General features: G+C 66.3%; 48 protein-coding genes and 1 tRNA gene (1 of these 49 cut by a window edge). 14 read left to right on the forward strand and 35 right to left on the reverse strand.

What is annotated here, in order from left to right; genetic code table 11:
• Positions 1-571, forward strand: partial view of a putative ABC transporter permease gene (locus tag QUW25_RS01325; protein ID WP_289510433.1) — the 3' end only. 638 nt of this gene lie to the left of the window's left edge; the window shows 571 of its 1,209 coding nt (coding positions 639-1,209); its start codon lies beyond the left edge, outside the window; its stop codon occupies positions 569-571.
• Positions 572-886: 315 nt separating this feature from the next.
• Here QUW25_RS01325 and lgt read toward each other — a convergent pair whose 3' ends face one another.
• The 4 genes from lgt to tyrS all read right to left on the reverse strand — a co-directional run bounded on the left by lgt (position 887) and on the right by tyrS (position 5,939).
• Positions 887-1,711 carry a prolipoprotein diacylglyceryl transferase gene (gene lgt, locus QUW25_RS01330; protein ID WP_289510434.1) on the reverse strand — a complete coding sequence of 275 codons (825 nt, stop codon included), beginning with the start codon at positions 1,709-1,711 and terminating at the stop codon, positions 887-889.
• Between the two features lie 30 nt (positions 1,712-1,741).
• Positions 1,742-1,978 carry a NifU family protein gene (locus QUW25_RS01335; RefSeq protein WP_087226890.1) on the reverse strand — a complete coding sequence of 79 codons (237 nt, stop codon included), beginning with the start codon at positions 1,976-1,978 and terminating at the stop codon, positions 1,742-1,744.
• A 65-nt stretch (positions 1,979-2,043) separates the two neighbouring features.
• Positions 2,044-4,569: a U32 family peptidase gene (locus tag QUW25_RS01340; RefSeq protein WP_289510435.1), complete on the reverse strand. Its 2,526-nt coding sequence runs from the start codon at positions 4,567-4,569 to the stop codon at positions 2,044-2,046.
• A 152-nt stretch (positions 4,570-4,721) separates the two neighbouring features.
• Entirely contained in the window at positions 4,722-5,939 is a 1,218-nt protein-coding gene (tyrS, locus tag QUW25_RS01345; RefSeq protein WP_289510436.1) for a tyrosine--tRNA ligase, read from the reverse strand.
• Positions 5,940-6,136: 197 nt separating this feature from the next.
• On the opposite strand from tyrS, the gene QUW25_RS01350 reads away from it, so the two are divergent.
• On the forward strand, positions 6,137-8,410 hold the full coding sequence (locus QUW25_RS01350; RefSeq protein WP_289510437.1) for a transglycosylase domain-containing protein: 2,274 nt from the start codon (positions 6,137-6,139) through the stop codon (positions 8,408-8,410).
• Positions 8,411-8,510: 100 nt separating this feature from the next.
• Here the strand turns inward: QUW25_RS01350 and QUW25_RS01355 are convergent, their stop codons facing one another.
• Positions 8,511-8,945, reverse strand: coding sequence for an arginine repressor (locus QUW25_RS01355; RefSeq protein WP_289510438.1), 435 nt, complete (start codon positions 8,943-8,945; stop codon positions 8,511-8,513).
• A gap of 129 nt (positions 8,946-9,074) precedes the next feature.
• Here QUW25_RS01355 and QUW25_RS01360 point away from each other — a divergent pair, with 129 nt between their 5' ends.
• Positions 9,075-10,184, forward strand: coding sequence for a hypothetical protein (locus tag QUW25_RS01360; protein ID WP_289510439.1), 1,110 nt, complete (start codon positions 9,075-9,077; stop codon positions 10,182-10,184).
• A gap of 221 nt (positions 10,185-10,405) precedes the next feature.
• Here the strand turns inward: QUW25_RS01360 and QUW25_RS01365 are convergent, their stop codons facing one another.
• The 4 genes from QUW25_RS01365 to QUW25_RS01380 form a co-directional block, all read right to left on the reverse strand.
• Complete coding sequence (locus tag QUW25_RS01365) at positions 10,406-12,127, reverse strand: phospho-sugar mutase (protein WP_289510440.1); 1,722 nt, start codon at positions 12,125-12,127, stop codon at positions 10,406-10,408.
• Positions 12,128-12,329: 202 nt separating this feature from the next.
• The gene (locus QUW25_RS01370) at positions 12,330-12,716 is read right to left on the reverse strand and encodes a GtrA family protein (protein WP_289510441.1); all 387 of its coding nucleotides are present in this window, start codon (positions 12,714-12,716) and stop codon (positions 12,330-12,332) included.
• The gene (locus tag QUW25_RS01375) at positions 12,713-14,947 is read right to left on the reverse strand and encodes a class I SAM-dependent methyltransferase (RefSeq protein WP_289510442.1); all 2,235 of its coding nucleotides are present in this window, start codon (positions 14,945-14,947) and stop codon (positions 12,713-12,715) included. Before QUW25_RS01375 ends, QUW25_RS01370 begins: the two co-directional genes overlap by 4 nt.
• Before the next feature lie 552 nt (positions 14,948-15,499).
• Positions 15,500-17,017, reverse strand: a complete 1,518-nt coding sequence (locus QUW25_RS01380; protein WP_289510443.1) for a S10 family peptidase — start codon at positions 17,015-17,017, stop codon at positions 15,500-15,502.
• Positions 17,018-17,134: 117 nt separating this feature from the next.
• On the opposite strand from QUW25_RS01380, the gene QUW25_RS01385 reads away from it, so the two are divergent.
• Positions 17,135-19,393: a KUP/HAK/KT family potassium transporter gene (locus QUW25_RS01385; protein WP_289510444.1), complete on the forward strand. Its 2,259-nt coding sequence runs from the start codon at positions 17,135-17,137 to the stop codon at positions 19,391-19,393.
• Positions 19,394-19,547: 154 nt separating this feature from the next.
• Here the strand turns inward: QUW25_RS01385 and QUW25_RS01390 are convergent, their stop codons facing one another.
• From QUW25_RS01390 to QUW25_RS01415, 6 genes are all read right to left on the reverse strand, one after another.
• Positions 19,548-20,999, reverse strand: a complete 1,452-nt coding sequence (locus QUW25_RS01390) for a citrate synthase (RefSeq protein WP_289510445.1) — start codon at positions 20,997-20,999, stop codon at positions 19,548-19,550.
• 65 nt (positions 21,000-21,064) lie between these two features.
• On the reverse strand, positions 21,065-21,370 hold the full coding sequence (locus QUW25_RS01395; protein ID WP_289510446.1) for an ACT domain-containing protein: 306 nt from the start codon (positions 21,368-21,370) through the stop codon (positions 21,065-21,067).
• Between the two features lie 117 nt (positions 21,371-21,487).
• Entirely contained in the window at positions 21,488-21,985 is a 498-nt protein-coding gene (locus QUW25_RS01400) for a CarD family transcriptional regulator (protein ID WP_289510447.1), read from the reverse strand.
• A 149-nt stretch (positions 21,986-22,134) separates the two neighbouring features.
• Entirely contained in the window at positions 22,135-22,803 is a 669-nt protein-coding gene (locus tag QUW25_RS01405; RefSeq protein WP_289510448.1) for a peptidylprolyl isomerase, read from the reverse strand.
• Positions 22,800-24,185, reverse strand: a complete 1,386-nt coding sequence (gene brnQ, locus QUW25_RS01410; protein WP_289510449.1) for a branched-chain amino acid transport system II carrier protein — start codon at positions 24,183-24,185, stop codon at positions 22,800-22,802. The genes QUW25_RS01405 and brnQ overlap by 4 nt, the downstream gene beginning before the upstream one ends.
• A 14-nt stretch (positions 24,186-24,199) precedes the next feature.
• Positions 24,200-26,185 (reverse strand): subtype A tannase, encoded by a 1,986-nt coding sequence (locus QUW25_RS01415; protein ID WP_289510450.1) that lies wholly within the window; start codon positions 26,183-26,185, stop codon positions 24,200-24,202.
• A 118-nt stretch (positions 26,186-26,303) separates the two neighbouring features.
• Here QUW25_RS01415 and QUW25_RS01420 point away from each other — a divergent pair, with 118 nt between their 5' ends.
• Positions 26,304-26,648, forward strand: a complete 345-nt coding sequence (locus QUW25_RS01420) for an acylphosphatase (protein ID WP_289510451.1) — start codon at positions 26,304-26,306, stop codon at positions 26,646-26,648.
• A 450-nt stretch (positions 26,649-27,098) separates the two neighbouring features.
• Here QUW25_RS01420 and QUW25_RS01425 read toward each other — a convergent pair.
• The 9 genes from QUW25_RS01425 to QUW25_RS01465 form a co-directional block, all read right to left on the reverse strand.
• Positions 27,099-27,174, reverse strand: a tRNA-Phe gene (locus QUW25_RS01425).
• A 403-nt stretch (positions 27,175-27,577) separates the two neighbouring features.
• A complete protein-coding gene (locus tag QUW25_RS01430; RefSeq protein WP_289510452.1) occupies positions 27,578-27,910 on the reverse strand; it encodes a type II toxin-antitoxin system prevent-host-death family antitoxin in 333 nt (110 codons plus the stop codon).
• Between the two features lie 133 nt (positions 27,911-28,043).
• Positions 28,044-28,574, reverse strand: coding sequence for an FHA domain-containing protein (locus QUW25_RS01435; protein ID WP_289510453.1), 531 nt, complete (start codon positions 28,572-28,574; stop codon positions 28,044-28,046).
• Positions 28,575-28,589: 15 nt separating this feature from the next.
• The gene (locus QUW25_RS01440; protein ID WP_289510454.1) at positions 28,590-28,949 is read right to left on the reverse strand and encodes a DUF192 domain-containing protein; all 360 of its coding nucleotides are present in this window, start codon (positions 28,947-28,949) and stop codon (positions 28,590-28,592) included.
• Between the two features lies 1 nt (position 28,950).
• The gene (locus QUW25_RS01445; RefSeq protein WP_289510455.1) at positions 28,951-29,430 is read right to left on the reverse strand and encodes a TadE family protein; all 480 of its coding nucleotides are present in this window, start codon (positions 29,428-29,430) and stop codon (positions 28,951-28,953) included.
• The gene (locus tag QUW25_RS01450; protein WP_289510456.1) at positions 29,427-31,487 is read right to left on the reverse strand and encodes a hypothetical protein; all 2,061 of its coding nucleotides are present in this window, start codon (positions 31,485-31,487) and stop codon (positions 29,427-29,429) included. Before QUW25_RS01450 ends, QUW25_RS01445 begins: the two co-directional genes overlap by 4 nt.
• Positions 31,459-31,902 (reverse strand): pilus assembly protein, encoded by a 444-nt coding sequence (locus QUW25_RS01455; protein WP_289510457.1) that lies wholly within the window; start codon positions 31,900-31,902, stop codon positions 31,459-31,461. The genes QUW25_RS01450 and QUW25_RS01455 overlap by 29 nt, the downstream gene beginning before the upstream one ends.
• A gap of 31 nt (positions 31,903-31,933) precedes the next feature.
• Positions 31,934-32,086 carry a hypothetical protein gene (locus tag QUW25_RS01460; RefSeq protein WP_289510458.1) on the reverse strand — a complete coding sequence of 51 codons (153 nt, stop codon included), beginning with the start codon at positions 32,084-32,086 and terminating at the stop codon, positions 31,934-31,936.
• 38 nt (positions 32,087-32,124) lie between these two features.
• On the reverse strand, positions 32,125-32,448 hold the full coding sequence (locus tag QUW25_RS01465) for a hypothetical protein (protein ID WP_289510459.1): 324 nt from the start codon (positions 32,446-32,448) through the stop codon (positions 32,125-32,127).
• A gap of 427 nt (positions 32,449-32,875) precedes the next feature.
• On the opposite strand from QUW25_RS01465, the gene QUW25_RS01470 reads away from it, so the two are divergent.
• From QUW25_RS01470 to QUW25_RS01500, 7 genes are all read left to right on the forward strand, one after another.
• On the forward strand, positions 32,876-33,178 hold the full coding sequence (locus QUW25_RS01470) for a hypothetical protein (protein WP_289510460.1): 303 nt from the start codon (positions 32,876-32,878) through the stop codon (positions 33,176-33,178).
• Between the two features lie 7 nt (positions 33,179-33,185).
• Entirely contained in the window at positions 33,186-33,629 is a 444-nt protein-coding gene (locus tag QUW25_RS01475; protein ID WP_289510461.1) for a hypothetical protein, read from the forward strand.
• Positions 33,619-35,736, forward strand: coding sequence for a hypothetical protein (locus QUW25_RS01480; protein ID WP_289510462.1), 2,118 nt, complete (start codon positions 33,619-33,621; stop codon positions 35,734-35,736). Before QUW25_RS01475 ends, QUW25_RS01480 begins: the two co-directional genes overlap by 11 nt.
• Positions 35,720-36,154, forward strand: coding sequence for a hypothetical protein (locus QUW25_RS01485; protein ID WP_289510463.1), 435 nt, complete (start codon positions 35,720-35,722; stop codon positions 36,152-36,154). Before QUW25_RS01480 ends, QUW25_RS01485 begins: the two co-directional genes overlap by 17 nt.
• A gap of 94 nt (positions 36,155-36,248) precedes the next feature.
• A complete protein-coding gene (locus QUW25_RS01490) occupies positions 36,249-36,566 on the forward strand; it encodes a hypothetical protein (protein ID WP_289510464.1) in 318 nt (105 codons plus the stop codon).
• A 186-nt stretch (positions 36,567-36,752) separates the two neighbouring features.
• Positions 36,753-38,570, forward strand: coding sequence for a hypothetical protein (locus QUW25_RS01495; RefSeq protein WP_289510465.1), 1,818 nt, complete (start codon positions 36,753-36,755; stop codon positions 38,568-38,570).
• Positions 38,571-38,620: 50 nt separating this feature from the next.
• Entirely contained in the window at positions 38,621-39,397 is a 777-nt protein-coding gene (locus tag QUW25_RS01500; RefSeq protein ID WP_289510466.1) for a hypothetical protein, read from the forward strand.
• 76 nt (positions 39,398-39,473) lie between these two features.
• On the opposite strand, the gene QUW25_RS01505 is transcribed toward QUW25_RS01500, so the two are convergent.
• The 11 genes from QUW25_RS01505 to QUW25_RS01555 form a co-directional block, all read right to left on the reverse strand.
• Complete coding sequence (locus QUW25_RS01505) at positions 39,474-39,650, reverse strand: hypothetical protein (protein WP_289510467.1); 177 nt, start codon at positions 39,648-39,650, stop codon at positions 39,474-39,476.
• Complete coding sequence (locus QUW25_RS01510; protein WP_289510468.1) at positions 39,650-41,155, reverse strand: recombinase family protein; 1,506 nt, start codon at positions 41,153-41,155, stop codon at positions 39,650-39,652. The genes QUW25_RS01505 and QUW25_RS01510 overlap by 1 nt, the downstream gene beginning before the upstream one ends.
• Before the next feature lie 192 nt (positions 41,156-41,347).
• Positions 41,348-41,989, reverse strand: a complete 642-nt coding sequence (locus tag QUW25_RS01515) for a type II secretion system F family protein (RefSeq protein ID WP_289510469.1) — start codon at positions 41,987-41,989, stop codon at positions 41,348-41,350.
• Complete coding sequence (locus QUW25_RS01520) at positions 41,989-42,930, reverse strand: type II secretion system F family protein (protein WP_289510470.1); 942 nt, start codon at positions 42,928-42,930, stop codon at positions 41,989-41,991. Before QUW25_RS01520 ends, QUW25_RS01515 begins: the two co-directional genes overlap by 1 nt.
• Positions 42,909-44,237 (reverse strand): CpaF family protein, encoded by a 1,329-nt coding sequence (locus QUW25_RS01525; protein WP_289510471.1) that lies wholly within the window; start codon positions 44,235-44,237, stop codon positions 42,909-42,911. Before QUW25_RS01525 ends, QUW25_RS01520 begins: the two co-directional genes overlap by 22 nt.
• Before the next feature lies 1 nt (position 44,238).
• The gene (locus QUW25_RS01530) at positions 44,239-45,501 is read right to left on the reverse strand and encodes an AAA family ATPase (protein ID WP_289510472.1); all 1,263 of its coding nucleotides are present in this window, start codon (positions 45,499-45,501) and stop codon (positions 44,239-44,241) included.
• Positions 45,498-46,205: an SAF domain-containing protein gene (locus tag QUW25_RS01535; protein WP_289510473.1), complete on the reverse strand. Its 708-nt coding sequence runs from the start codon at positions 46,203-46,205 to the stop codon at positions 45,498-45,500. The genes QUW25_RS01530 and QUW25_RS01535 overlap by 4 nt, the downstream gene beginning before the upstream one ends.
• Positions 46,206-46,453: 248 nt before the next feature.
• Positions 46,454-47,590: a ribosome small subunit-dependent GTPase A gene (rsgA, locus tag QUW25_RS01540; RefSeq protein WP_289510474.1), complete on the reverse strand. Its 1,137-nt coding sequence runs from the start codon at positions 47,588-47,590 to the stop codon at positions 46,454-46,456.
• Between the two features lie 256 nt (positions 47,591-47,846).
• Positions 47,847-49,334, reverse strand: a complete 1,488-nt coding sequence (locus tag QUW25_RS01545) for an InlB B-repeat-containing protein (RefSeq protein ID WP_289510475.1) — start codon at positions 49,332-49,334, stop codon at positions 47,847-47,849.
• Between the two features lie 36 nt (positions 49,335-49,370).
• Positions 49,371-50,822, reverse strand: coding sequence for a hypothetical protein (locus tag QUW25_RS01550; RefSeq protein WP_289510476.1), 1,452 nt, complete (start codon positions 50,820-50,822; stop codon positions 49,371-49,373).
• A 328-nt stretch (positions 50,823-51,150) separates the two neighbouring features.
• Positions 51,151-53,835, reverse strand: coding sequence for a cation-translocating P-type ATPase (locus tag QUW25_RS01555; protein WP_289510477.1), 2,685 nt, complete (start codon positions 53,833-53,835; stop codon positions 51,151-51,153).
• A 367-nt stretch (positions 53,836-54,202) separates the two neighbouring features.
• Between QUW25_RS01555 and QUW25_RS01560 the strand changes: the two genes are divergently transcribed.
• Both QUW25_RS01560 and pyk read left to right on the forward strand, forming a co-directional pair.
• Positions 54,203-55,204, forward strand: coding sequence for a 2-hydroxyacid dehydrogenase (locus tag QUW25_RS01560; protein WP_289510478.1), 1,002 nt, complete (start codon positions 54,203-54,205; stop codon positions 55,202-55,204).
• A gap of 42 nt (positions 55,205-55,246) precedes the next feature.
• Positions 55,247-56,695, forward strand: coding sequence for a pyruvate kinase (gene pyk, locus QUW25_RS01565; RefSeq protein WP_289510479.1), 1,449 nt, complete (start codon positions 55,247-55,249; stop codon positions 56,693-56,695).
• The last annotated feature ends 136 nt before the right edge of the window (positions 56,696-56,831 follow it).

Raw genomic sequence — 56,831 nt, forward strand, 5'->3', positions numbered from 1 at the left:
CGCTGGCATGCTCTACGGGCCCTTCTCGCCCATTTACGGTTTTGGCGCCGTGCTCATGACGGTTGCGCTCAACCGCTTCTATCGCGCCAACCCTGTTGTGATCTTCCTGGTCTCCGCCGTCATCGGCGGGCTCTTTGAGGCGGCGGTCTCCTGGTTCATGCAGGTGGGCTTTGGCGCCGTGGCCTGGGACTACTCGGGCTCCACGATCTTTGGGCTCTTCCCGGACCCCATCGCCATCCTCTTTGGCGGACGCACCTCGACGCTCTTCATGTGCATGTGGGGCGCGCTCGGCTTTGTGTGGATCAAGTTCTGCCTGCCGTGGCTCTTGAAGCTCATCAACCTCATCCCCTGGCAGGCGCGCTACTCGTTCACCACGCTCTGCGCCATCCTCATGCTGGTGAACGGCGTCATGACGCTGCAGTCCCTCGAGTGCTGGTACCAGCGCGAGAGCGGCCTTCCACCCACCTCGCCGGTCGAGGAGTTCTACGCCGAGCACTATGACGACGCCTATATGCAGCACCGCTTCCAGTCCATGACGATCACGCCCGAGGACTCCGCCCGCGCGGCGTAAGGCGGTAGCGCGCCGGGCTAAACGCCGCACTACGCGCACAAAAAAGGAAGTTTTGGGTTTCTCGCCAACGCGCGCTGCGAGAATGGCCGCTCCGAGGTCCTTCTCGTCGATAGTGGGCAACAAGTTTTATTTAAGTACTTGATAATGCCGAGAAAAGCGGCGAGAAGGACCTCATTTGGCCCTTTTAAGGGGAAACTGGGCAAAAGGTTTGATGACAAGACCGGAGGTGCATCAAACCTTTTGCCCAAAACTTCCCGTTGGGCTCAGGCGGCTACCTGCGCGAGGGCCAAAACAAGGCCAGGATTCACCACAGTATCAGCCGTCCACGTAACCCGTCTGCGGTCGCGCCAGTCGATGCGCGCCCACCAAGACGACCACGCCCAAAATCACGAGCGGCAGGCTCAGGAGCTGGCCCATCGTGATGGGGCCGAAGAGGTAGCCGAGCTGGGCGTCCGGCACGCGGACAAACTCGACGAGGAAGCGGAACACGCCGTAGAGCGCGAGGAACGTGCCCATGAAGGTGCCCTGCGGGCGCGGCGGCACGCGGCGCGACATCACGTACAGCACCGCAAAGATCACGAGCCCCTCGAGCACGGCCTCGTAGAGCTGGGAGGGGTGACGGTACACGCCGCCGCCCGTCTCGAACATCACGCCCCAGGGAAGGTCGGTCTCCTTGCCCCAGAGCTCGCCGTTCACAAAGTTGGCGCAGCGGCCAAAGAAGAGGCCGAGCGGCGCGCCAATGACGCCGAGGTCGCAGATCGTGGGAATGGAGATGCCGTAGTGCCGGCACACCAGGCTGCCGCCAATGACGGCGCCCACGAGGCCGCCGTGGAAGCTCATGCCGCCCTCCCAGGTGGCAAAGATCTCGAGCGGGCTCGAGAGGGAGAGCCCCGCGCCCCAGATGTAGAAGATCACGTAGAACAGGCGCGCGCCGATGATGATGCCAAAGACCACGCCAATCACGATGGAGAAGACGTCGTCAACGGAAAGTCCCAGCTTCCAGCGCCTCTGCGTGCGCCACATCACAATGCCGGCGCAGATGAAGCCCAGCAGGTACGCAATGCCGTACCAGCGCACCGTGAGCGGGCCCAGCGAGAAGGCCACCGGGTCGAGCATGTGGTAGAGGTCGTCGAGAAACACGTTCTTCTCCGCCCGTCCTTCTCGCCCGCGCTAGAACGCGGCGGGCTGGACGCGCGTCACGCCGGGGACGTGCTCCATGAGGATGCGCTCGATGCCCTCGGACATGTCCAGGCTGGAGAGGGGGCAGCCGGCGCAGGCGCCCTGCATCTCCAGGGTGACCACGCCGTCATCGGTCACGTCAATGAGGGCCACGTCGCCGCCGTCGGCCTGGAGGCTCTGACGGATGACGTCGAGGGTTGCGTCGAGAAGTGCGCGGTCAACGGCCATGTGAGTTCCTTTCTCGATGCCCGCGCGGCACGACCGTCGGGCAGTTTGGTTTTCCGTGGAACATGTTACCCAATGCCGGCAAAAAGATGCCCGGAAGTGTGTCCGCTCAGGCGCTGCGCGGGACGACGCCCCTCGCGCGCGGCCTCCACGGCGCGCACCACGCGCTCGACGGCGGGGCCGACCTCGGGCGCGTCCATGAGCTGGGCGTCCACCATGAGGCGCGTGACGCCAGCGGCGAGAAGCTCCGCGACCTGTGGTGTGGCGTCGAGTGGGCTTGCCGAGAAGATCCTCGAGCGCCCGTTCACGTCCGTGCGCACGGGCAGCTCGCGGCCGTCGATGTCGCGCAGGGAGAGGTGCTGGCGGCGCAGCTCGCAGCGGCGGCAGTCGTGGACGCAACGGCCGAGCGCCTGCAGCACGCAGTGCTCGCTCGTCATCACGCGCTCGCGGCCCAGGACCGAGAGGCCCACGGGCACCGAGGCCGCGCGGGCGAGCGCGCAGACCTCCTCGAGCGTGAGCTCGGGCGAGAGCCAAAAGCCCGCCGCGCCCGCGGACTCCAGCGCGGCGAGCGCGCTCGTGTTGTGAACGGGGATGCAGGAGCGCACCTCCGGCGCCGCGCCGCGCTCTGCGGCGAGCGCCAGCTCGGAGACGTTGCCAACGGCAACGGGATCGCCCGGGGCAACAAAGCGGTCCAGGCGGGCGTGGTCGACCTCGCGGCAGATCTCGTCAAGCCAGGGGACGACGCCCTCGGGCCAGGAGCCCTCGGCAAGGTCGTCCGCCAGCGCGTAGACGCGCGACGCCCCCGCCGCGCGCGCCGCCTCGGCGCACTCCGGCGTCGTCACCAGCGCGCACACGCACGGCTCCCCAACCGTGGACGCGGGCGCGGCAGCAAAATGATTCAAAAGGGGACTGTCCCCTTTTGAATCACGGGCGGCATAGGGGGCCAGAAGGACCTCTTCCAGACGGGCGCACGCCTCGGCACGCACCTTGTGCACTGCCGAGAAGCCCATGCCGCAGCCAGGGTCCAGCTCAACCGAGAAGCTCACGGGCTCAAAGGGACTCTGCCCCATGCGGCCCACGTGCTCGACGAGGTCCTTCTCGTCGACCGGGCGCGTGCGGGCCGCCTCCACGACAAAGCCCTCGGCCCGCGCCGAGGCCGCTCCGTCGGCGCACTCGAGCTCTACGCTAAACGGCTCGCCCAGGCGCGCCGTCACCCGCACGTGCACGGGACGGCGGCGCACCACGTCCTTGTCGGCCACGCGCGCGGCGTCGTCGAGCGCGCGCTGCGAGCGAATGACGCGCACGACCGAGCCCGCCGGCATCGGGCGCGCGGCGCGGCACGTGATCTTCTCCCCTGCCGCGGCGTCCTCCGGGGCGGGCGCCGTGAGGAACTGCGTCGGGTCGTCAATCGGGCGAATCTCAAGCAGGTCGCCCGCGCCAACCGGAGCGGAGAGGCGCACCTCAACGTCCGCGCGCGTGTGCCGGCGCAGGCGCTCGCGACCGCCCGAGCCGCCCCCGCGACGCACAACGGCGTCCTCGAGCACGCGTGCCCCCACGACCTCGCCCACGACCTCGCCGCGGTTGTTGGAGCGCTCGTAGCTCATCATCTTGTTGCCCGAGCGCCCCCAGAGGTAGTCGTCCGTGAAGTCGCGGTTGAAGGCACGCTTGAGCCTGCGGTGGAGCGCCGCCGACGAGCCCTCGTCCTTCTCGCCCGCCGCCAGCGCGTCGAGCGCGTCGCGATACGCCCCCACCACGGAGAACACGTAGTCGGGTGCCTTCATGCGCCCCTCCACCTTGAGCGACCCCACGCCGGCGTCGCGCATGTCCGCGAGGTGGTCCACGGTGCAGTAGTCCTTGGGGCAGAGCAGGCGCGTGCCGCCCACCCCGCGGTTCTTCTCGGGCAGCCCCTGCGTGGCCACGCCCGGGATCTCGAGCACCCGCCCGTCCTCGTCAACCAGGTCGTAGGGCAGGCGGCACGGCTGCGCGCAGAGCCCGCGGTTGGCGGACCGTCCGCCGGCAAGCGAGCTCATGAGGCACACGCCCGAGTAGCAGAAGCAGAGCGCGCCGTGCCCAAAGCACTCCAGCTCAACGCCCTCCTCCGCGATGCGCGAGATCTCGGTCAGCGAGAGCTCGCGCGAGAGGGTCACGCGGTCCACCCCCCACACGTCGCGGCACCATGCCACGCCGCGCGCGTCGTGCACGTTGGCCTGGGTGGAGACGTGCGTCTCGATCTGGGGCCAGCGTCGGCGGACCTCCGCCATGAGGCCCCAGTCCTGGATGATGAAGGCGTCAGCGCCCAGCCCCCACGCGCGGCGCACGAGCTCCAGCACGCGCGGCATCTCCTCGGTTGAGATGGCCACGTTCACGGTCACGTACACGCGCGTACCCGCCAGGTGGGCGCGACGGCACGCCGCGGAAAACGACTCGTCGTCAAAGTTCTTGGCCCCACGACGGGCATTGAAGTCGTTTCCTAGGCCGCAGTAGATGGCGTCCGCCCCGGCCGCGAGCGCGGCGTTGAACGGCTCCGGTCCGCCGGCGGGCGCCAGCAGCTCCGGCACGCCGTGGGCCTCAAGGAAGGTGGTCCGTCGGGGCATGAGCTCACTTCTTTCTTACGGGTGGCATGCGGACGGTTCTTCTCGCCAAAGCGTCCGCATCTTGCCCATAACCAAGGTAACGAGAAAAACGGGCGGCTTCCGGACGATCCGCATACCCAAACCGTCCGAAAGCCGCCCGTTGAGAAGACAACCTACACCAGGCGCGCCCAGCGCTTCTTGCCGGACTGGACCGTGGTGCCTGCCGAGAGGAGCGCGGGGTCGACGTTGTAGCACTTGGGCGCAACGGGCTCGCCGTTGATCTTGACGCCGCCGCCGTCCACGAGGCGACGGGCCTCGCCGGCGGACTTGGCGATGCCCACCTCAACGAGGAGCTTGCCCAAGTAGACCTTGCCCTCGTCGTTGACCTCGGCCACGCTCACGGGGAACTCCGGCATCTCCGCGGGGGCCTCCGCGCGCTTGAACTGCGCGTCAAAGGCAGCGCTCGCCGCGGCGCCGGCACCCTCGCCGTGGTAGAGGTCCACGATGTTGGCCGCCAGCTCGCGCTTGAGCGCGTACGGGTCGGCGGAGCCGTCCGCGAAGGCGGCGTCGATGGCGTCGAGCTTGTCCATGTCCGCGGTGGAGCACAGGCGCCAGTAGAGCGGCACCAGCTCGTCCGTGATGGACATGACCTTGCCGTACATGTCGGCCGGCTCGTCAGTGAGGCCGACGTAGTTGCCGTAGCTCTTGGACATCTTCTTGTGGCCGTCGGTGCCCACCAGAAGCGGCATCGTGAGGGCCACCTGCGGCTCCATGCCCATGGCGCGCATGAGGTCGCGGCCGGCAAGGAGGTTGAAGATCTGGTCGTTGCCACCCATCTCCAGGTCCGCCTTCACCACAACGGAGTCGTAGGCCTGCAGCACCGGGTAGATGAACTCGTGAAGGGCAATGGACTTGCCCTCGGTGTAGCGGTTGTGGAAGTCCTCGCGCTCGAGGATGCGGGCCACGTTGAACTGGCTCATGAGCTTCAGCATCTCGGCGAGGTTCAGGCCCTTCAGCCAGTCGCCGTTGTGGACGATCTGGGTCTTCTCGGGGTCGAGCACCTTCATGGCCTGCTCGACGTAGGTCTTGGCGTTGGCCTCCACCTGCTCCTCGGTAAGGGGCGGGCGGGTGGAGTCGCGGCCGGACGGGTCGCCGATGAGCGCGGTGCCGTTGCCGATGATGAGCGTCACGTTGTGGCCCAGGTCCTGGAACTGGCGCATCTTGCGCAGCGGGACGGCGTGGCCGAGGTGAAGGTCGGGACTCGTGGGGTCAACGCCCAGCTTGATGTTGAGCGGGGTGCCCTTCTCGAGCTTCTTCTTGAGCTCCTCGAGCGGCACGATCTGCATCGTGCCGGACGTGATGACCTTGAGCTGTTCGTCAACTGGAAGCAACGATCTCTCCTCCATTGCATTCTCGTATTTCCTGCAATCAATTAGGATAGCAGGTTATCCGTGCCGCTGGGCGCACCGCAGCGTTTCAGCTTTTTCACCGTCTCAACACGTCGTAGCGCCGCGGCGAGAAGGGCGGGCGCGCAGCACCTATAATGTTGCTCGACTGTGGACGGATGCTCCCTGAACAGGAGGAGTACATGGGGATCAGGACCCGCAGGGCTCGCGCGCACTCTAAGACCCACTTCGTGGGCTTTGGCATCGCGGGCGTGTTCGGCTTCATAGCGCTTCTTATCGTGACGCTCGCGCTCTCGCTGGGCGCCGTCGTCACGTCGTGGCTCCAGGACCTGCCGGACTACACCTCCGCCGACGCCTTCCTCGTTGCGGAGCCCACACGCGTCTATGATGCGGACGGCAATGAGATCGTGGCCTACTACCTGCAGAACCGCCGCTCGGTTGACCTCGACCAGATCTCTGACTACGTGAAGAAGGGCACCGTCGACACCGAGGACACGCGCTTCTACTCCCACAACGGCATCGACATCGAGGGCATCATGCGCGCCGTGGTGGTCCAGCTCACGGGCGGGTCCGAGGGCGGCTCCACCATCACCCAGCAGCTCGTGAGAAACACGGTCCTCTCGGACGAGCAGTTTGAGAGCTCGCTGCGCCGCAAGGTGCGCGAGGCCTACATCGCCATCCAGATGGAGAAGACGTACAACAAGGACCAGATCCTCAACATGTACCTCAACACCATCTTCTACGGCAACGGCGCCTACGGCATCGAGGCGGCCGCCATCACCTACTTCAACAAGAGCGCCTCGGACCTCAACCTGAACGAGGCCGCCACGCTCATCGGCATCCCCAACTCCCCCACCGCCTACGACCCCTTTGCCAACTACGAGAGCTGCAAGTGGCGCCGCAACATCGTCCTGGAGCGCATGCTCTCGGCCGGCACCATCACGCAGGAGGAGTACGACGCCACCGTGGCGGAGGAGATCCCGCTCAACCCCGGCAAGCTCACGGACTCCACGAGCGACTACCCGTACTTCACGGACTACGTGCGCGACCTGCTGCTCCAGGACTTCTCCACGGACACCGTCCAGCAGGGTGGCCTCAAGGTCTACACCACCCTCGATCCCGACAAGCAGAAGGCCGCCGAGGAGGCCTGCCTCGAGCGCGTCGAGAGCTTCGGCAACGACGACGTGCGCAGCGCCCTCGTCTCGGTTGACAACTCCAACGGCCACATCGTGGCCATGGTCGGCGGCCAGTACTACGGCAACGGCGAGGGCGAGAGCATGTACAACCTCGCCACCGCCCGCCGCTCCCCCGGCTCCTCGTTCAAGATGTTCACGCTCGTGGCCGCCATGCTCGAGGGCATGAGCCCCACCGTCAGGCTCAACTGCAACTCCCCGATGCAGATCACGCCCAGCTACCTGCTGAGAAACAACAACAACAACCAGTACGGCATCCTAACGCTCGCGCAGGCCACGGCGCTCTCCTCCAACACCGGCTACGCGCAGGTGGGCATGACCATCGGCCTGGACAAGGTCGCCGAGACGGCGCACCTCATGGGCATCGACTCCGAGATCAGCGAGACCAACCCCTCCATGATCATCGGCACGAGCGAGGTCACCGTACTCGAGATGGCCGAGGCCTACTCCACGCTGGCAAACGCGGGCGTGCACCGCAACGCCATCGCCATCACCAAGATCGAGGACCGCAACGGCAACATCGTCTACGAGCACGAGGACGACTCCGAGCAGGTCATCGACGAGGCCGTTGCCTGCGACGCCATCGAGGTCCTCGAGGGCGTCACCAAGTCCGGCCAGACCGGCTGGTACGTCGCGAGCCACTTCTACCAGAACCAGCCCACGGCAGGTAAGACCGGTACCTCCAACTACGCCGACAACTTCTGGTTCTGCGGCTTCACACCACAGCTCACCACCGCGGTGTGGGTGGGCGACCCGAGCAAGACCGGCGAGACCATCTACATCAACGGCGCCCTGGGCACCACGCAGAACACCTCGCAGCCCATCTGGTGCGACTACATGAACGAGGTGCTCGACGGCGTAGAGCGCGAGGAGTTCCCCACCTCGGACCACGAGGCAACCTACAAGCCCAACAGCACGTGGACGTTCAGCGGCACGGACGACAGCCTCAACGGGAACTACACCTACCAGCAGCCGACCTACCAGCAGCCAGTCCAGCAGGCCCCCACGCAGGAGGAGCCCGAGACCCCGGAGCAGACCGAGCCGACCACGCCCGCTGAGCCCACGACGCCGACGGAGCCCACCACCCCCACGACGCCCGAGACTCCCTCCGAGCCGACCGCGCCGACGGAGCCCACGACTCCGGAGCCCGAGACGCCCGCCGAGCCCAGCACGCCGACGGAGCCGACGACTCCCACCGAGCCCACCACGCCGACGGAGCCCACCACCCCGAGCACCGACGGGACGACGACCACCACGCCGTAGGGCTCGCCTCACGTTACGGCAACGGAGCCGGACGCAGTTCTTCTCGCTGCGTCCGGCCCCGTTTTTTTACTCACTGTCAGCGCGACGCGCGCGGGCTCTCCTAGCGCGTGTCCGCGAGCTTCTCGATGAGGTCCTGAAGTGTGACGGCACCCTCGGCGGACTCCGCGATGACGAGGACGGTGTCGTTTCCCGCCACGGAGCCCAGCGCGTGGGCCAGGTCCGCGTCGTCGATGGCGGCGGCAACGCCCGAGGCGGTCCCGGGCTGGCACTTCACGACGACGAGGTTCTCGGCGCGCGCCGCGCTCAACACAAACTCGGAGAGCATGCGCTGCAGGTGAAGGTCCTCGGCGAGCACGTAGACGCCCTCGGAGAGCTTGCGCAGGCCCATGTCGGCCACATCACGGGAGACTGTTGCCTGCGTGCAGGAGAACCCCAGGGCGCGCAGCTCGTCCACGAGGGCGCGCTGGGTCCTGATGGACTTCTCCCTCACGATCTCGCGGATGGCGTCCTGACGGTTGCTCCTCCGCCTCATCAAACAGCCTCCAGTTGATAGATTTCCACGAATACCACTCCCCGATTATACTCAGGCATGAGTAAGAAGATGATGTCCCTAGGGATTATCATTCGATAGATAGCACGTTTGCGCACGTCTCACGGAGGCATCATGTCATACGGCGATAGGGGCGACAGGCCTCGCATGGACTCGGGACGATCCGTCGACCTGTCCCGTCGCAGCTCGCGCGGATCGCGTCCGCGCACCACGCTTGGCGGCTCGTATCACGGCCCGCGGGGCACGTCCTCGCGTGGCAGCGGCCTCAAGCCCCCCTCGCGCGGCGGCGCCGGCTACCCGCTGCGGGAGCGCAGCATCAACTTCCAGAGCGGCCGGGCGAGAAGAACGCTCGGCAACCGCCGCCTGCTCATCCTCGGCGCGCTGGCCGTGGTTCTTGTCATCCTGCTCGTGGTGGGCATCTCCAGCTGCATGCGCGCCTGCTCCGCCGACCAGCAGGCCTCCGACGCCAACCCCGTTGACGCCCGCGTTGCCGCCGGCGTGAGCGAGGAACTGACGGGCGAGTTCTCCGCCGCGCTCAACAGGGGCGAGAAGCTCGCCAGCATTGCGGCAAACGCAGACAAGTACGCCGACGAGGGCCTTCTCGAGCTTGCCCTGAGCCAGCCCGAGGCCATCGACTTTGTTGCCGCCTACCCTGACGCCGAGAAGACCGCCCAGCCCTACGAGGACTCCGTCACCGAGGGCACCGTCCCCGAGCTCTACTGCTGGGATTCCCGCTGGGGCGCCGTTGACTTTGTCGGCCGCCCGCTCGCCATCACGGGGTCCGGCCCGACGGCCCTCTCGATGGCCTACATGGGTCTCACGGGCAGCGCGGACAAGACCCCTGCCGATATGGCCCAGCTGGTGAGCGAGGCCGAGCAGACCGACGAGGTCTCCGGCATGTCCGGCGAGTTCCTCGAGAACGGCCTCGCCGACCTTGGCCTGTCCTGCTCGACTTACACCTCCAACGCCGATAACCTGAGCCAGGTGCTCGACGCGGGCACCTACGTGCTCATCGAGACGAGCGCGGGCTCGCTCACGGATGCCGCCCACTGGGTGATCGTGGTCTCCGAGAACGAGGACGGCTCCCTTGTGGTCTACGACCCCACCTCCCCCGAGGTGAGCGCGCGCCCCTGGGACCCCGCGACCCTTGCCTCCTCGACAACCACGCTCTACGCCCTCAGCGCCGCTGACGCGGGTACCGAGGCAGACACCGCCGCCGAGTAACTTGACAAGGGCGACGGGGTTATGACAAAGGTGACAGGGTAGATTGTCACCATGGGTTTCATGGTGACAATCTACCCTGTCACCTTTGTCATAACCCCGTCGCCCTTGTCACAGACCGCCGATTAACAGACGAAGGCCCCGTCGACTTCCTAAGCAGGATCTTCCGCGAAGCGCAGTCCTGCGTGGAAGTCGACGGGGCCTCCCCTACGTCTGAGAGCGTGCTACGACAGGATCTCCTTGGACGCGGCCTCGAGCTTGGCGCGCACGGCCTCGGACTCCTCGCGTGTGGCGCCCTTTGAGAAGAGGTATGCCTTGACCTTGGGCTCGGTGCCGGACGGACGGAAGATGACCTTGTTGTCGTCCTCAAGACGGAACTCGATGACGTTGGCCGGCGGCAGCACCTGCGCGGCCTCCTTCTGCAGGCCAGAGACGCGCGGCATCTCGGGGCCGGTGGCGTAGTCGGTCATGCCGAGGACCTTGTAGCCGGCGATCTCGGTCGGCGGGTTCTTGCGCAGGCCGTCCATGATGCCGGCCATCTTGTCGGCGCCCGCGGCACCCGGGAAGGACGCGTTGACGGTGCCGTTGAGATAGTAGCCGTACTTCTGGTAGAGGGCGTCCATGGCCTCGTAGAGGTCCATGCCCTTCTCGGCGTAGTAGGAGGCCATCTCAACGCAGAGCATCGTGGCGACGATGGCGTCCTTGTCGCGGGCGTGCGTGCCCACGAGGTAGCCGTAGGACTCCTCGAAGCCCATGAGGAAGCGGTCCTCCTCGCCCTCGTCCTTGAGCTGGTCGATCTGGTCGCCGATGTACTTGAAGCCGGTGAGGACGCGCCTCATCTCAAAGCCCCAGTCGCGGGCGAGCGCGTCGGGCATGGAGGACGAGACAATCGTGGACACGGCAACCTTGGAGGCAACGTCCTCGCCGCGGTCCTTGGCCATCGTGGCGAGCCAGTCCATGAGCAGGACGCCCATCTCGTTGCCCGAGAGCAGGACGTAGTCGCCGCCGTGCGGGATGGCGGTGCCCATGCGGTCGGCATCCGGGTCGGTGGCCACAACGAGGTTGGGCTTGACCTCCTCGGCGAGCTTGAGCGCCAGGTCGAGCGCCTCGCGGAACTCGGGGTTGGGATAGGTGCAGGTGGGGAAGTTGCCGTCCGGCTCGGACTGCTCGGGCACCACGGAGACCTTCTCGACGCCGATCTCCTTGAGGATGCGGGTCACGAGCTCCATGCCCGTGCCGTTGAGCGGGGTGTAGACCACGGAGTAGTCGTCAGAGGCCTTGAAGCCGGGGACGGAGACCTTCTTGATGTTCTCGATGAAGGAGTCCAGGACCTCCTCGGGCGTCCACTCGATGAGGCCCTTCTCGAGGCCCTCGTCAAAGTCCATGATCTTGACGTTGAACGGGTCCGCCTTGGCGATGTTGGCGGAGATCTCCGCGGCCGCCTCGTCCGTGATCTGGCCGCCGTTGTCGTTGTAGACCTTGTAGCCGTTGTAGGGCGCCGGGTTGTGGGAGGCCGTGAGCACGATGCCGGCGGAGGTGCCGAGGTGGCGCACCGCAAAGGACAGCGTGGGGACGGGCTCGATGCGCGGGTACACGTAGACGTGGATGCCGTTGGCGGCGAGCACGCCGGCCGCAACCTTCTGGAAGTCCTCGCCCTTGTTGCGCGAGTCGCGCGCGAGGGCAAGCGTGGGGTTCTCGTAGTGCGCGTTCAGGTAGTCCGCGACGCCTTGCGTGGCCTGCGCGACCACGTAGACGTTCATGCGGTTGGTGCCCACGCCGAGCGTGCCGCGAAGGCCCGCGGTGCCAAAGGCGAGGTCGCGATAGAAGGCGTCAAAGAGCTTGTCCTCGTTGCCATCCTTGGTGAGCTCGGCGAGCTCGGCTGCAAGGTCGGCGTCCTTGACGTTGTCCTGCCAGGTCTTGACCGTAGCTTCAATGCGTGCGTCCACAGTGTCCCCCATTTACTCGGGGCGCGGCAGATCCGCGCCCAATCCACACGTATAGAGAGATTCTACTCGCGCGGTGCGGGGCACCGGCCCGTCTCTACGCGGGCGGGCGGCGAGGGGCGGCAGACGGAGGGATGCGCTCGGCGGGCGCGAGGCTCTTCTCGCCACGTTCACAGGACGCGCGCGGCGAGGAGGACCGGCGACGCTAATGGGCCTCGAGCCAGCGCTTGCGCGAGAAGAAGTTCCAGAGCATCACCACGGCCGTGGCACCCACCTTCACCAGAACGTAGTGGAAGCCAAGAACCGTTGCCCCAACCCACATGAGCAGCTCGTTTATCGCCAGGCCCACAACGGAGAGCGCCACAAAGAGGGTCAGCTCCGCCCCGCGGCCCAGATCCTCGCGCCGCGTGAAGACAAAGCGCATCGAGGCCGCGTAGTTAAAGATCACCGAGACCGTGAAGGAGACGGCCGCGGAGAGCACCGGGTCGAGGTGGGCGAGCTCCGTGAGGGCGATGAGCAGGCCAAAGTCGATGACCGCCGCCAGGGCGCCCACGACCCCGAACTTGGCAAACTGGGCGAGCAGGCCCCTCATCGCGGGCCGTCCTTAACCGCGACGCGCTCCACGAGGTAGGCGTGGTGAATCTTCCGGTTGCGCGAGAAATCCTCGGGGATGGTCTCGTCCGTGATGTCCGTGAGGCGCACGCCGGCGCGCTCGAGCTTCTCCACGTCCGGCCTGAAGGTGCGCAGGTTGCACGAGAAGATCGCGCACCCGCCGCGCACGAGCAGGCGGGAGACGCCGATGATGAGCTCGGCATGGTCGCGCTGCACGTCAAAGGACGTCTTGCGCATACGGGCCGAGTTGGAGAACGTGGGCACGTCACAGAAGATGAGGTCCCAGCGGTTCTTGGTGTGGCGCTGCTCGGAGACCCAGGTAAGGACGTCCGCCTGCACAAACTCGTGCTCGCGGCCAGAAAAGCCGTTGCGGGCCATGTTGCGGCGCGCCCAGTCCAGACTCGGGCGCGAGAGGTCCACCGTGGTGGTGTGGCGCGCCCCGCCGTCGGCGGCGTAGCAGGTGGCGGTACCCGTGTACGCAAAGAGGTTGAGGAAGCGCTTGGACCCCTTGGTCCGCTTCATCATCTCGCGGATGCGGGCGCGGGTCTCACGGTGGTCGAGGAAGATCCCGCAGTCATGGCGGGCGTCAAAGTTGACCTCAAAGGTGAGGCCGCCCTCGTCCACCAGGTGCGATCCCGCCGGCAGCTCCACGCGCCCCGGCTGGCGAGAAGCGCGGGCGTCACGCCGGCCGCGCTCGGACGTGCGGCCCTCGTCGGCATACTGCGAGCCTCCGCGCGAGCGGGTGCGCACGCGCACGCTCACGTCCCCGGGCGCCACGTCGAGGACGCGCGGGGCGATGGCCAGCACGTCGAGCAGGCGGCGACGCGCGAGCTCGGGGTCAACGCCGCGCGGCGCGGCGTACTCGGAGATCTGCAGCCAGCGGCCAGGCGTCTCCGATCCCTCAAAGAGCTCGATGGCAACGGCATAGTCCGGCAGGTCGGCGTCGTAGACGCGGTAACAGGTCACGTCCTCCCGGCGCGCCCACTTGGCGCGGAGCTTGGCAACCTTGGCGAGGCGGCGGGCAAACTGGTCGGACGGCCCCACGAGCACGGGAACGCGCTCGCCGCCGGGGAGCTCGACCATCTCCCGGGTGGCGGTCTCCGAGGGCCGATAGGTGCGGATGCTCGCCGCGTCGCGCCCAACGATGACCTCAAGCGTCTCCGTTGGCTCGCAGCCAAGCGCCGCGTCCGGCGCGGCGTCGCGGGAGAGCGCGACGAGGGGCACGCCGGCATGGGCGGCGAGCCGCGAGAGCGCCGCGGCCTCGGTCGCGAGCGCGTCCGGGCCAATCCACGAGAGGTCGGCGACCACCAGCGTCGGCGCGACGGCAAACGCCTGCCCGGAGGAGAGCTCAAGCGAGATGCCCGCGGCGCGCAGGGCCTGCCGGCAGGCGGAGACGGCGCCGGGACGCTCGTCGAGAACGGCCAGCGAGCAGGGGTTCTTCTCGCCGGACTCGGCCCGCGCGTCCGCCTCGTCCAGAAGCGCCTGCCAAGCCGCCGCGTCATGGCCGGCCCAGCCCTCAAAGCCCCAGCGGGCACGGAGCAGGCCCGGGGCGCGGTCGAGCGCCAGCTGCGCGGCCTCCACGAGCACGCTTCCCTGTCCCGCCCACAGGGCGAGAAGCGAGGGCGGCTCGTTGCCCGCCGAGCGCAGCCAGCCACCCGCCGCGAGCAGGGCTGCTGCGTAGTCCGGACGCAGCGACGCCACGCGCGCGTCCGTGCGAGAATCGTAGCCGCGGCGGAAGAGCGGCTCTCCCGCGAGGTCTATCGAGACCGTGGCACGGGCGCCGGAGAGACGCGCGGAGATGGTGAGGTCGGGACGCACGGTGTCAACGATCGGACGGGCGCCGCGGGCGGAGGCCACGCGGTCAACCACAGCGTCCTTGGCGCGCAGGGCCACAAACTGCGTGTTTCTGAGCTGGGCGTTCGTGCCGTGGGCGTCAATCGCAAAGGTTGCGCCGGGCGCGAGGCGGCGCTCCCACGCTATGCCGGAAACGCCCGCGTAGAGCGCATCGGAGTCGTGGGCGTCAACGCGCGCGAGCACGAGCAGCACACGCGAGGCAAGGCGCGACCACAGGCACGCCCGGTACGCATCCGCCAGCTCGCCCCCAAAGGACACCTGCCCGGAAAGCGGCCTCACCTGCGGCACGTGGAGCCTCGTCAGCTCGTCTGCCAGCAGTCGCTCAAACCCCTTGGGGCACGTTGCCACAAACTCCATCGGGTCACCTCTCGCCCGTCACATATCTTGTCCCGAGCATTCTCCCACGAACAGGCCCGCTCCACAGGTATCCCATCGCCCACGCCTCTTGCCGGGCGCCGAGAAAACCCCGCCTCTGTACCAGATTCGGGAAATGGCGCCGAGAAAGCCTCGCCTCTGTACCACACCCGCGAGACACATGCCGAGAAAACCTGGAGGCTGTACCACCCAGTGCGATTCTCGCCGAGAAAACCTGGAGGCTGTACCACGCCCCCAGGCTGCCCGCCGACAAAACCAGCCCTCTGTACCACGCTGGCATCTCTACTGAGAATACCCGTGGTACAGAGGACGACTTTTATCGGCACCTCATCCAGAATCTGGTACAGAGGCGAGGTTTTCTCGGCAGGTGACACTCAGCTCTGACGCCAGTGTCACACTCTGCCCGCACTACGGTCAGAAGCCGCCGGCGACGGGGCGGCGAGAAGGTCCGCCGCGAGTTCTGCAGCCGCGCGCCTTTTGCGCGGCGAAGCTGTCTGAGCGCCGGACCTTCTCGCCGGACCCGGCCCACACGCCCTAACGCTTCTCGTAGAACTCGTGGATATCGCACCCCATGGCCTCGAGCGTGGGCTCGTCGACGTAGGCCATGTGGCCGCAGCCGTAGCGATACCAGCTCACGCGCGCCTTGAGCTCCGGCGAGAGGAACTGGCGGCTCATGTCGTGCACGACGTTCCACCACGTGGTGGCCGCGTCGTAGCGACCGCCCAGGATCGCGAGCTTGCACGTGGGGTTGCGGCGCAGCGCCACCGCAACGTCGAGCGAGACGTTGGGCGCGGAGACCTCTCCTAGGCCGGGCTCCTCGTGACCCCAGTTCCACCCGGCGTTGACCTTGTCGTAGTTGTTGGAGAGATAGCGCGCCGGTCCCTGGTAGCCCAGCTCGTCGGCGCAGAAGCGCCTGAACGCCCGCACCCACGCGCCCTCGAGGGCATCGTCGGCCGCGTCCTCGCCCGCAACCCACATGTCGTAGCCCTGCATCGGCGAGGGGGCGTCCGAGCAGAAGCGCGTGTCCAGGCGGCCGCACACGCGGCCCTCGCCCATCAGCAGGTGCGTGCGGAAGTCGAGCAGGTCAATGCGCAGGTGGTGAGCCAGGATGTGCTCGGCGGAAAGCCCGATGAACGTGGACATCCGCTCGGCGACGGCACGCTCGCGCTCCTCACCCAGGCGGTCGCCCCGCAGGAGCGCGGGCGCAAGCTCGCCCTCGGCAAACTCAACGGCGCGGTCGAACCACTCGTCCTCGCCCATGCCCGCTCCCGCCTTGCCAAAGAACTGCGCCGTGGCGGCGTAAGTGGGCATCATGCCCAGGTAGTAGAGGTCATCGCCCGGGCAGAGCAGCTGCGGGATGTTGAAGACCGCAGAGAGCATGACCACGCCCGTGAGCTGCACGCCCCTCTCGCCCAGAAGGCGCATGAGCACGGAGTTGCGCACCGTGCCGTAGGACTCGCCGTAGAGGTAGAGCGGGCTGGACCAGCGCCCGTTCTCCGTGAGCCACGCGCAGATGGCGCGCGCAAAGGCGTCGGCGTCCCCGTCCGTGCAGAAGACCTTCTTGGGGTCGGCATCCTCGGCGAGCACGGACCAGCCGGTGCCCAGGGCGTCGAGAAACACCACGTCAGAGTCAACGAGCAGCGTGTGGGGGTTGTCCACCACCGGCGCATCCGCGCGCACGTGGCGCGTGCCGTCCGTGCTCACGCGCTTGGGGCCAATGCCTCCAAAGTTGATGGGCACCGAGCTCGAGCCCGGGCCGCCGTTGTACGCAAAGGTCACCGGGCGGGCGCGATTGGGGGCACCCTCCCCGTCAACCACCACGTACGAGAGCGAGAACATCCGGCCGATGAGAGCGCCCGCGTCGTCGCGCACCTCAAGATGCGCGGCACGCGCCTCGTACTCGAGGACCTTCTCGCCGTCGGTCCAGGTGAGTCGCGCCGAGGCTGCCTCCGGGACCGCGCTTGCGCGCTCGGCCGGAACGATTGCGTAGCCCTTCGTCTGCGCCTGGGCAGCGCCGCCCTTCTCGGCCGCCGTCTTCTCTTCCTCTGCCACTAGTGCCCTCCTTTCCGATGCCTTACTCATATGCCCATTCTATTGGTTGTCAAAAGTGATAGGCTGAGCTATCGGGCCTTCGGCCCCTTTTTCTATAGGTTTCGAGTTTGGAGCATCATGGCAGCGAAGACCGACTCGCCGGCAAAGACCCCTCGCAAGGTCAAGAACGCCGGCATACCTCTCTCCGCGGGAATGATCCTCGTCACCCTGGGCGTCGTGTACGGAGACATCGGCACGAGCCCCATGTACACCCTCAAGGCAATCATCTCCGGCAACGGAGGTCTTCCCACCATGTCCCAGGACGTGGTGCTCGGCGCCCTCTCCCTCATCATCTGGACGCTCACCCTCATCACCACGGTCAAGTACGTGCTCGTGGCCATGAAGGCGGACAACCACAACGAGGGCGGCATCTTTGCCCTCTACAGCCTGGTCAAGCGCTGCGGGCGCTGGCTCATCATCCCCGCCATGATCGGCGGCGCGGCGCTTCTCGCCGACGGCATCCTCACGCCGGCCGTGACCGTCACCACAGCCATCGAGGGCCTGCGCACCGTCGACTTCATCTACGGCGTGATCGGTGACAACCAGAGCATCGTGGTGGCCATCGTCATCGCCATCCTCTGCGTGCTCTTCTTCCTGCAGAAGGCGGGCACCTCCACGATCGGCAAGCTCTTTGGCCCCGTGATGACGGCGTGGTTCCTCTTCCTGGCCGCCGCCGGCCTCATGAACATCGGCCTCGACCTCAACGTCTTCCGCGCCCTCAACCCCGTGCGCGGCATCACGTTCCTCTTTAACGGCAACCTCAACGCCGCCGGCCTCATGGTCCTGGGCAACGTGTTCCTCTGCACCACCGGCGCCGAGGCCCTCTACTCGGACATGGGCCACGTGGGCAAGCCCAACATCTACGCCACCTGGCCGTTCGTGAAGGTCTGCCTCATCCTCAACTACCTTGGCCAGGGCGCCTGGATCATCGCCAACCAGGGCAACGTCGACCTCGCCGCCGTGAGCGACCTCAACCCCTTCTTCCAGATGCTTCCCGAGCAGATCCGCGCCTTCGCCGTCCTGCTCTCCACCTTTGCCGCGATCATCGCCTCCCAGGCGCTCATCACCGGCTCCTTCTCCATCGTCTCCGAGGCGGTGCGCCTGGACCTCATGCCCCACATGCGCATCAACTACCCCTCCGAGACCAAGGGCCAGATCTACATCCCCATGGTCAACAACGTCATGTGGATCGCCTGCATCTGCGTGGTCCTGCTCTTCCAGACCTCCGCGCACATGGAGGCCGCCTACGGCCTGGCCATCACGGTCACCATGCTCATGACCACGATCCTGCTCACGGTCTACCTCTCCCGCATCCACCACAGGACGGGGCTCGCGGTGCCGTTTGCCATCTTCTTTGGCGCCATCGAGTTCATGTTCTTCTTCTCGAGCCTCACGAAGTTCTTCCACGGCGGCTACGTCACCGTGGTCATCAGCTTCCTTATCTTCGTGGTGATGTACGTGTGGCGCCGCGGCACGGCCGTCGAGCGCACCCAGACGGTCTACCTCCCCGTCGACAAGTACCTCGACCAGCTCTTTGACCTCTCCCATGACGACGACTACCCGCTGCTCGCGGACAATCTCGTCTTCCTCACCAACGATTCCTCGTTCGACAAGCTCGACCGCGACATCCTCTACTCGATCCTGGACAAGCGCCCCAAGCGCGCCCGCGCCTACTACTTCCTCAACGTCCAGGTCACCGACGAGCCCTACACCCACGAGTTCATCGTCAACAACTTTGACACGGACTTCCTCTTCAAGGTGCAGCTGCGCCTGGGCTTCAAGGTCAACCAGCGCATCAACACCTACCTCTACCAGGTGGTCGACGACCTCATCGAGAAGAACCAGCTCGCGCCGCAGAACCACAAGTACTCGATCTACCGCGAGCGCAGCGCCGTGGGCGACTTCCGCTTCTGCCTCATCCGAAAGCTGCTCTCCCCCGAGACGGACATCTCGGGCTTTGACCAGCGCGTCATTGAGCTCAAGTACCTCATCCGCAGCATCTGCGGCTCGCCTGCCCGCTGGTACGGCCTTGAGAACTCGAGCGTGATCTTCGAGTACGTGCCGCTCTTCTCCAAGAAGAAGCGCCAGCACAAGCTCACGCGCCGCCCGCTCAGCGACGTGGCCCCGCAGCTCGCGGCCAAGCCCGCCCAACCCCAGGGCTCGGACGAGGACGACGAGGACATCTTCTCCGTCCAGATGAAGGGCGAGCGCGACGCCCAGGCCGAGGAGGCCATGCGCGGCCTCGTGGGCGGCGACACCGCCTCGTTCCGCCCGCTCGTCATCAACGACGAGGAGGAGGACGAGGGCTCCGAGGTCACCCAGGAGGACGAGGAGTAAAACCTGACAAAGGGTGACAAGGGGGACAGGGTTAACTGTCATGAAGGGGCCGCCCGGCGTAATGCCGGGCGGCCCCTTCATGACAGTTAACCCTGTCCCCCTTGTCACCCTTTGTCAGGTTTCCTGACGGTTTACCCTGTCACCTTTGTCATCACTAGCGCTCGTCGATGGGCACGTACTCGCCGCTGTGGGGCATCACGGAGTTGTAGGCGGGGCGGATGATGCGGCCGGCGCCGTAGAGCTCCTCCATGCGGTGCGCGGTCCAGCCGGCCAGGCGCGCCATGGCAAAGATCGGCGTGAAGAGGTCCTGCGGGATGCCGAGCATCGAGTAGACGAAGCCGGTGTACATGTCGATGTTGGTGCTGATGGGCTTGGTGATGCCGCGCACGTCGCGCATGACCTGGGGTCCGAGCCGCTCGATGCTGGCGATGAGGTCGAGCTTCTCGACCTGGCCCTTCTGCTCGGCGAGCTTGCGCGCGTACTCGCGGATGATCTCCGCGCGCGGGTCGGTCTTGGTATAGACGGCATGGCCCAGGCCGTAGAGCAGGCCCGCCTTGTCAAAGGCCTCCTTGCGCAGGATCTTGGCGAGGTAGTCCGCCACCTCGTCTTCGTTGTCCCAGTTGCGAACGTGCGCGGCAACGTCCTCGATCATGTCGCCGGCCTTGAAGTTGGCGCCGCCGTGCTTGGGGCCCTTGAGCGAGCCGATGGCCGCCGCGTAGGCGGAGTAGGCGTCGGTCCCGGAGGACGAGAGCACGCGCGTGGTGAAGGTAGAGTTGTTGCCGCCACCGTGCTCGGCGTGGAGGATGAGCATGACATCAAGGAGCATGGCCTCCTCGTGCGTGAAGCCCTCGTCGCTCTTGAGGACGTCGAGCACCGTCTCGGCCATCGTGTAGCCCTCGCGGACGGGCGGCACCATGAGCTTGGTGTCGTTCTGCTCGGCCACGTGGGCGGCGTGCGCCACGGCGGCCGTGCGCGGCCAGCGGCCGAGAAGGGAGAGCGCCACGTCAATCTCGTGCGTGGGCGAGGTGTCGTCCGGCGTGGGGTCAAACGCGTAGAGAAGAAGCGTCGCGCGCTGCAGCACGTTCATGATGGAGTGGCTGTAGGTGGCGCGCGGGAAGATGCTCAGGTAGCCCTCGGGGAGCTGCTTGCGGGCGTCAATGCGGGCGCGGAAGTCGTCGAGCTCCTCATGCGTGGGGAGCTTGCCGGCAATGAGCAGGTACGCGACCTCCTCGTAGCCAAAGCGGTCCTCGGCCTGCGCCGCGGAGATGAGCTGGTCCACGCCATAGCCTCGATAGATCAGCTGGCCGTCGTCCGGCTCGATGCCGTGCTCGGTCTTGTTGTAGCCGTGCACGTTGGAGATGGTCGTGAGTCCGACGAGCACACCGGACCCGTCCGCGTTGCGCAGGCCGCGCTTGACGTCGTACTTTGCGTAGAGCTCGCTCGGAACCACATCGACGTCCTCGTAGCCATGGTAGAGGCCGTCCGAGGCGGGCGGCAGGCCGAGGCCTACCGACGGCATGGGATAGGCGTCCGCAATGTGATCGAAGGCTGGCGTCTCATGGGGCGTGAGGATGGGCCACCCCCCGCCCTTGGGCATGCGAATCATAGGCTACCTCCTCGGCGGTGGGCATCGCGTCCCGCCGCGCTCCTAGACCGCCGACCCCGTTGGGCCTAGAGGCGGTACATGTACCTGAAAACCTCCTCGCGCTGCATCATGATCTGCACGCCGAGGCTCTCGGAGAGGGCGTCGAGCTGCTCCTTGAGCTCGGAGAAGCTCGCAGAGCCCAAGTCGACGAGCATGGTCATCGTGAAGATGCCCTGCAGGATGGTCTGAGAGATGTCCAGGATGTTGGCCTGACGCTCCGAGAGGGCACCCGCCACCGAGGCAACGATACCGGGACGGTCGCTTCCCAGCACGGTGATGATGGCGCGGCTCTCGGGGGCGCTCTCGTTCGTCTCAAGCTCGTCTGCGGCCATGGCTCCTCCTTGCGGTAGGCACGTGTCGGTGACCATCCATTCTAAAGGAGCGCGCGGTGCGGCGCAGAACGCACATGAGACTGTGCCAAACCGGAAACGCGCGGAGGGCGGCGCGGGCTAGTTCTCCGCCGCCTCCCCCATGCGCTCCTTGAAGAGCATGGCCACGTCATCGGGCGTGCACCCCAGGGCCACGGCAAGCTCTGAGAGCGAGCGCTCGCGCGCCTCCTTGAGGATGCGCTCGTAGGCCACGGGCGGCTTCTTGTTGCGGGAGGAGAGGTCCGCCATGCGCGCGCGGAAGGTCTTCACGATGCGCACCGAGTCACGGCAGGTCCCCTCGCGCATCTTGGCCTTGTAGTGCTCCTCTTCGAGGGAGTTGTTGCGCGCCTGGTACTTCTCGACCTCAATGGAGGGGTACTCGTTGATGATCCGCTCGGCCTCGGCACGAGAGAGCACGGGGCGCAGGCGCGCCTCGTTGGCAACGGGGAAGCTGATGTGCACGGGATGACGCTTCCCCACGGGCAGAAGCCGGTAGACCGCCTGGGCGCCCTCGGTCACATCCTCCACGCGGCAGACTCCCTGACCGGGATGGACGAGGTACTCCCCAATGGCATACATAGGCCACTCCTTTCACGTTTGTCCAGTATATCACGCAAAAGGGTTTTTTCCTGCCGTTTACGGATAGAGTATTGAATTCTTACACATGTACCAGTATTTTATTACGTTTACCTTCAGGAAGCAGGACGGCGAGAAGGACCTCAAGGCGCCTAGTCCACGATGGTGACGCTCGTGATGACCGGCTGGTCCTCCTCGGCAACGTAGCCGCTCTGCTCGTCCGCAACGGGCACCTGCTCGCAGATGGCGTCGACGACCTCCATGCCGGAGGTCACCGTGCCAAAGGCGGCGTACTGCCCGTCGAGCGAGGAGTTGGTCTCCTGCATGATGAAGAACTGCGAGCTCGCGGAGTCGTAGTCGCTCGCGCGCGCCATGGAGATGGTCCCGCGCACATGGGGGATGTTGTTGTCCACGCCGTTATCGGCAAACTCGCCCTTTATGGACTCGTCGGAGCCGCCCGTACCGTCGCCCGCCGGGTCACCGCCCTGGATCATGAAGCCGGGCACCACGCGGTGGAACGTGAGGCCGTCATAGAAGCCGCTCTCCGCGAGGTGGCAGAAGTTTGAGACCGTGATGGGCGCCACGTTGGCGTTGAGCGTGACCTCGATGGACCCGTAGCCCTCCACCTCGATGACGGCGTGGTGCGTCCCGGTTGCGTACGGGTCGTCCGGGTCCGCCTCTGCGGAGACGTCGCCGGTGGCGGGGGCGGGCTCGTCCTTCTCGCCCGTAGAGCAGCCGCCGCAAAGCGCTACGACGCACACCGCCACAACGAGGGCGAGCATGCCGAGAAGAACGGAGCGGGTCAGGCCTAGACGCTTCATGAGATGGGTCCTTTCTGGTTGCGAGGGCGTCCGGGGCCGCAGAGCCCGGAGACGATGACGGTCAGCGCGGCGGTGAGAAGGGCGGGCAGCACCCACCCGAGGCCAACGTCTGAGAGCGGGAGCAGGTCGAGCGGCAGCGCGAGGCTGGGCGCGAGGGCGTCGCGCAGGCCCGTCACGGCACTCACGACCACCGTGACGAGCACCGTGAGCGGCCAGGCGGCAGGGGCGCGGCCAAAGACCCGACGCAGCATCCCCATGAGCACCAGCACGATGGCCGGCGGGTACAGGATGCCCAGAAGCGTTGCCGAGAAGGACAGGATGGCGTCCAGCCCGAGGTTTGAGACGGCGCAGGAGAACGCCGCAAACGCAATGGCGCAGGCGCGGTAGGACACGCGCGGGAGCTCCCCGGCAAAGTAGGTGCCGCAGCAGCTGATGAGGCCAATGCACACGTTGAGGCAGGCAAGCAGGAAGATGGCCGCCACCACGACGGTCCCCACCAGGCCAAAGTGCGAGGTCGCCGAGGCCGTGATCACGGCGGCGCCGTTTGTTGCGCCGGCGAGCTGGGCGCTCAGCTCAAAGCCCACCGCGGCCAGGCCGCCGTAGACCGCCATCATGAGTACGCCCGCGATGACGCCCGCGCGGCAGACCTCCCGCATGACGCCACCGGACTCCGTGACGCCCAGGGAGCGGATGTTCTCCGCGATGACGATGCCAAAGGTAAGCGATGCGAGCAGGTCCATGGTCTGGTAGCCCGTGAGGAAGCCCTGGACCGCCGGGGAGCCGTCATAGGGCGAGACGGGCGCGACGTCCGGCAGAGAGTCAACGCCGAGAAGCGACGCGAGCGCGGCGCCCACGACGGCCACGATGAGCAGGATGAGCGCCGGGCCGGTAAAGCGGCCGAGCAGCCTGGTAAGGCGCCCCGGGTGCATGGCGAGCACGTAGGCCAGCGCAAAGAACGCCACCGAGAAGACGAGGCGCGCGACCTCCGGCGAGACGGCGTCCCCCAGAAGGGGCGAGAGCATCTCAAAGGCCGTCGAGGCCGTGCGCGGAATGGCGAGGCACGGGCCGATGGCCAGGTAGACAAGGGCAACAAAGAAGCGCGAGAAGAGCGGGTGGACGCGTGCGGCAAGCTCGCGCAGCGTGCCCGAGAGCGCAACGGCGACGATGCCCAGGACGGGCAGGCCAACGCCCGTCACGAAGAAGCCGACGAGGGCGGGGAGCACCTCTCGACCCGCCTGGACGCCGAGCAGCGGCGGCAAGATCAGGTTTCCCGCGCCAAAGAACATCGAGAACAGCGTGATGCCCACGAAGAGCGTCTGGCGCGGTGCGAGGCCGCCGCGCGAGGCAGCGGCCCCGGACCCGTCGTGCTTCTCGGTCTCCACCTAGCGGCGCCTCCCTACTCGGTGCAGCAGGACGTGACCCAGCGGATGAGGTTTGCCGTGGGCGTTCCCGAGCGCTCTGCGAGGACGTGGCCCTGGCCCCAGACGGGCGTGTGGGAGACGTCTGCCACGCCGTCATACTTGCGCAGCGCGAAGACGATGTTGGAGGCCGTGGCGAGCGGGGCCTCGGAGTCAAAGAGGCCCTCGTTGATGCGCCAGTGGGGGGCAACGCTCGCCTGGCCGTAGCCCTCGTAGTGGCCGCTCAGCCAGAAGAGCGGGTTCATCATGGAGACGCGGGCCTCCATGCTCGTCTCAAGGGAGTCCACCTTCTCGAGGTCGGTCTCCCAGGCGGTCTCGTACTCGGGGTCCCAGTCCTCGCACTCGGCGTAGGCGTCCATGTTCTTCTCGACGATCTCTGCCGCCATGGCGTCGAAGTGCAGCGTGGACTCCTCGCCAATGCCAAAGAGCTGGTTGCTCTTGGAGCTGCGGTCAGGCAGGTCAAAGGGCGAGGCCGCAAGCGTTGCGGGGCGCATGTGCAGGGCAAAGTCGCGCAGGCTGGAGACGGAGACGCTCGAGGAGCCATGGCTGTAGTTGATCCACCAGCTGTCCGCGTTGAGCGCGGCAAAGTAGCTCTGGGCGGAATCGTAGATGGTCGACTGAACCTGGGCCACGCCGACGGGCATCATGACCTGGGAGGTTGTCTCCACGGTCTCGGCACCCGCCTCGCCCTCGGCCTCCTCCGAGTTGATGACCTCGGTGTCGCCGGGGACCTCCCCCGCCTCGCCCTCGCCGGTGCCGTCCGCCGGCACGCTTCCGGAGGTCGTCGGGGCGGTCGTGGCATCGGCGGCGCGGGTGGCGGCGAGGTTGGGGTCGCCCGGGAAGGTCGGCTCCTCGAGCCGCTGCGGCGTGTAGGTGTAGGGGAAGGTGGTGTTCTGGACAAAGTAGGTTGCCGCCTCGTCGAGAACGCCGATGAGCGCGGAGGCGTAGGAGCCCATCGAGAAGACCCCCGCCTCAGTCTCGTCGAGCGTGAGCTGCGTGTCGTCGTCGGCGCGCAGGTCCATCTCGTTGACCCAGGCGCCATAGGACGCGGCAAGCTCCTGCGAGAGCATGCGAGTCCATGTTCCCTCGGCGCGCGTGGCGTCGTCGGCGTATTGGCCCTGGCACCACTCATAAGCGGCGTCGGCGGTGTCAAAGGAGGTCACGGGGCACCACGAGGCGCTGCCCGAGATAGCGTCGGAGACCATCTTGCCCTCGGAGTCGTGCGTGACGGCACCGATGGACGCGAGGTAGGGCTCGTAGAGGGCGGCGTCGCCGGACGCGCCGAGCACCGCGCTCACGCCGCCGCCGGCGCCAAAGCCAAAGACAAAGACGCGGCTCGCGTCGCACGGGAGGCAGCCCGCGTTGTAGCGCAGGTAGCGGATGGCGGCCTTGAGGTCCACCACGGGCCAGGGGGAGCCGCCCGGGAAGAGCTCGCCCGTCCCGGACGAGGTGTCATAGCCCGCGGAGCGACCGCGGAAGCCCGCGTAGACGTAGATGCAGCCCGCCTCCATGTACGGGGCGAGGCCCTCGTAGTCGTAGGCGGTGGGGCTTGCCTGCGCCGCGAGGGTACCGGTGTTGATGGGCATGAGGATCGGCGCGGTCGCGGGGGTGAAGTTGCCCACCACGGCCTTCTCGTTGACGGCGCAGGAGAAGGTTGAGCCGTTCTCCTCCGCGGTGAAGTAGGCGCCCGGGACAAAGATCGCGAGCGACTCGTACGTCTCCGTGGCGGGGGACTTGCAGTACGTCAGCCCCAGCTGATAGTAGATGTCGTTCTCCTCGTCATAGCGCCAGGCAGAGGCGTCAAGGGCCAGGCCCTCAAACTCGGAGAGGTCAACGGAGGGCTCGGGGTCGGCGGGCTCTTCCGTCTGGGTTGGCGTGGATGGCCTCGAGGGCGTGCATCCGGCAAGTCCCACCATGGTGCCCGCGGAGGCCAACGCGAGAAATTCTCTTCTTGTGCAGCCCATCGTCCCTCCTTGTGCGTGAGCGTTCAGCCGCGGGTATTATTGTACGCAACGAGAGGACCGCAAGGCCCCCGGGCGGGGGCATACCATCAATTGCCAATAGCGAGACGCCGGAGGAGCCATGTTCACGTTCTGGCACAAAGAGTCCGAGTCCGTGCCCGAGGAGGAGCCCCAGCTCCCCGCCGACACCAAGCGCCTGCGCCTGCGCTTTGTGGGCGAGGTCCAGGGGGTGGGCTTCCGCTGGACCGCCTCGCTGGTGGCAAAGAACCTCGAGCTCACGGGATGGGTGAAAAACGAGCTGGACGGCTCGGTCACCGCAGAGATCCAGGGCAGCGAGTCGCATGTGGGCGCGTTCTTCTCGCAGATGCTCGAGCAGTACCGGCGTCACCCCATCCACTACGTGGTGTCCGAGCGCGAGGACATTGAGCCCCTGGTGGACGACAAGCGCTTTGAGGTGCGCTACTAGACCGTATACGGCTCTCGCCGACACACCGAGAAAACCTGGGGGCTGTACCACATCTCCTCTGACATGGCGAGAAAACCCAGGGGCTGTACCACCAGTACGTGGGCGTGACGAGAAAACCTGGGGGCTGTACCACTTTCTTCTCGGCGCGCCGAGAAAAACCGCGGTCTGTACCAACGATGTGGGTGTCCACGCCTGTGGAAACGATTCCACTTCGTCTGAACCCGCTTCCTCGCGGTACAGAGGGCGGTTTTTCTACGACAGCGTGGTACAGATGTCGGAGTTTCTCGACATGAGCTCCACGCGCGTGGTACAGCTGCCCGGTTTTCTCGGCGCGTCTCTTTGATATTGGCACAGAGGCTGGGTTTTCTCAGCAGGCGGCGCAGGCAGCCCACATGCGCCCGTCATAGCAAAGCAGGCCGGAGACACATGGCCTCCGACCTGCGAAAGTTCTGGTGGCGGGGAAGGGAGTCGAACCCCTGACACGGGGATTTTCAGTCCCCTGCTCTACCAACTGAGCTACCCAGCCATTTGGTGCAGGGATTACTATACCAAACTCCCCATGGGTGTCAAAGACTTTTTTGGCTTCTCGCCCGCAAGGCCTAGAGGGCGCCGAAACCGCCAACCCTTCTGACGGCAGTCGCATACACCTCGTCAGATGCCCGAACGCCAACTACAACGACGACCATCTTTTTTCGCCTCTCGCTTGAGGTAACGCACGATTCTGAGGCCCGATCCCCTGAGCTTGATCTTCAGCAAGCCCGTGAGGTCTCTGCCTCCCCGGTTGCCAAGGGGTTTTCCATACCCTCCCTCCGACTGTGGCAATGGGTTAACCGCAACTCTGTTTATCGCCTTTGCCACAAGGCGCCTCTGCGAAGGTTCCAGCTTTGCGAGATCGCGATTGGCTTGCGGGAGGTTAACAACTGTCCAGCTCACTCCAGCTCCACTTCCACGCCTTCCAGTTCCTTATCGGTTACGCCAAGTTCGGACATGACATCCTCAAAGCGCCTGAGACTCGTGGTATCGCCGTCCCATTTTGCGAGGCGCTCCTTTGCCAGGGCAAGATCCGCGGCATCCTCGGCATCCTCGCGCAGGCGCTCGTACTCTCGCCACTCCTCGGGCGTGATCATGACGGCGGCGGGTACGCCACGTCTCATGATGACGACGGGGCTCCCCTCCCTCACCCGGTCGAGCGTTGCCGAGGCGGACCTCTGAAGGTCGGACACGGGAACGAGGTTATCGAGCAAATCGGCCATTCCAGACATACGATCCTCCTGACTCCTTGATTGCCTTGCATCAGATTATATATCTGAGTATATATGTAACTATGTGTTTGAATATGTAACTCATGCAAGAAGCCGGTGACGAGCCGTCTGGGGCAGGCCAAGAGGAGCGCGATCAGTAGACATCGATCGTGGGACCGGTCATGGTGAGGATGCAGCCGCACACGTCGATGGTGTCCCCGTACGAGACTATGACGCGCCCGCGCACCTCCCTTCCGTGATAGCGGGCGGGGTTGGTCGAGTCGAGGTCGCTGACCTCCATGCCATCGGGCGTCGGAACGATGCTGAGATGTCGCCCGGAGATGGCGGGCGAATGGAGGACTACGTCGTTTTCCGGCGCACGACCGATGGAGACGCCCTCGTCCGAGACAGCTATCCACACGTCAACGGAGGAGGTTCGCATCATCATGCCAACGCGCTCCGTAAGGGGCTCGCCGGCAGCCGCCGCAAGGTTAACCGTGTCTTCCGGACCGTCTTCCCCCACAAGCAGCGAGAGCGGGGCGCGCGGCGGGCGAGGAGCGTCCCGCGAGAAGTCGTAGAGACACCCGTAGCACACGTTCATGTCCGCATAGAGCTCCGCCCCGCACCTTGGGCAGACCTTCGTCTCAAAGCATCCGCTCGCTCGCATTGCATTGGCTCTCTCCATCGTCTCTCCCATCTTCTATGCCGCAAGGGCGTCGGCACTTATCGACACTATCCAGAGGTGCTCCCCCTCCTCCAGCCACGGGCCCTCCCGCGACGGGCGCTCCATCACGCAGCACGCGGCCGCGTGCGAGGCAAACGCGCGCGGGCAGAGCCCCCGTCTGACCTCGAGCACCTCCCCCAGCTCACCGACAAAGGCAACGTCAATCGGGTAGGCCATCCCAAAGGTATGAATCGAGGCACACCTCGTGAGCATGACCGGGGACGCATCGGGCGATGTGCCGAGAAGACCGCGGATCTTCTCGCGCCATGAGCCCAGAACCCTGAACTCGAGCACCGTCTCCGGTCGCTCGTCGGACGCGAGCCTAACCGTTGCCATCTCAGACCACCACCCCGGGCCGATACCTGTCCACAATGAGGGAGCGCTCGTGCGTGAGGGCAAAGGGCGCCCCGTAGGTGATTCCGGGCATGCGGACGCTCAAGGGCCACGGATGGTAGGTGAGCGTGCAGACATAGCGTGTGAGCAGGGGTGATAGAGCGAATGTCTCTCCCTGGGAAGAGGAGCCCGCACCCTCGGCCCGCACGTCCACCTCGCACGACCCGTAGTCCTCGAGCGCCTCCGAAAGGGCACGTCTGACCTGCTCGACCGCGCCCCGCTCGCTCTGCTCCCCGCTCGGAGCCACCCCGTGAGCCACCACACAGTCGAGGGCCGCCTGGTCAAAGGCGGCGCAGGCAACGACGTAGCGCATCAGGTTGAAGACGATGAGCGTCATCACGATGACAACGGGCGTGACGACGGCAAGCTCCACCGTCATCTGGCCGCGCGTGCCCCAGCCCGCATCTGCAAAGAGTCTTATCATGCCGCATCACCCAAGCCCGAGAGGTCAATCGTGAGGGGTATGGAGATGCTGGTGCCGGGAATCGTGAGCTCGGCAACGGTGAAGATTCCCCCGCCCGTTTGATCGGAGAGCATGACTCCCACCTCCCGCGCAAAGTCAAAGATCGTGGGCGCGTCCGGCAAACGCTCGACGAGCTCCCTCAGCTCGGTTTGGTTGAATCCGCTCTTGCCCAGCACATCCTGGGTGTTGGTGAGAACGGGCTTTCTAAGGCGCATGTCCACGGGCTCGATTCCCACCGCATGGAAGGCGTCCTTGAGGCGCTCCCTGAGCCACGACCCAACGGATCCGCCGAGAACCCCGTCAAGACCGTCGAGAAACTCGGATCCCGCCTCCGCCACGCCCCCGTACGCCGAGCCATACCCCATGAGAAGGGAGCCCCAGAGGTCGAGCACCCCGTCGGCGGCACCCCCAAGTGCGGACCCGCTCGCGACAAGCGAGTCAAAGAAGCTGGAGAGCACGTTGTTCTCCTCCGTGGCCTCGTCCGGGGCAAGCACGGCGGCAGAGACGGCCGCACCCGCGGGAAGCTCAGCAGATGAGAGAAACGCCCTCGTGAGCTCTGTGGGAACGGTCTTGCCGTCCGAGCGCGCCACCACGGAGACGCATCCCCACGCCCCTGGCGGGCAGACGGTGGGGCGCGTCACGGAGAGCTGCTCGAGCGCTTGGGAGAAGGACTCCTCGCCCTGCTCGGCGAGCCCCCTCGCGCGCTCCTCGGCGGCCATGAGCTCCGAGCGGGCGCGGGCGTAGTCCCTCGACGCATCCACGATGAGCCTCCAGTGATACTCAAATCCGTTGTTGATGGAGGTGGACGCCGCCGCAACGCGGCCGAGGTCACCCACGTCCATGTGGCACACCTCGCAGCTCCCGACCTCGCCCGACTCAAGCTGCCGCAGGGAGGCCATCCCGGCGGGCTCGCCCTGCGCGCCGGGACACTCCGTCGAGCAGTGCAGCGTCCTCGCCTGGTCCTCCGTTGTGCAGGGCCACGTCTGCCGCGTGTAGAGCTCCGTCGAGCGGGTCTCGTCCGTGTTTCTCGGCAGGGAGGGAAGGTCAACGCGCACCGACCCGTCGATCATCTCCACGTACGAGCCGTGCAGGACCTCATCGAGCGCGTACTCGTAGAAGGCGCGCCGACACGCGGAGTCGGTGAGCTCCTCGACGCCCTGCCCCTCGGGGCACTCCGCGGCGAGGCGGGCCGCGTAGTAGGCGCGCGCCCTCAGGAGCGGCGCCCCAAACGACCAGCTCTCCACCGAGGCATAGTGCGGGTTCTCCGTTGAGGGGAGAGATGCCAGCGTGTCCGCGCGCTCCCTCAGGCAGTACAGCGAGGAGCCACAGTCCGCCGTCCAGCCGCGCAGGAGCGCCTCGTCCGCGCGACGGGCAGCGTCCTCTGCGGCGGCCGACGCCTCCCGCATCTCCTCCGAGAGCTCGCTCATCCCACCATCGTCCACCTCGCGCTCGAGCGCCGAGAAGTCCGACTCCGAGGTGAGGGGGAAGGGAAGCGCGCACCCCATATACGAGATGCCCCCATTTGAGTTGGCCGCGGCGCAGGAGGCCGAGTTCGCCACCACGAGCAGGGGAAGCGTTGCCTCCAGGCGCTCGATGCCCTCGGCGGCGCTTCTCACAAAGGACCCGCGGGCATCGAGTATCCTGCCTCCCGCCGAGCACAGACGTGCGCCGGTTGCGGTGAGCCCGGGAACGCACGAGGTCACAATGCCCGCCCCAAGAACCACGACGCCCGCCAGCCCCAGGCTGAGCGAGCAGGCGTCCACCACCTGGACAACGGTCGAGAACGCAGCCACCGCGTTCTCCCCCGCAAGGGCCGTGGCGTCCGCGACGCGCTGCACCTCCGAGGAGCGCGACGCCACCCATCCGGCTGCCGCCGCGGAGAACACGAGCGAGAGGCTCAGCAGGAGCGCAACCGCAACGGCAACGGTCGTGAAGCCGTCCTCGCTGTCCCTAAAGAGCGAGAGGACCGGCGCGCCCTGCCGGCCTTGTCTACCCCCACATGCCGATCCACTCCTCATAGCTTCCCTCCAGCCACTCCGCGCTCAGGGCGCACGAGACCTCAACGCGCACCACGACCTCCCCGCCGTCCACCGTTCCGAGCGCGGCGACAAGGGCCCCAAAGAGGGGCAGCGGACGCACCCTCCCCTCGATGGAGACGCTCACCCTCCCCTCATCGCCGGGGCCTTCGCACGAAACCTCCCACGCCCGTGGGCCGCCCGCGTGAAAGATGGACACGTCCGGCACCGCGGCGAGACGCCGCAGGGCATAGGCGCGCAGCTCCTCCTCCGACCCTCGCGACGTTGTCGTAAGGCGCGCGAGCTCGCCTGCCGTGGCCGCCATGACCGATCGGGTGTAGAGCACGCAGGCAGGCTGGACGAGCAGGGCGATGAGGGCGAGCGCGACCGGGAGGAGAAGCGCCGCCTCCACGCTCATCTGACCGCGCGTGCCTGCATGAGCGCGCGCCTCAGTACCCCAGAACGTCCTTGAGCAGGGGGACGATGCCGCCTCCCGCCCCATGGGAGGCGGCATCGGTTGCCAGCCTGACGAGACCCCCGTCGCGCACGCCGTGCCAGAGCAGCGCGAGCGCGACAATGGCCGCCAGAAACGCGCTGAGCACGAGCAGATACTCCGTAGTCGCCTGAGCATGGGACCCCCTTAACCAGCCCCAGCCAAAGCGGCCGCATCCTCGACGTCCATGCTCCACGAGACCACCTCGCTCCCCGCGCCCCCTGGGGACTCGCTCACCATCAGCACCTCCACGTATCCCTCCCCCTGCAGCACGCACGCCCACACCTTTCCCGAGAGGTCCAGGTAGCCAGAGCGGACCACGACCGAGTCCGCGACGCCCGCGCGCTCCTCCAGAATGCGGCTCGCCTCGTCAACAAGCCCAAGCTCGCTCTCGTAGCGCTCCCTTCCCGGAGCCGCATCGTCCCCTGCCGCGGCCTCGCCCTCGCGTCCCTCGTTGGGCCCCTGGGCCACTTCAGAGCTCTCCTCGAGCCCGGAATCTCGCCCGCACGAGGAGGCGAGCAGGACTCCCGCCCCCACAAGCAACAAAAAGAGCGCTGCGGCGAGGACTGCCCTTCTCACAGGGAGTTGATGCCATCCGAGATGGCCTGCCAGAGTTCGGCCACCCGCTCCCTAAAGGCAACGATCGCCAGGATTGCGATCACCACGAGTGGTCAAGAAAAGCAAAGGTCAGTAGACACGAAACATGGGGTATACTGCTCGCAGACGATGGCTCGGGGTCATTTATTTCATTGGCCGGACCCCGTAACAGTCAGCCGCCGCCCGAAAAACGTGCGGACGGACCCGCTAATTCAGTGCCCTATTCAGCCGCGGAAATCCCAACGAGCCACGCAGAAATGCGTGGGCCGCTGCACATGCAGCGGGGATTTCCGAGGTTTCCATGTCCAAGTTCAATCCCGAGTTTGTTACCGTTCAGGAGGCCGTCAAGCGTGGCTACGGCTCGCGCGCCGCACTCATGAAATGGGTGAAGGCCAACGCCGTTCGCAACTACCTCGACGACGAGACGCGCCGCCGCATGGTCTGCGCCGAGGACTGCGAGGCTCGCGTCGATGCGCGCCGCCTCCGCGAGCCCGCGCCCATGACTGAGGATGAAATCCTCGACCGCCTCGCCAAGAGCATCGCGAGCAAGGCCCCGGCGCTCTCCGCCGAGGGCAGGGCGAAGCTCGCTGAGCTGCTTCGGTAGGTGATTCGTGATGCTGAACCCGCGCCGCAAAACTTTTTCTAAATCAAATTGCAATTGTCGCGCCGTGCATAATATGTGCGGTGAAAATGCATATAACGCGCGGGCGGCCCAGGGCTTGTCTTTGGGCCGCCCCGCGCAAATTCTCCCTGCTCAACCGGCCTGTTTTGTTTTCCTCTCGGCCTTTTTTCTCCGCGCCCGCGCCGCTGTTTCTCAGCGCATTTATGCATATTTTTTACGCGACAATATGTCTGACCTTGACTTTTGCAATGTTTCCGCAGGTAAACCGGCCTGTTTTTGGCGCGACAATATAATCTTATTGTCGCGCCGTTTTGCACGGCCTTTTACCTGCGCTTTTGCGACGTTTCCGCAGGTAAACAATATGTCGCATTTTGCCTCGCCCGAAAACCTTATTGTCGCGCTCGCAAACGGGGGTGAGCACGATGCCGGTTGACGCCTCCGAGCTTTCTCCGAGTGATGTTTTTCGCCCGGAGGACTACGTTCTCGATGATGCCGCTGTGACCGTTGCCGCCTGCCCGACCTATTACGTGCAGCTCTCATCGAAGTTCATCGCGCTCACGAAGCTCGAGGACGAGGCCCCGCACCTCAACGGCAAGGCCGGTTTCGGGAAGCTCGACCGCGACCAGCAGATGGCCGTGCTCTCGCTGCTCCCTCCCGATGAGGCGGAGAACGTCCGTAAGCACTGGGAGCTGTGGGACGAGTTTTATTACGAGGATGACGAGGGCCACGGGCACGGCGTGAAGCTGTGCGACGGCGGCAAGGCCGGCGTTGACAAGTTCGCGGCCGAGTACCGCGCCGCGCACCCGAACCGCAAGGCCCGCCGCGCCGCCGGGCAGCGCGGGAAGAAGAAGGGCGGCGGCAAGTCCGGCGGCGACCAGCGCTGCACCATCCTGATGTTCGCGATGCGCGCCCCCTCGCAGCTCGCGGACCCCATGAGTGCCTACGTCGGCTGGACCGATGACGAGCGGGCCGTCGCCGACGCGGCGCTCGACCCCGAGGCCGACGGCGACTGGCGCGCGCTCGCCGACATTTTCTGGGCGAAGCTCGGCGACGGCGACGACTGCGAGGTTACGGACTGCTACGCCATCCGCCACGACCGCGACATGAAGCCGCCCGTCTGGGACGAGGCTGCGGGGCGCTACCTGCTCGACCTGCCGAAGGTTTGGCACCTGCACTTCTTCATCAAGTTCGCGGGGCGCGACAAGGGCCTCACGATCGCGAATCTCGCCGAACGGCTCGGCATCCCGCCCGAGCAAATCGAGCGGAATAAGGTCAAGGGGCGGCTCGCATGGCTCACGCAGTGCGCCTATGCCATCCACGCGCTCGCGCCCGCGAACAAGCCCGAGAAGTTCCACTATTCGCCGGACGACGTTTACACGCTCAAGGGCGCGCCGTACCACGAGGTTTGGGCGGAGAACCGCTACCAGTGGGAGCTGGGGCGGGCCGGGAATGTCGCCGCCGAGGCGACCGACAAGAAGCAGCTCGCGGGCCTCGTTGACGGCATACTCGACGGCCGGGTAACGCGCGACATGATTCTCCTGCAGGACGAGTACACGCGAATCTGGGCGGACAAGACGGCCCGCTCGACGCTTGAGGCGGCGTTCACGGCCTACGACGAGGCGCGCATGATGCGGGCGACGGACGCCCTGCGCAGGGGGATGTTCCGAAAGACCATCATCTACATCGAGGGGGCGGCGGGCTCCGCCAAGACCGAGATGGCCTACGGCTGGTGCGATTTCTTCCGACAGCGCTACGACTGGCGAACCGACGTGCTCGCCGCGAAAAACGCGTTGGACGACTACCACGGGGCCGAGGTGATGCTTCTAGACGACGTGCGCGGGCAGGCGATGACCGCAGAGGACTGGCTCAAGCTGCTCGACCCCTACCACGCGAGCCCGGCGAGCGCGCGCTATCACAACAAGCCTTCGGTAGCGCCACGCGTAATCATTATCACCAGTACCAAGGAGCCCGCCGAGTTCTTCTATGGGGCTGCGTCCCGTGCGGATTGCACCGCAAACGAGGCCGTGGACCAGTTCATCCGCCGCATCCTCTGGCGCGTCCGAGTCTTCAATCCGTACGAATACGGCTATTACAACGTGGAGCTGAGCAAGGGCGACACGCGGGCCGAGCGGCCATACGACCTCAACGACGTTCCGACGGGAAGACTCGACGAGTATGGCGACCCGCTGACAACGACGCTGCGTGGGCTCGGCTACCTGTTCGCCCCGCTCCCGGCCATGTTCTCGGCCTACGGTGCGGGCGCGGCCGTAATCCGCGATGTTGACGGGCGCGCGGGCGAGCGGCTGACCGACGGCGAGCTTGAGGAGCTGTGCCACGAGGCCGCGCTCTGCATCTACAAGCGCTATGTGGCGCTCATGACGACGGGCGCGATTCCGCAGATGCCGGGCCCTGCGGACGGCTACGCGCCGCAGCTCGACGGCGCGGACGCCGACGCGCCGACGCGCTACGGGCTGCCAGGCGGCCCGGCAATTCCGCGCGCCCTCCCGGAGGGAGGTGACGAACATGACGACCCAGAATAGGCGCACGAGGCGCGCCCCCGAGCTGGCACCGGTTTTCGCCGAGGATGCCCGGGCGCTCGCCCGCGTCGGCATCCGGCTCAACGGTGCCAGCGCCGCCGAGGAGCACCGCGCGAACTGCATCGAGTTCGTCCGCCAGTTCGTCACGCGGGACAGCTGCTCGCTCCGAACCCTCGACGGGACCCCGACGGTGAGCATCGGCGCGCTGCGCGAGGCGCTTCCCGTCGCGATGCGCGACGCCCGGCGTCGCGGCGACGAGGAGGGGCTGCGCGTCCTTGAACGGCTTCGCGACGACCTGCGCGAGGACGAGCGCAAGCGGCGCATCCGCGCCCGCAAGTGGCGCGAGTCCGACCGCAAGTGGCGCGCGGCGTTCATCGCCGTGAACCGCCGCTTTGAGGAACAGGGCGGCGACCGGCGATGACGACCGAGGCGACGCAGGGAGCGCGGGACCCGCCCTAATCCCGCGCGACCGGGCGAGCGAGTGACGGATTCGAGTAACAACGGAGGTAACGACGATGAACACGAAGACGATGGACGAGCGCATCGCCGACGCCGAGGCGCACCTCGCGAAGCTCAAGGCGGACCGCGCCGAGCGCATCGCGAAGGAGACCGCGAAGCGCGACGCGGGCATGGCCCGCATCGCGTTCGGGACGAGCATCGAGGCGCTGGTGCGCTCCGCGCAGCAGCGGCAGGTGCCGCTCTCGGGGTCGGTCGGCGACCTGCTCGCGGCGCTCTTCGAGGAGCGCGAGGAGCAGCGCCTCGCCGAGGACCGGCGTCGCCGCGCGGAGCGCAAGGCGCGCCGGGACGCGGCTGAGGCGGAGCAGCGCGGCTAGTGCCGCGCTCGCGGGGTCCCGGTCTCGTGCCGGGGCCCCTGCGCCCCGTCCGAGCGAAGCGAGGACGGCGCAGCGCCCCGAAGGGGCGGTGGCGTGCGGAGCACGCCACGTACTGCGTTACGGGTGTGCGGGCTTACGCCCTGCACACCCGTTTCAACAACCGACGCGAATCAGGGAGGCCACGACATGGGCGAGAAGGTGAAGGCGAGCGTCCACTCGCAGCGCGGCGGTTACTCGCTCGCGCACAACGACGGCAGCCTCTACCGTGAGGATAACGACAAGTTCAAGAAGGGCCGTCGCGGCAACGTCCACATCAACCCGGACGGCTCCGAGCTGACCGGCGGGCGTCAGGTCGGAGTAACCGTCAAGGCGGCGCGCAAGTGGTACAAGGCGCATCTCGGCGCCGAGTACGAGCGCGCCGTTCATTCCGACGGCTGGAAGCGCAACCCGGGCCGCCGGAAGACCTTCGACGAGTTCTGCGACATGAAGCGCAACCAGATGAACGAGACGATTCTGCAAGTCGGGAACGTCAAGACCACGTTCGACACGACGCCCGCGCTCCGCGCGGGGCTCAAGGCCATCAACGAGTGGCAGGCAGGCCTCAACGCGCGCGCCGCCGCGAACGGCTCCAAGGCGCGCATCGAGACCGTCGCCATCGACCTGCACCTCGACGAGAGCCCGCACGTCCACAAGATTGACGCCGTCCTCGCGGACGACGGGACGATGAACATGGACGCGGCGCTCAAGGACATGGACATCGAGAAGGCGCATCCCCCGCGCAAGATGATTAAGCCGAAGGGGAAGCGCAAGGCGCGCCCCGAGACCGACAAGGAGTACGAGCGCCGGTGCACGCGCGTCTCGACCTACACCGCCGAGATGCGCCGCGTCTTCGAGGACGCCGTGGACCAGTGGTTCGCCGAGAACGGCTACGGCATCCGGCTCGACCGCGAGCGGAGCGACCGCGAACACATGGAACTGGACGAGTTTCGCGCCACGCACCAGCGGGCCTACGAGCAGGGTGTGGCTGCCGCCGAAGCCGAGGCGAAGGTGGTCCGCAACGCCGCTGAGGCGGAGGTTAAGGCCGCCAAGCGGGAGGCCGTGCAGGCAAGGCGCGTGCGCGACCTCTACGCGGGTGAGAGCTACCAAACGAAGGACGGTCACACGGCGCTCGGCACCAAGGGCCTCAAGGCCGAGAACGCGAGACTGCGCGCCGAGAACGAGCGCCTTGAGCGCGACAACGCCGCCAAGCGCGCCGAGGGCGTGCGGATCGACGCGGCGAACGCCGCTCGCTCCGCCGCGCTCGACGAGCGCGACCGCGCGCTCAAGGCGGGCGAGGAACGGCTCGCCGAGGACCGCGCCAAGCTCGACGGCGACCGCGCCGAGGCGACGCGCCTGCTCGACGGTTACGACCGCCCCGCGACCGAGGCTGACTATTTGCCGCCGCACGACCCCGCGAACATCGGCGAGCGCGTCGTCGCGGAGAAGCGGGCGCACGACGACTACTGGGCCGCCTACCGCGCGAACGGGCACAAGCCGCCGACCGTCCATGAGCCGGGCCTGCGCGAGACGGTCAAGGTCACCAAGGAGGCGCGCGCGGGCTACGAGCAGGCGACCGAGGAGTCCCGCCGCGAGCGCGACGCCCTGCGCGAGTTCCGCGAGGGCTTGGTCTCGCTGCTTGAGGGCCTGTGCGGGTCGGTCAAGCGAATGCAAATGGACAACGACCGCAAGGGCCGCAAGGCCACGGCGAGGTTCTTCAGGACGGTCCACGGCGTCTTCTCCGAGGCGCTCACGACGCTCGACGACGCCCTCGTGCCCGAGGCGTCGACGCTCGACCGCGCGGCGTGGGACGAGGCCCTGAGCGCCGCCGAGGCCGAGCAGGCCCGCGCCGAGGGCCGCGCGCACGCGACCGCGACGGCCCGCGTCCCCGCGCCCGGCGTCCCGCGCGAGGTGCGGACCGACTGGGAGCCCCGCAAGCAATCCAACGACAGGGGCATCGAGCGTTAATGTCCGGTCGAGGTGCGATAATATAATCAACGTTGTTCTAAGGAGGAACCATGCCGTCAGTCACCCAACGCATCAAGGAAATCAAGCAGCCGCGCGGCGGTTACGTCAACCCTCGCAAGGCTCTCAAGGAGACGAACCTCGGCATCGTGCCGCCGCACGACCCCAAGGAGGAGAACGTCAGCCCGGGCCTCGTGGGCATCGCGGTGGACTACCTTACACGCTTCATGACCGGCACCCCGGTCAGGGAGGCGTTCGACATCAGCTATCTCGGCGCGTCCATCATCCTCGAAGACGCCGATTTTTACGGTAAGCAGGTGACGGGGCTCGACGACCGATCGATTGTGGCCGCCATCAGACTCGCGGGCTTCGATACGGTCTACCGTGCCGGGCGCATGACCTACCGCCCCGTGGAGGAGATTGACCCGAACGCGGCGACCATCGAGAACGTGCGCGCGATGGTGGAGTCCGGCCTCAAGTTCTTCGAGGAGTACGGTCCCGTCACACACGACGGCCTCACGTTCGAGGGGGCCTACACTGACACGGTGCAGACCGGCGACGGCGACTTCATGACCGCCGACACGCTCTGGGACTTCAAGTGCTCCGTGAACCCGCCGACCAACAAGCACACGTTGCAGGTGGTCATGTACTGGCTCATGGGCCTGCACTCGGTCCATGCCGAGGAGTACCGCGCCGTCAAGCGCCTCGGGTTCTTCAACCCGCGCCTCGGAAGCGTCTACACGTTCGACGTGGCGGACATCCCGGCGGAGACCTTGCACGAGATTGAGGTCTCGGTCATCGGTTACGACGAGGGTGCCGCAATTTTCTAGCATCAACTGCGTCATACCTCGCTTTGCGCTGAAAAAGCCCGCCGTCAGGCGGGCTTTTTCACGGCGCCGATGCTGGTCACGCCGCCAAGTCGTCTGCGGTCGCGAGTTCGAAGACGGTCTCCGTCGCATGGATCATCGCGGCAACGTATCCCGCTAACCACGTCGGGTCATAGCATCCGCGCTCTTCGTCGGAAAGCATGCAGGCTGCGTTTTCCAGCATGGCGTCAATGAGTCGTTTGTCGTGGTCGTTCATCAGTGTTCCTTCCATTTGATGTGAATGCCCGTGTAGTTGAACTTCCGCCCACGTCCTTTGGTCGTCACGGACTTCTTGTCAATAGTCACGGTCATCAGGTAGTCGATGATGCCGCCGACGCGAATCGGGTCGTCTGCGATGGCATCGAACGCCGCGACGGGGTCGTCAGCGGTCAGGATGCCGCCGGTCGGGTCCGTCGTGAGGCCGTCGCGCTCGGCGATGAGGCGGTCGCGCCGTTCGGTTTCCTCGTCCGTCCACTCCTTGAAGTGCGCACCGCCGATGAACCCGGCTCGATAGTCCTCCTGATACCGCCTTAGTTTCGCCTCGCAGTCCGCCAGCTCGGTCTCGATTTCCGCGAGTCTTCCCGAGTCGTCGTGCGGGAGCAGTTGCGCGAGGTCGCCCCGCGCGAGCCGTTCGCGGACCGTCCGCAGAACGAGGTCGTCGATGGGCTTCTGCAACCGGCACGCGTGACCCGGCGTTTTGCAGCGGTAGCTACCGCTTCCCGCGTACATGACCCCGCCGCAGACGCCGCAGCGGTAGATGCCCGAGCCGATGTGCTTTCGCCAGTTCGGCTGCTTCCCACGCTGCCGTGCGAGTGCCTTTTCGCGTGCCGCGTACCACTCGGCCTCGGTGATGATGGGCTCCCAGTCGCCGTGGACGGGTTGGCCGTCGTCGTCTCGGACGATGCGCTCGGCGACGATGCAGGAACGTTGACGGCGCTTCATGCCCGGCCTCGCGGGCTCCGAGACGTAGGCGACGAATCCGCAGTATTTCGGATTGATCAGTAGGTACTTCAGCCGCGTGCGTGTCCACGGCTTCTGAGGCCCCTTGAGGCCCGCTAGGGCCTCTCGTAGGGCCGGATATGCCGTAGAGCCGTCATCGCCGTTCAGCGCCCGCAGAATGGCGTTCGTGGCGTGGCCTGAGAGGTACGCACGGTAGCACGCCCGCACGAGCGCTGCCTCTTCGGGGATGATTTCGCGGTCAATCGTGTACCCGTAGCAGCGTTGCGAGCCGCGCCTCGGTCGTCCTTCGAGCGCGTGTTGGAGGTTTGCCCGCCGCTCGCGCTCGCCCTTCCGCGCGCTCTCAAACTCGGCATTGTTGGCGAACATCGTCGCGAGGTAGCGCCCGTCGGAGGTCGTGAGGTCGAGCAGGCCGCAGTCGCTCGTGCAAATGCGCAGACCGTCCTCGGGTCGCTCTCCCTGAACCTCGCTGACCATGTCGGCGAGGGTACCGACGCGACGCACGAGGCGGTCGAGCTTCCACGCCACGATGACGTCGAACTTGCCCGCCCGGAAATCGTTGACCATGCGGTCGAACTCCGGGCGGTCGATGCCCGAGTAGGCAGACTTCGACTGGTCCACGTATTCGGCGGCGACCTCCCACTTGTGCCAGCGACAGGTATACTCGCAGTCTTCGCGTTGTCTACGTATCGCGTCGCCCTTCTTGTGGCGGTCTTGTGAAATTCGCAGATAGATGGCCGCCCGTTTGATGCTAGACTCCGACAAAACAGCCTCCCGACCTCGCGTTTTACCGACCTTTGCGAAAATTGTACCCTCGTGACCACGAGTACGCCCACGAGAATGGCGTACTCCGTCGTTCCCTGGCCGCGCTCGTCCGCCACCACGCCGCGCAGCCAAGCCGCCCCACCCGCAATTTGCTCTCGCATTTCTCGCTCCCTTCCTCTGAGGGCACATGCCCTACCCAACCATCACCGCGGACCCAAGAAGCGGGCCCAGAATCGCCAGAAACATCGCCGGCACGATCAGCGTCCCCAGGGGGACGAGCATCTTCACGGGAACGCGCTCTATCTCCTCCTCAACCTGCGAGCGCTGCTCCTCTCGCATGGTCTGCGCCTGGCGCTCAAGCGCCTCGGCGAGCGGGGTCCCAAAGGCGAGGGACTCACCCACCACGGAGGCAAACCTTCGCAACGCGGTCACGTCCAGCTCCTCGGCCAGCTCCCAGAGGGCGGTCTCGCGACTCACGGCGCCGATCCTCCAGCTGAGCATCGCCTCGGAGAAGGCGCGGGCGAGCACGTTCCCGTAGCGCGAGCAGTAGAGCTCGAGCGAGGCGTCAAAGGAGAGGCCCGCAGAGAGCCCGAGCGTCATCACGTCGAGAAGCACCGGCAGCTCGCCGAGGCACTCCCTCCTCCGCCGCAGGCGCTCCTCAGCACGCGCTGCACGACGGACCGGCGGCAGGCGCGCGACGAGCTCCGTCACCCGAGACAGGGACGACGCGACCCTCCGACGCGAGGTTCTTCTCGGCAGCCGAGAGGCAGCCATGACCGAGCACGCCCCTGCAAGCGAGGCGGCGCCGAGCAGGGCAACCGAGCTCACGTCCACTAGATCACCGCCCTCACGAGCCGCCTGATGAGAACGAGCGCAAGGGCGTCGAGTCCCGCGGCGAGAAGGACGCACCCCATCCCAACCGGCGTGAGCAGACCGCTCTGAAAGTCCGGCGAGATGATGGCGAGCACGCCGACCATCACCACGGGCAGCAGGCAGACGATCTTCACCGAGAGCCTCACCTGCGCCGTCTTGACGGCGAGCAGCCGCTCGAACTCCCCCTGGCGCTCGGCGAGCCGCGCGGACCTCGTGAGCAGGTCGCGCAGCGGGCTTCCCGTGCGGTGCGAGATCACGAGCGCGGCGGCGAGAAGGTCAGCACCCGAGACCTCGAGCTCCTCGGCAAGCTGCCTAACGGCGTCCTCCGTGCTCACCCCGCACCTGAGGCGAAGCGACATCCTCGCGAAGATCCCCGCTGCCGCTCCACGCTCGTGCGCACCCACGTACTCCACTGCCTGGGAGAGTGTCTGGCCCGAGCCGAGGGCAACCGAGAGCGTTCGGTAGATTCCCGGCATCGCCATGGCAACCTCGCGCTTTGCCCTCTGGCGCCTGGAGGCGTCCCGAGCAGCAACGAGGGCCACGGTGGCCACGCCTGAGGCAACCCCGGCAACCACGGACCAGAACACCGCGCTCGCCGTCAGCGTAACGAGCAGCACGGCGCAGACCAGAGAGGCAACGGCACCATACGCGTCAAGACCGACCTCCCGTGCCAGCGCGGTATCCGCGAGCTCCCCCGCCGCGCGCCGGGTAACGCCCAGCTCGAGCAGGCGAGAGAGCGGGCGCGCCCTCCCCATGCGGCCGAGCAGGCGGACGGTGCGACCCACCGTCCTTCTCAGCCGCCCCGTTGAGAGGAGCTGTGAGGCATCCGGGTCTCCCCCAAGAAGGGAGAACGGGGCAAGCGCGGCAGCAAGGGCCGCCATCAGGGGAAAAGCGATCTCCATGACTCCACCTCCCCCGCGTCAAGCAGGCCGTCCTCCAGGGCGGTGGCCACGAAGGTGGGCTCGGCAACGAGCCTCCACGAGCGCGACGCAAGGTCAAAGGAGACGCGCTCATCGAGCTGGACCGCCCCGCCGGGGCCACGCGAGACGTCGGTCAGCGACGTCACGACGCGCGTGCCGTCCGCAAGCCTCCTGGTCACGACGATGAGGTCGATGGCCGTTGCGATCTGCTCCTCTATGAGGTTGGTGGGGAGGTCCATGCCAAAGCGCGCCATGAGCACGAGGCGCATCACCGCCTCCTCGGCGCTTCCCGCATGGAGGGTGGTGAGCGAGCCGTCATGACCCGTGCTGAGCGCGTTGAGCATGTCGACGCACTCCTCGCCGCGCACCTCGCCCACGACGATCCTGTCCGGCCTCATGCGCAGGGCGTTCTTGACGAGCTCCCTGATCGTGATCTCCCCGGATCCCTCGATCGAGCTGTCCCGCGCCTCGAGGCGCACCACGTTGGGGTGGGTGTCAAAGCGCAGCTCGGCAGAGTCCTCTATCGTCACGATGCGCTCGCCAACGGGAATCTCGCAGGAGAGCGCGTTGAGCAGGGTCGTCTTTCCGGAGCCCGTTCCCCCGGCAACCGCGATCGACCGTCGGACCCGCACCGCCCAGGAGAGAATCTGGGCGAACCAGGCGGGAAGGGACCCAAGATCCACCAGGCGCGAGAGCGAGCGTATGCGGTCGGAGAACTTCCTGATGGTCACCGCCGGCCCATCGATGGCGATGGGCGCCGCAACGGCATTGACGCGGTCCCCATTGGAAAGGCGCGCGTTCACGATGGGGCTCGCACGGTCAAGACGGCGCCCGAGCGGCGCGAGAATGCGGTCCATGACGATCATGATCTGCTCGGGGGAGTCAAAGACGGCGTCTGCAGGGTAGAGCTCGCCGCCGCGCTCGAAGAACAGGGCGCCGCAGCCGTTGATCATAACCTCGGTGATCTGGTCGTCCTCGAGCAGCGGCTGGATGGGGCCAAGCCCGCACACCTCGTCGATGACCTGGCGCAGCAGCGTCTCCCGCTCGTTGGCGTCAAGGGAGTCATGCTCCTGCGTGTTGAGAATCGCCTCCAGGACAACGCGGATCTCCGAGCGCGCCTGGCGCACGTCTCCCTCGGCGAGCATGCTCGCTATCGTGGCGAGGCCCAGGCGCTCGATGAGCCTGCCCTTGAGCGCCTCGCGCTCCGAGCGCAGGCGAGCCCTCGTCGCCAACGCCGGGGCGGCGTCATGCTCCCGCTCGACCTCTCGCACGCGCTCGAGGACGCCCATGCTACCTCGCCTCCCTCCTCAGCCCAAACAGGGACCTCAGGCGCCCGGACCGCGTTCCCTCGGCGGCGCGGCGCGCCTCGTCATGCTCCGGCAGCCTTCCCAGCTCCTGGAGCAGCTGCGCCAGAAACGTTGCGACGGAGTCCGCAAAGGGGTAGCCGGGCTCGGCGAGGTCATACGCCTGCCCCGACGAAAGGAGGTCACCGACCTCCTGCCTGCCGTCAAAGACGCGAAAGACGCGCGCCGCCTCAAGCCCCACCTCGGCCCTGCCGAGGGCGTAGTTCGTCTTCTCCCGAGGATCCGCCCGGTTCTCGAGCCGCGCGACCTTGGTCCTTGCCACGCCGAGCCTGATGGCGAGCCCGCTCATGCGAGCCACGGACGAGATTGACCCCGTCTTGCCGTCGGAGACGATGACGAGGCGGTCTGCCATCTGCGCCGCCTGCGCCACGGCGTCCGTGAAGGTGGTCGACGTGTCAACGAGCACCAGGTCATACTCGCGCGCGGCAAAGTCGAGCACCGCACCCGCGTACGGGAGGGCGAGCTCGGCGGTCTCGGGCAGGTCGCAGGGGCCCATCGCGCTGACCCCCGGCGCCGCGGAGACGCAGAGCCTCCTCAGCTGGTCGTCTCCCGGCACCCCGTCAACGGAGGCGAGCGAGGCGAGGTCGGACTTTCCCGGCGCGCCAAAGCACCCGCGCGCGTTACCGCACGAGAGGTCGAGGTCGACCAGGCACGCGCGCATGCCCCACCGTGCCGCGACGCACGCGGCAACGGAGGCCACCGCGGTCTTGCCCACGCCCCCGCGCCCCGAGCACACAACCAGAATGGGCGCGCGCTGCGAGATGTCAGGCAACTCGATTCCCCTCCGAGCCGGGACGAGCGGGGCGGGCACGCCTGGACCCCCATCCAAAGGGCCCGCCTCACTTCTCGCCCGCGGCTCTTCGGGAATCTCGGAGAGGTCAACCACGAGGTCAATCCCCGCACGCGCGGCACGGGACCGCAACGAGCCGGAGACGCCCTCCTGGGCAAGGACCACGCATCGCGCGTTGCCGTCATTTGCCACGGCGGCGGCGAGGTTTATGTCCGAGACTCCCTCGGACGCCGGGCCCACGGCAACGCCATACTCGCCGGGCTCGCCGCACGCCACGCGTTCCCGCAGGTCATCGCACCCGTTGGCAAAACACGCCGTGATTCCCTCGTCAATGACGCCAAGCGCCCGCAGAAGCGCCTCGCGACTCTTCTCGGCGCAATAGACCATCCAGGTGCTCATGCGCCCTCAGCCTCCCCCGTCTCGCTGGCAGTGACCTCCGTTGGGGTGACAGGGACCTCCTGGGTAAGCTCGAGCGCACCCTCGCCGGGAAGCGCCAGGCGCAGGCTTCCCTCCCCGCTCGCCGCGAGGACCTGCGCCACGTCCGCCGGAGCAACGGCCACCGTGACCGAGCCCGAGGAGAGCGGACCGCCCGAGCCCTGCGGGGAGGCAAGAACCTGCAGGTCATCTGCGAGGAGGCGCACCCCCATGTCCGACACCTCGTACGCCGCGAGCGTGGCGCCCACTTCCATCGACGAGGCGATGCCCATGTCGTCGCTCACGGGAACGGAGAGCGCCATGCGGTCCGCGGGAACCTCGACGGCATCCTCCGCGTCACGAAAGTTGAGCGCCGTGAGCGGCACGCCCGCCGAGACGGGCACGCTCACCTCGTCGCCGAGGACGGTGTCTATCCCCGTCACCGCATCGGCCGGCGCGAGGTCTGAGACCCAGTCGCGCTCAGCAACGTTACTCCTGTCTATGACCCCGCCCGCCTCTATGGTTTCCGTGGCCACGACGAGGCTCACCACCTCGCCGCCGTAGCGCTCCAGCGCCTCCGCGCGGGCGCGCTCGGCCTCCTCTCGCGTGTGCTCGCCATAGAGCAGGCACGCCATCGCGGCCAGAACCGCGCATGAGCCAGATAGCACCAGCCTAAAGCGTCGTCTCATGGGCCTCTCCCCTCTCGCCGCGCCCCCTTTGGGCGGTCGGTGAGGGAATTCTCGCCCCATGAGGCAGGAGCCAGCGGATTCTTCCGAGAAAGTCGGACACGAACCTTCCCCGTAGCCGCCGGCTATCTGCCAGGTTTTCTAGAGGCGCATGATTTATGGGGCGCGCCAGAAGCGATGCTCAACTATTTTTGCAACCACCACGCACACACGTCCTCCACATGAGAGGAGTGCGTAGTTTCTCGATTGATTTAAATGACCACGTCCGGGTCGAGCGCTTGAGCGCTCGCGCGCATCTCCTGTGCCAGGGCAAGGTAGCAGCGAAGACGCTCGTCTGAGATGCCCCCCGCGGCATGCAGGGCGCGCACCTCGCACCCGGGCTCGTGAACGTGCGTGCAATCGTTGAAGCGACAGACGCCCGCGGCCTCCGCAATCTCCGGGAAGGTGACCGAGAGTCCCCGCTCGTGACCAACGAGCGGGAGGCTCCTCAGGCCGGGGGCGTCGGCAATGGTTCCCCCGCCCGGAAGCTTCACCATCACGCGAGCAACCGTGGTGTGACGGCCCTTGTCGTCACGCTCGCGGACCTCGCCCGTTGCCAGTGCGTCATGGCCGAGAAGGGCGTTGAGCAGCGTGGACTTGCCGGCGCCGGACTCGCCGAGGATCATCGCGCAGGTGCCGGCGGGAACGCAGGAGCGCACCTCGTCGAGGCCCTCCCCCGCCGCGGACGAGGTCACGATCACACGGACCTTCTCGCCCACGAGGCTGCGCACGCGGCTCACGTCGCGCTCGAGCTCCTCCTGCGAGCAGCGGTCCGCCTTGGTGAGCACCACGATGGGGGTCGTATGGCAGTCGTTTGCCAGCACGAGCGAGCGCGCCACGCGGTCGAGCAGCACGTCTCCCGCGCCGAGCGCCTGGACGATGAGGATGGTGTCAACGTTGGTGGCAAGAACCTGCTTCTCTCCACGGCTGCGCCCGCGCCAGCGCTCAAACGACGTGCGGCGCGGCAGCACGCGCTCGATGACGCCCATGTCGTGACCGGGAGCGCGACGAACGGCCACGCAGTCGCCCACCGCGGGCAGCAGGCACTCGTCCTTCTCGGCGTCCTGCTTGGCAAAGGAGACCGCGTGCTCCGCGCGGAAGGCGTCATCCGCGGTGACCACGAGGGGGTATCCCCGGTCCAGGCGAACCACAAAGCCCAGGTGCATCTCACCGGCGTTCTCCGACGCGGCGAGAAACGCCTCAAAGGCGGAGCGCTGAGCGTCGTCCAGGCGAAGGTCCCCAAAGGACGGCAGGTCACGCAGGGCGTCGATGGCAGGAAGGGTGATGGCCTGCGCGCGGCTCTCGCGCCGCTTGCGCACGGACTGGTTTTTCTGGCCCCGCTTTGCCACACGCGCCCCGTTCTTCTCGGCACCACATGTCCCCTGAGATTATAGGGCGCGCGGGAAGCCCGAAACCCCCGTGCTCCAACGTTGACCCCCGTTGTCCGCAAATTATTGAGGACAACGGGGGTCCAGACACGTTCTTCTCGGCGGAGGGTCCGTGTTGTCCGCAAAAAATTGCGGACAACAGAGGCTCAGATGGGTTCTTCAGGGCCGCCAGGGCCCATTGTCCGCAATATTTTGCGGACAACGGCGAGGAGCCCGCCTAGCCCGCACTCACGGCGTACCAGCCGGTTCCCTCGGCACGCCAGCCGATCTTCACCAGCGCGTCATTCTCCTTCTTGCTCGTGGTGTAGTTATGGGTGGCGGTCACCGCGTAGGGGTTGAACTGGCGCAACACCGGCACCGAGCCGCCCGAGTACCAGCCCACGCCCTCGTCCGTCCAGCCGATGGCTACCAGGGAGTCGCGCTCCTTGGCGCTCGTGGTGTAGTGGTGGTCGTCGTTGTAGCGGTTGAACAGCCGGTAGACGGGGTCGCCCGAAGCCGGCGCCACCCAGCCCACGCCCTCGTAGGTCCAACCGATTTCGGCCAGACCGTTCTTCTCGGAAGCCGACGACGTGTAGAGGTGCTCGCCCGTGTACTGGTTGTAGAGGCGATACATCGTCACGGTCTTCTCAGCGGAGGGGGTGTCCCCCGGCTTCTGTTCCTGTCCCGAGCTCACGGGCTTCCAGCGAGCGTAGAGGGTCATGGAATCTGTCGAGACGCGGTCATCCTCAAAGTCCCAGGTAAGGTTGCCGTCCGCCGTCGTGTACCACCCCACGAAGACGTATCCCTCGCGCACGGGATCGCTCGGTCGCGCCACTCGCTTGTAGACCTCAACCGCCTGGGAGGCAACCTTAGAACCGCCCTGGGAGTCAAACGTCACCGTGACCGGCGGGAACTGACCACAGTTGTTGTAGTCGACCTCGTCGTCGGTCATCGGGTCAAAGTCTGCCCACTCGGCAATGAGCCACAGGTCGTCGGTCACAGGATTGGTGAAGTCATATTCAACAAGGCCCATCTGCGTCACGTAGTACCAGCCGGCAAAGATGTGATTGCCCCACTCGGGATCCTCAGGTTCAATGACCCACGAGCCGTCCTTGACCTGCTGCGCCGAGATGCAGGGGCCGCCCTGGGTGTTGAACTCGACCGTATGGTACGTGCCGTCTCCGTCCGTGGCCGACCATCCCTGCTTTGCGAGAAGGGACGAGAGCGTCTGCAGACCCGTGTTCACGTTCACCACCTGGTTGTTCTCGTTGATAAGAACGACAAACGGCAGCATGATGTTGCCCGAAGTGCTGCCGGACGCCCGAAGGGCACTCTGCGCCCAGTTGTAGTAGAGCCTTGACTGCGCGGCCGTGGTCGGCGAGGCAAACCGGACTCGGCTCGTCTGCCGAGAAGAGAACGCCTCGGCGAAGGCCTCCCTCTTACCGTCGTTGTCCAAGACAATGAAGGTGATATCAGAGCCCATGGCGGCGATCTTCTCCGCCTGGGCGATGGTATTCGTGGTGTTGGAGCACGTTGGCCTGCCTACGATGACAACGCGCCGCGTTCCGCCGTACGTTTCCTTGAGGGTGGTCGTCTTGCCGTTGAGCTCGTAGAGCGCAAGGTCACCCGCGTCAAAGGCTGCCGCGCTCGCCACCTGCGGCACTACCAGGCAGGCGAGAAACACCATCAGTGCGGCAAGCGCGGTCGCAAGCCTATTCCTTCTCATTATCTTCCCTTCTCTTGTCTGCCGGTCTTCTCGCGTCTATCGCCACGCGCCCTGAGGCTCGATGCTCAGGTAGAGGTCCGGGTACTCCTGCGCCACGGACTGAATCTCGTCAACGTTGTCGAGGCGGTTATACGCGCAGTTCAGGTCTCCGCCTCGCTCCCCAAGCTTGCGCACGAGCGCCACGTCGAGGTGAGCGATCCGGTTGGCCTCGCAGGTCACCCGGCGCAGGTCCGGGCACCCAGAGACATCCAGGTCAAGCGCCGTGAGGTCGTTGAACGAGACGTCAACGATGCTCAGGCGCGACAGCCCGTCAAGATCGACGCTCGAGAGCCCGTATGCGATCAGCCTCACGGACCGCAGCTTGGGAGCCTCGGAGAGCTCGGGCGCCGCGACTCCGGCAAAGCAGCCGGCTTGGACATCAAGCTGGGTAAGGGAGTCGTTCTCGCCAAGCTTCACGCCCTCGAACGCGCGCGGGCGGGTGTAGGACGTCACCGCATCCCACGACGTGTCGCCCCGCACGATCCAGTCCGCGTTTATGTATCCCGCAAGCTCGAGCTTGCTCAGGCTGGACAGGTCAAGGCCGCTCAGCGTCCCCTGGTCCCAGATCTCCATGACCTCAAGCTCCGTGAGATTTGAGAGGTCGATCGTCTCCAGGTAGATGCTGTTGTTCTCGTCATAGGAACCGAGCATGAGCGCGGTGGCCCTCGAGCCCTCCTCAAAGGAGAGGTGCCTCATCTTGGCGAGGTTGGGGGTCTTCTCCTCCTTGAAGTCAACGCAGTCGATGTCGCCGCCCTCGTGGCGCGCCGGCACGATGACGGACTCGTCCGAGCCCGTGTATCCAACGATGTCAAAGGTGCCGTCGTCGTTCTTCTCGTAGACAAAGTCGTCCTCGGGCGTGACCGGGGGCTCCTCGGGCGTGACCGGGGGCTCCTCGGGCTCGACTGGGGTCTCGGGCTCAACCGGCTTCTCGGGCTCCGCGGGCTTCTCCGCCACGCCGTACCACGCGGTTCCCTCGTAGCGCCAGCCCAGCTTCACGAGTGCGTCGCGCTCCTCTTCGCTCGCGGTGTAGTGGTGCGTGCAGGAGAGCGCGTAGGGGTTGAACAGGCGGTGGAGCTCCACGCCCTTGTCGTCGTCGGAGTACCAGCCCACGCCCTCCTGGCGCCAGCCGATCTCCGCGAGCCTGTCGTACTCCCCCTTGCTGGTGGTGTAGTGGTGGTCGCCCTGGGGCGCGTAGGGGTTGTAGAGGCGGTAGACGGGGGTGTTGGAGGTAACCGGGGCGGTCCAGGCAACGCCCTCGTAGGTCCATCCGAGCTTCCTGAGCCGGTCGCGCTCGACGGCGTCCGCGGTGTAGTGATGCTCGCCCGACCAGTGGTTGTAAAGGCGGTACATGTCCTGCGTGTCCGCCGCGCGGGCAACGGACGGCAAGAGGAGCACGAGCAGGGCCACGAGCAGCGGGGCAACCCTGCGGAGCGCGGGCTTGGGCGACATGGGGACTCCTTTCAGACGGTGACCCCACCATACCTGAAAGATTGCTGAGGACAGGGGGGCGCGCCCGCGAAGGACCCCCGTCCCGGCGCCGAGCGGTCTACCTGGCCCAGGGCACATTTGCGTTGTCCGCAAAAAAATGCGGACAACAGGGGTCCAAGCGCGTTCTTCTCGGCCGTAGGTCAGTGTTGTCCGCAATTATTAGCGGACAACAGCGAGTCGAGAGGGGCACGGGGTCGAGAAGGACCTAGGGTCGAGAAGAACCCCAAAGACAAGAAGGGGGCGCCAACCCGCAGGTCGGCGCCCCCAAGAGGCTCGATTCCGGAAAGGACTACTGGTCCTTCTCGATGCCGCGCATGACGGCCTTGTAGACCTCCATGATCGGGATGATCAGGAACGCAAGGCCAAGCGCGGCGGCCAGCGCCTCCATCGGGAGCTCCATGAAGCCGAACATATCGGCCAGGAACGGCACCTCAACCACCACGACGGTGAGGATGAAGGCAAGAAGCGCGGCGCCCCACAGCCACTTGTTCTGCGTCTTCATGCTGAACAGCGACGCGCGGCGGCTGCGCATGTTGAAGCAGTGGAAGATCTCGACCATGGAGAGCGTGATGAACGCCATGGTGACACCCTCCTCGTCGGCGGTGCCGGCGATCATGTCCGCGATGTTGATGTAGCCCATGTCGAGGTAGACGCCCACGAAGAACGAGGCCAGGACCAGGGCGGTGATCACGATGCCCTGGAAGACGATGTCGACGCCCATGCCGCCGGCGAAGACGCCGTCGGAGGCGTTGCGCGGCTTGCGCTTCATGACGTCGCCCTCGGCCTCCTCCATGCCGAGCGCCAGCGCCGGGAAGCAGTCCGTGATGAGGTTGATCCAGAGCAGCTGGACCGGCTGGAAGATCGTGAAGCCCACGAGCGTGGCCACAAAGACCGAGAGTACCTCGGCGATGTTGGCGGAGAGCAGGAACTGGATGACCTTGCGGATGTTGTCGTAGATCCTACGGCCCTCCTCCACCGCGTTGATGATGGTGGCAAAGTTGTCGTCCGCGAGGACCATGTCGGCCACGTTCTTGGTGACGTCGGTGCCGGTGATGCCCATGCCCACGCCAATGTCGGCGCGCTTGATGGACGGAGCGTCGTTCACGCCGTCGCCGGTCATGGCCACGATCTTGCCGCGGCTCTTCCAGGCGTCGACGATGCGGGCCTTGTGCTCGGGCTGGACGCGCGCGTAGACGCTGTACTGGGTGACCTGCTCCTTAAAGTCCTCGTCGGAGATCTTGTCGAGCTGGGCGCCCGTGATGGCGTGGGAGGCGTCGTTGATGATGCCGAGCTCCTTGGCAATGGCCACGGCGGTGTCGATGTGGTCGCCGGTGATCATGACCGGGCGGATGCCGGCCTCCTTGGCCTCCACGATGGCCTGCGTGACCTCCGGGCGGACCGGGTCGATCATGCCGGAGAGGCCCACAAAGGTGAGGTCGTGCTCAAGGCCGGCGGGCGTGCAGTCGTCCGGCAGGGCCTTGTGCTCGCGAACGGCGCTCGCCAGCACGCGCAGGGCCTGGTCGGCCATGGACTTGTTGGCGGCCATGATCTGGGTGCGGCGCGCCTCGGTCATGGGCTCGACGGTGCCGTCGGCGTTCATGACCTTGGTGCACAGGGCGAGAACCACGTCAGGGCCGCCCTTGGTGTACTGCTCGAAGGTGCCCTCGGGGGTCTTCACCACAACGGACATCATCTTGCGGCCGGAGTCGAAGGGGGCCTCGCCCACGCGCTCGTAGCGCGCGTCGTTGCCGCCCTCGTAGAAGCCGGCCTTGGCGGCGTCGTTGACGAGCGCGCACTCGGTGGGCTCGCCCACGGCCTCGCCCTTCTCGGCGTCCCACTTGGCGTCGGAGCAGAGGGCCATGGCGCGCAGGTGCAGGTCCTCGGGGCCGCAGAGCTCGTGCTTGGTGACGGTCATCTTGTTCTGCGTGAGGGTGCCCGTCTTGTCCGAGCAGATGATCTGGGTGCAGCCGAGCGTCTCCACGGCGGTCATCTTGCGGATGATGGCCTGACGGCGGCTCATCTTGGTGACGCCCATGGAGAGGACGATCGTGACCACGGCCACGAGGCCCTCGGGGATGGCGGCAACGGCCAGGGACACGGCAACCATGAAGGTGTCGAGGATCATCTCGGGGTTGGAGCCGAGCTCGCCGCCGTGGCGGATGAGGTCGACGGCAAAGATGATCACGCAGATCGCGAGCACCAGCTTGGTGAGGATGCCGGAGAGCTCGTTGAGCTTGATCTGGAGCGGGGTGAGCTCCTTCTTGGCGGTGGTGAGGGCGTCGGCGATCTTGCCCATCTCGGTCTTCATGCCGGTGGCGGCAACGACTGCCTTGCCGCGGCCGTAGACCACGGTGGAGCCCATGTAGCACATGTTCTTGCGGTCGCCGAGGGGCACGTCGTCGGCGTCGGCGGCAAGCGCGATCGGCTCGACGTGCTTCTCAACGGGCACGGACTCGCCGGTGAGCGCCGCCTCCTCGATCTTCATGGATGCGCTCTCCAGGACGCGGCAGTCCGCGGGCACGGAGTCGCCGGCCTCGAGAAGGACGATGTCGCCGGGGACGAGGTCCGCGGAGGGAAGGTGCTCGAGCTTGCCGTCGCGGATGACCTTGGACTGCGCGGCGGACATCTGCTGGAGCGCCTCGAGGGCCTGCTCGGACTTGGCCTCCTGGACCACGCCGAGCACGGAGTTGATGATGACAACGGCCATGATGATGATGACGTCTGCCCACTCCGGCTCGCCCTGGATCACGCCCGTGATGGCCGAGATGAAGGCGGCCACGATGAGCATGATGACCATCGGATCGGCCATCTGCTCGAAGAAGCGCTTCCAGAGCGGGGTCTTCTCCTCCTTGTCGAGCTCGTTGTGGCCGTACTGCGACAGGCGGCTCGAGGCCTCCGCCGCGGTGAGGCCGCTCTCCTCGTTAGAGGAAAGCTCACCCAGCACGTCGTTGGCAGACGCTAGGTACTCTTTCAACGTATTTCTCCTCCTGGGTAGGACATTGGCCCGACAGATTGACGCCCGGTCATAATTCCCCAGGAGGGGCAAGGGCTCGTCAAGGCTGCCATGTCGGGCAGCTGACAGAACAATCGTCAATTTTACCCAATTTCCTGCCAATAAAACATTGAAAACCTGTGATGCGGCGGGGCGGATTGGTGACAAGGGTGACAACCTACCCTGTCACCCTTGTCACCAATCCGCCCGCCATCACTTATACGAAACCGATTTCAGATTCAAGCTGTTTTCGGTGAGCGAGGTGCTTACGTACCCCTTGCCTGCGCTAAACTTGGCTTCGGTAGGCTAATGTTCTGCGCCTTCGCGCAAAGGGAAAGGAAGCGTCTGAATGAACATCCTCTTCTACGGAACGGCCAGCTACGACAAGGATTCGTTCCAGAAGGAGCTCGCTGACTACCCCGAGATCAAGATCGACTTCACCGAGTCCAACCTCACGCCCATGACCGCGGCGCTCGCGCGCGGCTATGACGCCGTCTGCGCCTTCGTCAACGCGGACTGCGGCGCCATGACCCTCGAGATTCTCGCCGGCTTTGGCGTCAAGCTCCTCCTCATGCGCTGCGCGGGCTTTGACGCCGTCAACGTGGCGGTTGCCCAGGACCTCGGCATGCGCGTCACACGCGTGCCCGCGTACTCCCCCGAGGCCATCGCCGAGCACGCCATGGGCCTCGCGCTTGCCGCCAACCGCCGCATCTGCAAGGGCTACATCCGCGTGCGCGAGAACGACTTCTCCCTCGACGGGCTCGTGGGCAACACGCTGCACGGCAAGACCGCCGGCATCATCGGCACCGGCCGCATCGGAGCTGCGCTCTGCCGCATCTGCAAGGGCTTTGGCATGAAGGTCCTCGGGTCCGACCTCTACCCCAACCAGGCGCTTCTCGACGAGGGTGTGGTCGACGAGTACGTTGACTACGACGAGCTCTACCGCCGAAGCGACCTCATCTCGCTCCACGCCTTCCTTAACGAGGAGAGCCGCCACATGATCAACGACGACTCCATCGCCAAGATGAAGAACGGCGTGATCCTGGTGAACACCGGCCGCGGCGGCCTCGTGGACACGCAGGCGCTCATCCGCGGCATCCTCTCCGGCAAGATTGGCGCCGCGGGCATCGACGTCTACGACGAGGAGGGCCCCAACGTCTACCAGAACCGCGCGGGGCAGGTCATCGACTCGGTGACCGCGCGCCTGTGCTCCTTCCCCAACGTGGTCATGACCAGCCACCAGGCCTTCTTCACCCACGAGGCCCTTGCTGAGATCGCCCGCGTCACTCTCGACAACGCCCAGGCATTTGCCCACGGCACCGACTTTGTTGACCGCAGCGTCGTCTGCTAGCCAGCGACGCTGTCCCGACCCCCGCTCATAGAAAGGGCACCCATGGCATTCAACAAGAAGAAGACCAAGATCGTCTGCACGATGGGTCCGGCCACCGAAGACGAGGAGGTGCTGCGTCAGCTCATCCTCCACGGCATGAACGTCGCGCGCTTCAACTTCTCCCACGGCAGCCACGAGTACCACCGCAAGAACATCGAGCGCGTGCGCGCCCTTTCCCGCGAGCTCGCCATCCCCGTGGCCATCATGCTCGACACCAAGGGCCCCGAGGTCCGCACCGGTCTTCTCGAGGACGGCCAGAAGGTCACGCTCGAGACGGGCAAGACCTGCATCATCACCACCGACGACGACGTCGTGGGCACCGCCGAGCGCTTCTCGCTTGACTACAAGACCCTCCCGCAGGAGGTCGAGAAGGGCACCGTCATCCTGATTGACGACGGCCTCATTGGCCTTGAGGTCGACCACGTCGAGGGCACCGACATCTACTGCACCATCACCAACGGCGGCGAGCTCGGCGAGCGCAAGGGCGTGAACTTCCCCAACCTCAACATCAACCTGCCCTCCGTCACCGCCCAGGACCGCGCGGACATCATGTTTGGCTGCGAGCTGGGCATTGACGCCATCGCCGCCTCCTTCATCCGCGACGGCAAGGCCGTCCAGGAGATTCGCCGCATCTGCATTGAGATGGGTACCCCCGACGTCCTCATCTTCCCCAAGATCGAGAGCGCCCTGGGCGTCAAGAACTTCGACGAGATCCTCCACGAGGCCGACGGCTGCATGGTCGCCCGTGGCGACCTCGGCGTTGAGGTGCCCGCCGCACAGGTGCCCCACATCCAGAAGACCATCATCAAGAAGTGCAACCAGCACTACAAGCCGGTCATCACGGCCACGCAGATGCTCGACTCCATGCAGCGCAACCCGCGCCCCACGCGCGCCGAGATCACCGACGTTGCCAACGCCATCTACGACGGCACCGACTGCGTGATGCTCTCTGGCGAGACCGCTGCCGGCAAGTACCCCATCGATGCCGTCAAGACCATGTCCGAGATCTGCAAGGAGACCGAGAAGTACCTGCCCGAGCGCAAGGAGTACCACGACCGCGGCGGCGTGCGCAACGTCAACGGCGCCACCGGCTTTGCCGCGCTCGAGATGGCCGACCGCGTGAACGCCAAGTGCATCCTCGCGCCGACCAACTCCGGCCGCTCCGCGCGCCTCATCTCCACGTTCCGCCCGAGGATGCCGCTCTTTGCCACCTCGCCGCGTGAGCAGACCATCCGTCGCACCTGCTTCTACTGGGGCGTCTACGCGTACCGCACCACCGAGCAGGGCTCGCTCTCGAGCACGCTGTACAACGCGCTCGTGACGGCCAAGAACAACGGCCTCGTGGAGACCGGTGACATCGTGGTCATCACCGCCGGTGACCCGCAGACCTCCCCGCGCCTGGGTGACTACACCACCTCCACCAACATGGCGATGGTGGCGCAGGTGCAGTAGGCGCAACTCGCTCCACGCACGTTTGAGGCCCCGCGACGCAGCTGTGTCGCGGGGCCTCTTGTGGACCCGCGCCGACGGTTCTTCTCGCCGGGGCGTCGGCCCGCGTCCCCGCTCGGCCCGCCCGTCCGGGACGGCC

The sequence above is a fragment of the Thermophilibacter provencensis genome (assembly GCF_030372065.1).
Lineage (GTDB): Bacteria > Actinomycetota > Coriobacteriia > Coriobacteriales > Atopobiaceae > Thermophilibacter > Thermophilibacter provencensis_A.

Bases quoted from the DNA above. Each gene is read 5' to 3' on its own strand.
- QUW25_RS01535 (WP_289510473.1), bottom strand. From the start codon at position 46,205: ATGAGACGACGCTTTAGGCTGGTGCTATCTGGCTCATGCGCGGTTCTG.
- QUW25_RS01340 (WP_289510435.1), bottom strand. From the start codon at position 4,569: ATGCCCCGACGGACCACCTTCCTTGAGGCCCACGGCGTGCCGGAGCTG.
- QUW25_RS01505 (WP_289510467.1), bottom strand. From the start codon at position 39,650: ATGAACGACCACGACAAACGACTCATTGACGCCATGCTGGAAAACGCA.
- QUW25_RS01350 (WP_289510437.1), top strand. From the start codon at position 6,137: ATGGGGATCAGGACCCGCAGGGCTCGCGCGCACTCTAAGACCCACTTC.
- QUW25_RS01440 (WP_289510454.1), bottom strand. From the start codon at position 28,949: ATGGCAACGGTTAGGCTCGCGTCCGACGAGCGACCGGAGACGGTGCTC.
- QUW25_RS01530 (WP_289510472.1), bottom strand. From the start codon at position 45,501: ATGAGCACCTGGATGGTCTATTGCGCCGAGAAGAGTCGCGAGGCGCTT.
- QUW25_RS01335 (WP_087226890.1), bottom strand. From the start codon at position 1,978: ATGGCCGTTGACCGCGCACTTCTCGACGCAACCCTCGACGTCATCCGT.
- QUW25_RS01545 (WP_289510475.1), bottom strand. From the start codon at position 49,334: ATGAGAAGGAATAGGCTTGCGACCGCGCTTGCCGCACTGATGGTGTTT.
- QUW25_RS01550 (WP_289510476.1), bottom strand. From the start codon at position 50,822: ATGTCGCCCAAGCCCGCGCTCCGCAGGGTTGCCCCGCTGCTCGTGGCC.
- QUW25_RS01385 (WP_289510444.1), top strand. From the start codon at position 17,135: ATGGCAGCGAAGACCGACTCGCCGGCAAAGACCCCTCGCAAGGTCAAG.
- QUW25_RS01455 (WP_289510457.1), bottom strand. From the start codon at position 31,902: ATGAGCGTGGAGGCGGCGCTTCTCCTCCCGGTCGCGCTCGCCCTCATC.
- QUW25_RS01400 (WP_289510447.1), bottom strand. From the start codon at position 21,985: ATGTATGCCATTGGGGAGTACCTCGTCCATCCCGGTCAGGGAGTCTGC.
- QUW25_RS01435 (WP_289510453.1), bottom strand. From the start codon at position 28,574: ATGGAGAGAGCCAATGCAATGCGAGCGAGCGGATGCTTTGAGACGAAG.
- QUW25_RS01560 (WP_289510478.1), top strand. From the start codon at position 54,203: ATGAACATCCTCTTCTACGGAACGGCCAGCTACGACAAGGATTCGTTC.
- QUW25_RS01415 (WP_289510450.1), bottom strand. From the start codon at position 26,185: ATGGGCTGCACAAGAAGAGAATTTCTCGCGTTGGCCTCCGCGGGCACC.
- QUW25_RS01470 (WP_289510460.1), top strand. From the start codon at position 32,876: ATGTCCAAGTTCAATCCCGAGTTTGTTACCGTTCAGGAGGCCGTCAAG.
- pyk (WP_289510479.1), top strand. From the start codon at position 55,247: ATGGCATTCAACAAGAAGAAGACCAAGATCGTCTGCACGATGGGTCCG.
- QUW25_RS01500 (WP_289510466.1), top strand. From the start codon at position 38,621: ATGCCGTCAGTCACCCAACGCATCAAGGAAATCAAGCAGCCGCGCGGC.
- QUW25_RS01490 (WP_289510464.1), top strand. From the start codon at position 36,249: ATGAACACGAAGACGATGGACGAGCGCATCGCCGACGCCGAGGCGCAC.
- QUW25_RS01450 (WP_289510456.1), bottom strand. From the start codon at position 31,487: ATGAGGAGTGGATCGGCATGTGGGGGTAGACAAGGCCGGCAGGGCGCG.
- QUW25_RS01420 (WP_289510451.1), top strand. From the start codon at position 26,304: ATGTTCACGTTCTGGCACAAAGAGTCCGAGTCCGTGCCCGAGGAGGAG.
- QUW25_RS01405 (WP_289510448.1), bottom strand. From the start codon at position 22,803: ATGAAGCGTCTAGGCCTGACCCGCTCCGTTCTTCTCGGCATGCTCGCC.
- QUW25_RS01485 (WP_289510463.1), top strand. From the start codon at position 35,720: ATGACGACCCAGAATAGGCGCACGAGGCGCGCCCCCGAGCTGGCACCG.
- QUW25_RS01395 (WP_289510446.1), bottom strand. From the start codon at position 21,370: ATGGCCGCAGACGAGCTTGAGACGAACGAGAGCGCCCCCGAGAGCCGC.
- QUW25_RS01430 (WP_289510452.1), bottom strand. From the start codon at position 27,910: ATGTCTGGAATGGCCGATTTGCTCGATAACCTCGTTCCCGTGTCCGAC.
- QUW25_RS01480 (WP_289510462.1), top strand. From the start codon at position 33,619: ATGCCGGTTGACGCCTCCGAGCTTTCTCCGAGTGATGTTTTTCGCCCG.
- QUW25_RS01525 (WP_289510471.1), bottom strand. From the start codon at position 44,237: ATGGGCGTCCTCGAGCGCGTGCGAGAGGTCGAGCGGGAGCATGACGCC.
- QUW25_RS01390 (WP_289510445.1), bottom strand. From the start codon at position 20,999: ATGATTCGCATGCCCAAGGGCGGGGGGTGGCCCATCCTCACGCCCCAT.
- QUW25_RS01520 (WP_289510470.1), bottom strand. From the start codon at position 42,930: ATGGAGATCGCTTTTCCCCTGATGGCGGCCCTTGCTGCCGCGCTTGCC.
- QUW25_RS01445 (WP_289510455.1), bottom strand. From the start codon at position 29,430: ATGATAAGACTCTTTGCAGATGCGGGCTGGGGCACGCGCGGCCAGATG.
- QUW25_RS01375 (WP_289510442.1), bottom strand. From the start codon at position 14,947: ATGGAGTTTGTGGCAACGTGCCCCAAGGGGTTTGAGCGACTGCTGGCA.
- QUW25_RS01370 (WP_289510441.1), bottom strand. From the start codon at position 12,716: ATGAGGGGCCTGCTCGCCCAGTTTGCCAAGTTCGGGGTCGTGGGCGCC.
- QUW25_RS01360 (WP_289510439.1), top strand. From the start codon at position 9,075: ATGTCATACGGCGATAGGGGCGACAGGCCTCGCATGGACTCGGGACGA.
- QUW25_RS01495 (WP_289510465.1), top strand. From the start codon at position 36,753: ATGGGCGAGAAGGTGAAGGCGAGCGTCCACTCGCAGCGCGGCGGTTAC.